Source organism: Rhodosalinus sp. FB01, from assembly GCF_041365715.1.
In the GTDB taxonomy this organism is placed as follows: Bacteria; Pseudomonadota; Alphaproteobacteria; order Rhodobacterales; family Rhodobacteraceae; genus Rhodosalinus.
In genome coordinates, this window is record NZ_JBGFSH010000001.1 from 1 (window position 1) to 56,298 (window position 56,298).

Annotated in this window: 48 protein-coding genes (1 of these 48 only partly in view); 24 read left to right on the forward strand and 24 right to left on the reverse strand. The window is 71.3% G+C overall.

The annotated features are described in order from the left end of the window. Positions 1-1,534: ATP-binding protein (locus AB6A65_RS00005; RefSeq protein ID WP_371036298.1), on the forward strand; the 1,534-nt coding region annotated here is incomplete at its 5' end. A gap of 47 nt (positions 1,535-1,581) precedes the next feature. Then, complete coding sequence (locus AB6A65_RS00010) at positions 1,582-2,274, forward strand: hypothetical protein (RefSeq protein WP_371036299.1); 693 nt, start codon at positions 1,582-1,584, stop codon at positions 2,272-2,274. On the opposite strand, the gene der is transcribed toward AB6A65_RS00010, so the two are convergent. The 3 genes from der to AB6A65_RS00025 form a co-directional block, all read right to left on the reverse strand. Beyond that, entirely contained in the window at positions 2,271-3,728 is a 1,458-nt protein-coding gene (gene der, locus AB6A65_RS00015; protein WP_371036300.1) for a ribosome biogenesis GTPase Der, read from the reverse strand. The two genes, AB6A65_RS00010 and der, sit on opposite strands and share 4 nt — an antisense overlap. Before the next feature lie 48 nt (positions 3,729-3,776). Continuing rightward, the gene (locus AB6A65_RS00020) at positions 3,777-5,108 is read right to left on the reverse strand and encodes a PQQ-binding-like beta-propeller repeat protein (RefSeq protein ID WP_371036301.1); all 1,332 of its coding nucleotides are present in this window, start codon (positions 5,106-5,108) and stop codon (positions 3,777-3,779) included. A gap of 65 nt (positions 5,109-5,173) precedes the next feature. Then, positions 5,174-5,839, reverse strand: a complete 666-nt coding sequence (locus tag AB6A65_RS00025) for a hypothetical protein (RefSeq protein ID WP_371036302.1) — start codon at positions 5,837-5,839, stop codon at positions 5,174-5,176. Between the two features lie 204 nt (positions 5,840-6,043). Here AB6A65_RS00025 and AB6A65_RS00030 point away from each other — a divergent pair, with 204 nt between their 5' ends. From AB6A65_RS00030 to AB6A65_RS00045, 4 genes are all read left to right on the forward strand, one after another. Beyond that, positions 6,044-7,321 carry an efflux RND transporter periplasmic adaptor subunit gene (locus AB6A65_RS00030; RefSeq protein ID WP_371036303.1) on the forward strand — a complete coding sequence of 426 codons (1,278 nt, stop codon included), beginning with the start codon at positions 6,044-6,046 and terminating at the stop codon, positions 7,319-7,321. Next, positions 7,318-11,127, forward strand: a complete 3,810-nt coding sequence (locus tag AB6A65_RS00035) for an efflux RND transporter permease subunit (RefSeq protein WP_371036304.1) — start codon at positions 7,318-7,320, stop codon at positions 11,125-11,127. Before AB6A65_RS00030 ends, AB6A65_RS00035 begins: the two co-directional genes overlap by 4 nt. A 22-nt stretch (positions 11,128-11,149) precedes the next feature. Beyond that, a complete protein-coding gene (locus tag AB6A65_RS00040; RefSeq protein ID WP_371036305.1) occupies positions 11,150-11,404 on the forward strand; it encodes a GlsB/YeaQ/YmgE family stress response membrane protein in 255 nt (84 codons plus the stop codon). Between the two features lie 66 nt (positions 11,405-11,470). Continuing rightward, positions 11,471-12,499, forward strand: coding sequence for an ATP-binding protein (locus AB6A65_RS00045; RefSeq protein ID WP_371036306.1), 1,029 nt, complete (start codon positions 11,471-11,473; stop codon positions 12,497-12,499). On the opposite strand, the gene AB6A65_RS00050 is transcribed toward AB6A65_RS00045, so the two are convergent. The 3 genes from AB6A65_RS00050 to AB6A65_RS00060 all read right to left on the reverse strand — a co-directional run bounded on the left by AB6A65_RS00050 (position 12,500) and on the right by AB6A65_RS00060 (position 16,635). Beyond that, positions 12,500-13,063 (reverse strand): carboxymuconolactone decarboxylase family protein, encoded by a 564-nt coding sequence (locus AB6A65_RS00050; RefSeq protein ID WP_371036307.1) that lies wholly within the window; start codon positions 13,061-13,063, stop codon positions 12,500-12,502. Positions 13,064-13,175: 112 nt separating this feature from the next. Further along, on the reverse strand, positions 13,176-14,993 hold the full coding sequence (locus AB6A65_RS00055) for an ABC transporter ATP-binding protein/permease (RefSeq protein WP_371036308.1): 1,818 nt from the start codon (positions 14,991-14,993) through the stop codon (positions 13,176-13,178). A 58-nt stretch (positions 14,994-15,051) separates the two neighbouring features. Continuing rightward, positions 15,052-16,635 carry a LysM peptidoglycan-binding domain-containing protein gene (locus AB6A65_RS00060; RefSeq protein WP_371036309.1) on the reverse strand — a complete coding sequence of 528 codons (1,584 nt, stop codon included), beginning with the start codon at positions 16,633-16,635 and terminating at the stop codon, positions 15,052-15,054. A 95-nt stretch (positions 16,636-16,730) separates the two neighbouring features. Here AB6A65_RS00060 and AB6A65_RS00065 point away from each other — a divergent pair, with 95 nt between their 5' ends. Continuing rightward, positions 16,731-17,303: a TIGR00730 family Rossman fold protein gene (locus AB6A65_RS00065; RefSeq protein WP_371036310.1), complete on the forward strand. Its 573-nt coding sequence runs from the start codon at positions 16,731-16,733 to the stop codon at positions 17,301-17,303. Here the strand turns inward: AB6A65_RS00065 and rarD are convergent. From rarD to AB6A65_RS00100, 7 genes are all read right to left on the reverse strand, one after another. Then, on the reverse strand, positions 17,189-18,139 hold the full coding sequence (gene rarD / locus AB6A65_RS00070) for an EamA family transporter RarD (RefSeq protein WP_371036311.1): 951 nt from the start codon (positions 18,137-18,139) through the stop codon (positions 17,189-17,191). The genes AB6A65_RS00065 and rarD overlap by 115 nt on opposite strands. Before the next feature lie 31 nt (positions 18,140-18,170). Then, positions 18,171-18,629, reverse strand: a complete 459-nt coding sequence (locus tag AB6A65_RS00075; RefSeq protein ID WP_371036312.1) for a host attachment family protein — start codon at positions 18,627-18,629, stop codon at positions 18,171-18,173. Positions 18,630-18,769: 140 nt separating this feature from the next. Then, entirely contained in the window at positions 18,770-19,372 is a 603-nt protein-coding gene (locus AB6A65_RS00080; protein ID WP_371036313.1) for a superoxide dismutase, read from the reverse strand. Between the two features lie 89 nt (positions 19,373-19,461). Beyond that, positions 19,462-20,031, reverse strand: a complete 570-nt coding sequence (locus AB6A65_RS00085; RefSeq protein ID WP_371036314.1) for a sarcosine oxidase subunit gamma — start codon at positions 20,029-20,031, stop codon at positions 19,462-19,464. Next, a complete protein-coding gene (locus AB6A65_RS00090; protein ID WP_371036315.1) occupies positions 20,024-23,035 on the reverse strand; it encodes a sarcosine oxidase subunit alpha family protein in 3,012 nt (1,003 codons plus the stop codon). The genes AB6A65_RS00085 and AB6A65_RS00090 overlap by 8 nt, the downstream gene beginning before the upstream one ends. Before the next feature lie 55 nt (positions 23,036-23,090). Further along, positions 23,091-23,420, reverse strand: a complete 330-nt coding sequence (locus tag AB6A65_RS00095) for a sarcosine oxidase subunit delta (protein WP_371036316.1) — start codon at positions 23,418-23,420, stop codon at positions 23,091-23,093. Positions 23,421-23,505: 85 nt separating this feature from the next. Continuing rightward, entirely contained in the window at positions 23,506-24,753 is a 1,248-nt protein-coding gene (locus tag AB6A65_RS00100; protein WP_371036317.1) for a sarcosine oxidase subunit beta family protein, read from the reverse strand. Between the two features lie 174 nt (positions 24,754-24,927). Here AB6A65_RS00100 and ccmI point away from each other — a divergent pair, with 174 nt between their 5' ends. Genes ccmI through AB6A65_RS00115 form a run of 3 tightly spaced genes read left to right on the forward strand, consistent with a single transcriptional unit; the run spans position 24,928 to position 26,887 of the window. Continuing rightward, entirely contained in the window at positions 24,928-26,172 is a 1,245-nt protein-coding gene (gene ccmI, locus AB6A65_RS00105; protein ID WP_371036318.1) for a c-type cytochrome biogenesis protein CcmI, read from the forward strand. After that, entirely contained in the window at positions 26,169-26,657 is a 489-nt protein-coding gene (ruvX, locus tag AB6A65_RS00110) for a Holliday junction resolvase RuvX (RefSeq protein WP_371036319.1), read from the forward strand. Before ccmI ends, ruvX begins: the two co-directional genes overlap by 4 nt. Beyond that, a complete protein-coding gene (locus AB6A65_RS00115; protein WP_371036320.1) occupies positions 26,654-26,887 on the forward strand; it encodes a DUF1289 domain-containing protein in 234 nt (77 codons plus the stop codon). The genes ruvX and AB6A65_RS00115 overlap by 4 nt, the downstream gene beginning before the upstream one ends. A 323-nt stretch (positions 26,888-27,210) precedes the next feature. Here AB6A65_RS00115 and AB6A65_RS00120 read toward each other — a convergent pair whose 3' ends face one another. The 3 genes from AB6A65_RS00120 to dusA all read right to left on the reverse strand — a co-directional run bounded on the left by AB6A65_RS00120 (position 27,211) and on the right by dusA (position 29,945). After that, positions 27,211-27,999, reverse strand: coding sequence for a hypothetical protein (locus AB6A65_RS00120; RefSeq protein WP_371036321.1), 789 nt, complete (start codon positions 27,997-27,999; stop codon positions 27,211-27,213). Continuing rightward, entirely contained in the window at positions 27,993-28,817 is an 825-nt protein-coding gene (locus AB6A65_RS00125) for a sulfite exporter TauE/SafE family protein (protein ID WP_371036322.1), read from the reverse strand. The genes AB6A65_RS00120 and AB6A65_RS00125 overlap by 7 nt, the downstream gene beginning before the upstream one ends. 111 nt (positions 28,818-28,928) lie before the next feature. Then, the gene (gene dusA / locus AB6A65_RS00130; RefSeq protein WP_371036323.1) at positions 28,929-29,945 is read right to left on the reverse strand and encodes a tRNA dihydrouridine(20/20a) synthase DusA; all 1,017 of its coding nucleotides are present in this window, start codon (positions 29,943-29,945) and stop codon (positions 28,929-28,931) included. A 296-nt stretch (positions 29,946-30,241) separates the two neighbouring features. Between dusA and AB6A65_RS00135 the strand changes: the two genes are divergently transcribed. The 3 genes from AB6A65_RS00135 to ligD (AB6A65_RS00145) are packed head-to-tail and all read left to right on the forward strand — an operon-like array spanning position 30,242 to position 32,738. Continuing rightward, on the forward strand, positions 30,242-30,844 hold the full coding sequence (locus AB6A65_RS00135; protein ID WP_371036324.1) for a DNA polymerase ligase N-terminal domain-containing protein: 603 nt from the start codon (positions 30,242-30,244) through the stop codon (positions 30,842-30,844). Beyond that, positions 30,841-31,845 (forward strand): non-homologous end-joining DNA ligase, encoded by a 1,005-nt coding sequence (ligD, locus tag AB6A65_RS00140; protein ID WP_371036325.1) that lies wholly within the window; start codon positions 30,841-30,843, stop codon positions 31,843-31,845. Before AB6A65_RS00135 ends, ligD (AB6A65_RS00140) begins: the two co-directional genes overlap by 4 nt. Beyond that, complete coding sequence (gene ligD, locus AB6A65_RS00145; RefSeq protein WP_371036326.1) at positions 31,842-32,738, forward strand: non-homologous end-joining DNA ligase; 897 nt, start codon at positions 31,842-31,844, stop codon at positions 32,736-32,738. Before ligD (AB6A65_RS00140) ends, ligD (AB6A65_RS00145) begins: the two co-directional genes overlap by 4 nt. A gap of 155 nt (positions 32,739-32,893) precedes the next feature. Here ligD (AB6A65_RS00145) and AB6A65_RS00150 read toward each other — a convergent pair whose 3' ends face one another. The 3 genes from AB6A65_RS00150 to AB6A65_RS00160 form a co-directional block, all read right to left on the reverse strand. Beyond that, a complete protein-coding gene (locus tag AB6A65_RS00150) occupies positions 32,894-35,128 on the reverse strand; it encodes a TRAP transporter permease (protein ID WP_371036327.1) in 2,235 nt (744 codons plus the stop codon). A gap of 119 nt (positions 35,129-35,247) precedes the next feature. Next, positions 35,248-36,231 carry a TAXI family TRAP transporter solute-binding subunit gene (locus AB6A65_RS00155; RefSeq protein ID WP_371036328.1) on the reverse strand — a complete coding sequence of 328 codons (984 nt, stop codon included), beginning with the start codon at positions 36,229-36,231 and terminating at the stop codon, positions 35,248-35,250. Between the two features lie 93 nt (positions 36,232-36,324). After that, positions 36,325-37,215, reverse strand: a complete 891-nt coding sequence (locus AB6A65_RS00160; protein WP_371036329.1) for a LysR family transcriptional regulator — start codon at positions 37,213-37,215, stop codon at positions 36,325-36,327. Positions 37,216-37,385: 170 nt separating this feature from the next. On the opposite strand from AB6A65_RS00160, the gene AB6A65_RS00165 reads away from it, so the two are divergent. The 8 genes from AB6A65_RS00165 (at position 37,386) to AB6A65_RS00200 (ending at position 46,193) form a co-directional block, all read left to right on the forward strand. Then, positions 37,386-37,865, forward strand: a complete 480-nt coding sequence (locus AB6A65_RS00165; protein ID WP_371036330.1) for a formate dehydrogenase subunit gamma — start codon at positions 37,386-37,388, stop codon at positions 37,863-37,865. Continuing rightward, on the forward strand, positions 37,862-39,388 hold the full coding sequence (locus AB6A65_RS00170) for an NADH-ubiquinone oxidoreductase-F iron-sulfur binding region domain-containing protein (RefSeq protein WP_371036331.1): 1,527 nt from the start codon (positions 37,862-37,864) through the stop codon (positions 39,386-39,388). Before AB6A65_RS00165 ends, AB6A65_RS00170 begins: the two co-directional genes overlap by 4 nt. 88 nt (positions 39,389-39,476) lie before the next feature. Next, positions 39,477-42,359 carry a formate dehydrogenase subunit alpha gene (gene fdhF / locus AB6A65_RS00175; RefSeq protein ID WP_371036332.1) on the forward strand — a complete coding sequence of 961 codons (2,883 nt, stop codon included), beginning with the start codon at positions 39,477-39,479 and terminating at the stop codon, positions 42,357-42,359. Position 42,360: 1 nt separating this feature from the next. After that, positions 42,361-43,146: a formate dehydrogenase accessory sulfurtransferase FdhD gene (fdhD, locus tag AB6A65_RS00180; RefSeq protein WP_371036333.1), complete on the forward strand. Its 786-nt coding sequence runs from the start codon at positions 42,361-42,363 to the stop codon at positions 43,144-43,146. Continuing rightward, positions 43,143-43,358, forward strand: a complete 216-nt coding sequence (locus AB6A65_RS00185; protein ID WP_371036334.1) for a formate dehydrogenase subunit delta — start codon at positions 43,143-43,145, stop codon at positions 43,356-43,358. Before fdhD ends, AB6A65_RS00185 begins: the two co-directional genes overlap by 4 nt. 107 nt (positions 43,359-43,465) lie before the next feature. Then, on the forward strand, positions 43,466-44,785 hold the full coding sequence (locus AB6A65_RS00190) for an NAD(P)/FAD-dependent oxidoreductase (RefSeq protein ID WP_371036335.1): 1,320 nt from the start codon (positions 43,466-43,468) through the stop codon (positions 44,783-44,785). A 12-nt stretch (positions 44,786-44,797) separates the two neighbouring features. Next, entirely contained in the window at positions 44,798-45,154 is a 357-nt protein-coding gene (locus tag AB6A65_RS00195; protein ID WP_371036336.1) for a DUF5368 domain-containing protein, read from the forward strand. A 199-nt stretch (positions 45,155-45,353) separates the two neighbouring features. Continuing rightward, on the forward strand, positions 45,354-46,193 hold the full coding sequence (locus AB6A65_RS00200; protein ID WP_371036337.1) for an enoyl-CoA hydratase-related protein: 840 nt from the start codon (positions 45,354-45,356) through the stop codon (positions 46,191-46,193). Positions 46,194-46,197: 4 nt separating this feature from the next. Here the strand turns inward: AB6A65_RS00200 and AB6A65_RS00205 are convergent, their stop codons facing one another. Genes AB6A65_RS00205 through AB6A65_RS00215 form a run of 3 tightly spaced genes read right to left on the reverse strand, consistent with a single transcriptional unit; the run spans position 46,198 to position 51,047 of the window. Beyond that, on the reverse strand, positions 46,198-47,061 hold the full coding sequence (locus AB6A65_RS00205) for a DUF6671 family protein (RefSeq protein ID WP_371036338.1): 864 nt from the start codon (positions 47,059-47,061) through the stop codon (positions 46,198-46,200). Beyond that, on the reverse strand, positions 47,058-49,469 hold the full coding sequence (locus AB6A65_RS00210) for a YbcC family protein (RefSeq protein WP_371036800.1): 2,412 nt from the start codon (positions 49,467-49,469) through the stop codon (positions 47,058-47,060). Before AB6A65_RS00210 ends, AB6A65_RS00205 begins: the two co-directional genes overlap by 4 nt. A gap of 33 nt (positions 49,470-49,502) precedes the next feature. Next, positions 49,503-51,047, reverse strand: a complete 1,545-nt coding sequence (locus tag AB6A65_RS00215; RefSeq protein ID WP_371036339.1) for a proton-conducting transporter membrane subunit — start codon at positions 51,045-51,047, stop codon at positions 49,503-49,505. Between the two features lie 112 nt (positions 51,048-51,159). On the opposite strand from AB6A65_RS00215, the gene AB6A65_RS00220 reads away from it, so the two are divergent. Next, a complete protein-coding gene (locus tag AB6A65_RS00220; protein WP_371036340.1) occupies positions 51,160-52,050 on the forward strand; it encodes a LysR family transcriptional regulator in 891 nt (296 codons plus the stop codon). Between the two features lie 112 nt (positions 52,051-52,162). On the opposite strand, the gene AB6A65_RS00225 is transcribed toward AB6A65_RS00220, so the two are convergent. Together AB6A65_RS00225 and AB6A65_RS00230 are read right to left on the reverse strand one after the other, a co-directional pair. Beyond that, positions 52,163-53,287, reverse strand: a complete 1,125-nt coding sequence (locus AB6A65_RS00225; RefSeq protein ID WP_371036341.1) for an NAD(P)/FAD-dependent oxidoreductase — start codon at positions 53,285-53,287, stop codon at positions 52,163-52,165. A gap of 156 nt (positions 53,288-53,443) precedes the next feature. Further along, complete coding sequence (locus tag AB6A65_RS00230) at positions 53,444-54,481, reverse strand: glycosyltransferase family 2 protein (RefSeq protein WP_371036342.1); 1,038 nt, start codon at positions 54,479-54,481, stop codon at positions 53,444-53,446. 127 nt (positions 54,482-54,608) lie between these two features. Between AB6A65_RS00230 and AB6A65_RS00235 the strand changes: the two genes are divergently transcribed. Together AB6A65_RS00235 and AB6A65_RS00240 are read left to right on the forward strand one after the other, a co-directional pair. Further along, positions 54,609-55,307 carry a hypothetical protein gene (locus tag AB6A65_RS00235; RefSeq protein ID WP_371036343.1) on the forward strand — a complete coding sequence of 233 codons (699 nt, stop codon included), beginning with the start codon at positions 54,609-54,611 and terminating at the stop codon, positions 55,305-55,307. Further along, positions 55,304-56,298, forward strand: the 5' portion of a protein-coding gene (locus AB6A65_RS00240) for an AAA family ATPase (RefSeq protein WP_371036344.1). 124 nt of this gene lie beyond the right edge of the window; only the first 995 of its 1,119 coding nucleotides appear in the window; its start codon is at positions 55,304-55,306; its stop codon lies beyond the right edge, outside the window. The genes AB6A65_RS00235 and AB6A65_RS00240 overlap by 4 nt, the downstream gene beginning before the upstream one ends.

Sequence of the window (56,298 nt, forward strand, 5' to 3'; positions counted from 1 at the left end):
GGCGGCAGACGGCGCGCGCCGGCGCGCGGAGCTGACCGGGCGTCTCGCCCGGGCCGAGGCGGCCATGCAGGCGCGCGATGCCGCCGCCCGGCGGGCCCGGCGAGGCCCCGACGCCGAAGCGATGCGCGGGATCGAGGCTGCCGCGCAACACCTCGCCACCGCCCGGGCGCTGCGCGATGCGCGCGCGGCGCAGCTGACCATGCGCTACGCGAGGGGTCACCCCGGCCGGGTCACGCTTGACGGCCGCGTGCTCGAGGACGGCGCGCAGGTCGCGCTGACCGGTCCGGCCACGCTCGACATCGCGGAGATCGGGCGGCTCGAGATCGATCCCGGAGAAGCCGCGGGCGCCGGTGCCGCGGACATGGACGCCGCCGCCCGCGCCCTCGCCGAGGCGCTGGCCGCAGCCGGGGCGGACACGCTCGAGGACGCCCGCGAGGCCGCCGCGGCGCGCGAGGCCGCAACCCGCGAGGCGGCTGAAGCCGCGGCGCGTCTCGACGCGCTTGCGCCGGACGGCACCGACGCGCTTCGCGCCGCCATCGCCGCCCTGCCGGCCGCCAACGAGAACCCGGAAGATCCGACCGCGCCCGATCCGGACACCGCGGAGGCCGCCTGCGCCGCGGCGGCGGCCACGCTCGGGGCCGCGGAGGAGGCGCGGGAGCGGGCCCAGGCCACGCTCGCCACGCGGCGCGAGGCACGCGCCGCGGCGGACGCCCGCGCCCGCGCGGCGCGCGACAGGCTGGAGACGGCGGCGGCCGCGCTCGCCCGGATCGGGGACGCGGACGAGGCCGCGCTCGATGCCGAACGCGTCACGCTCGAGGCGAAGGACGCCGAGGCCGCGGCGGCGCTTTCCGCGCTCGAACGCGATGCGCCCGACCTCGAGGCCGCGCGCGCACGGCTGCGCCGGGCCCGGGGCGTGGTGACCGGCGCCCAGGCCGAGGCGCAGGAGCTTCGCCTGCGCCTCGCGGCGCTCGACGCGCGGATCGGTCAGGCCGCAGGCGAGGCGGTCGAGGAAGAACTCGCCGACGCACGCGCCCGCCATGCCGCCGCCGAGGCCCGCGCGGCGGCCTATGCCGGCGAGGTCGCCGCGCTGCAACGGCTGGAAGGCGCGCTGGAGGACGCGCGCAAGGCCGCTAGGGAGCGCTATTTCTCGCCTGTCGCCCGTGAGTTGCGCCCGCTTCTTCATCTGCTCTGGCCCGAGGCGGAGCTGGTCTGGGCCGATGACACCCTTCTGCCCCGCGCGCTGATCCGCGATGGCCAGGAAGAGCCGGTGAACATCCTTTCGGGCGGCACGCAGGAACAGCTCGCGCTGCTCGTGCGCCTCGCCTTCGCGCGGATGCTTACGGCACAGGGCCGTCACGCGCCGGTCATCCTCGACGACGCGCTCGTCTTCACCGATGACGAGCGTATCGAGCGGATGTTCGACGCGCTCCACCGGCAGGCCGCCGACATCCAGATCCTCGTGCTGTCCTGCCGTCAGCGGGCGTTCCGCGATCTCGGCGGGCGCAGGCTGCGCTTCGCGCCGGCCGAAGACTGAGCTTGCACCGTCCCCCCGCGTGGTGTGCTGTGCGCCGCATGGACAGGATGGCCGCGATTCTCTGCTTCACCGCGGCGGTGTTCTTCGCCGCCTCGCCCTTCGTGAACCCCGGCTTCGACGGGTTCGACACCGCGGCCTTCCCGGTGCCGCTGGAGGATCCGCCGGTCCAGCCGGCGGGCTGGGCCTTCGCCATCTGGGGCCTGATCTATCTCTGGCTCGTCGCCGGCACCGCCTTCGGCCTTTTCGCGCGGCCCGACAGCGACGACTGGGCGCCGATGCGCTGGCCGCTCACCGGCAGCCTCGTGCTTGGCGCGGCCTGGCTCGGGGTGGCGCAGCTCTCCGCGATCTGGGCCACCGTGCTCATCTGGGCGATGCTCGCGCTCGCCCTGCTCGCCCTCGCGCGGACGGGGCGCACCGACCGGCTCTGGCAGGAAGCGCCCGTCGCGCTTTACGCGGGCTGGCTCACGGCGGCGAGCTGCGTGGGGCTCGGCGTCGTCCTGGGCGGCTACGGCGTTCTGGCGCCCGTGCCGACCGCCCTCGCCATGCTCGCCCTGGCCTTGGGCATCGCGCTTGCCGTTCAACTGCGCGTGACCCGCGCGCCGGAATACGGCGCGGCGGTGATCTGGGCGCTCGCGGGCGTCACGGTGGCGAACCTGTCGCGGCCGGAACCGCTCGTCGCCGCGCTCGCCGGGGCCGGCGCGATCGCGGTGGCCGCCGCGGTGGTCCTGCGCCGCCGCTAACGCCCCGAGCGCCCGTCGAGATGCTTGCGTAGCTTTGAAGGCTGCGCTTTCTTCTTCGCCTTGTAGGGGTTCCGGTCGGACTGGCTGCGCATCCACAGCCGGATCGGCGTGCCCGGCATGTCGAAATCGTCCCGCAACCCGTTGACGAGATAGCGCGAATAGCTTTCGGGCATCTTGTCTGGATGGGAGCACATCACGACGAAGCCGGGCGGCCGGGTCTTGGCCTGCGTCATGTATCGCAGCTTGATGCGGTGCCCGCCCGGCGCGGGCGGGGGGTGCGCGGCCACCATCTCGCCGAGCCAGCGGTTGAGCTGCGCCGTGGGCACGCGGCGGTTCCAGACATCATGGGCGCGCGCCACGGCCGCGCGCAGCCGGTCGAGCCCTTTCCCCGTCTTGGCCGAGACGGTGACGAGCGGCGCGCCGCGGAGCTGCGGCAGAAGCCGCTCGAACGCCTCGCGCAGGTCGCGCAGCTTTTCCTGCCTGTCGGTCTCTGCGTCCCACTTGTTGACCGCGACGACCACGGCGCGGCCCTCCCGCTCGGCCAGATCGGCGATGCGAAGGTCCTGGCTTTCGAAGGGAATCGCGGCATCCAGAAGCACCACCACCACCTCGGCGAACTTCACCGCGCGCAGCGCATCCGCGACCGAGAGCTTCTCGACCTTGTCCTGCACCCTGGCCTTCCGGCGCATCCCCGCCGTGTCGAAGATCCGCACCGGCAGCCCGTCCCACCGCGTGGCGACCGAGATCGCGTCGCGGGTGATGCCGGCCTCCGGGCCGGTCAGCAGCCGCTCCTCGCCGATGATGCGGTTCACGAGCGTGGACTTGCCGGCGTTGGGCCGGCCCACCACGGCGATCTGCAAGGGCCGCGCCACGGTCGGGCCGCCCGCGCCCTCGGCCCGGCCCTCCTCGTCCACGTCGAGATCGGTGAGCGGGGCCTCGGCCTCCATCTCTTCCTGCTTGGCCTCGACGAGCGGGAAGAGCGCGGCGGCGAGGTCGGCCATCCCTTCACCGTGCTCGGCCGACAGCGCGAGGGGCTCGCCCAGCCCGAGGCCCCAGGCCTCGATCAGGCCAGCCTCGGCCGCCGTGCCCTCGCACTTGTTGGCCGCGAGGATCACGTGATCGGCCTTCTTGCGCAGGATCTCGGCGAAGACCTCGTCGGTCGGGGTGACGCCCGTCCGCGCGTCGATCAGGAAAAGGCAGGCATCCGCCTGCTCGACCGCGCGCTCTGTGAGCCGGCGCATCCGGCCCTGCAGGCTTTCGTCCGTCGCCTCCTCGAGGCCGGCCGTGTCGATCACGGTGAACCTCAGCGCGCCGAGCCGCGCCGCACCCTCGCGCAGGTCACGGGTGACGCCGGGCTGGTCGTCCACCAGCGCCAGCCGCTTGCCCACGAGACGGTTGAAGAGCGTGGACTTGCCCACATTGGGGCGGCCCACGATGGCGAGGCGAAAGCTCATAAGGAAGGCTCCGGTCGGTCAGACCCGGCCCGATAGCGCATTTCGCGCTCAGCGGAAAGCGTGCAGACGCCCGTTGCGCGACACGACGTAGAGCGTGCCGCCCGCGACGACCGGCGCGCTCGTCGCGCCGCCGGGGATATCGACCGCCTGCACGAGCCCGCCGTCCCGCGGGTCGAACACGCGCAACACGCCGTCGCCCGACGCCACGATGATGCGCCCCCCGGCCAGCACCGGGCCGTAGCTTGGATGGATTTCGGCGCGGCGGCGGGGGCGGTCGCGCGTGAACCCCGGAAGCTCGGCCGCCCAGACGCGGCTGCCGTCCTCGGCGTCGAGGCGCAGAAGCTGGTTGCGGTCGTTGATCAGGAAAAGCGCACCACCCGCCGGCCATACGGGCCCCGCCGCGCCCTCCTCCGCGGTCCAGAGCCGCTCGCCGCTTTCCAGGTCGACCGCCACGAGGCGTCCCGAATGGCTGCCCGCATAGACCCGGCGCCCGTCGATGACTGGGGATCCGGTGATGTCGTTGACCGTGTTCAGCGTGCGGCCGCGCCGCTCGCCGGAGACGATGGCGTTCCAGCGCCGCAGCCCGCCCTTGCGGAAGACCGCCTGGATCTCTCCGCTGCCGAAGGCGAACACGGCGAGATCCCCGCCGAGCGCGGGCGCCGGTCCGCCGGCCACGTTGTTCGCGTCGGCGACGGCGTCGATCTGCCAGCGCACACGTCCAGTGTCGGCCTCGATCGCCCAGGCGCTGCTGTCGCCGGCCACGAGGTACAGCACCCCGTCGAAATAGGTGGGCGCGCCGGTTGCGGGGGCGCGCAGCTTCTGTTCCCAGATCAGGTCCCCGCTCGCCGGATCGAGGGCCGAGACGGAGCCATAGCCCGAACTGGCGTAAAGCCGTCCGCCACCGACCGCGAGCCCGCCGCCCGAGGCCTCGCCCGCGCGATCGCGCGGCGGGGTGAGGTTGCGGGTCCAGAGCGTCTCCCCGCCCGCCGAGGTGGCGGACAGCTGCACGCGGCTGTCGAGGGTGAAGATGCGGCCATCGGCCACCACCGGGTCGGTGGTGATGCGGCGGCGCCGGGCGTCTCCGTCGCCGATGGGCGCGCTCCAGGCGCGCTGAAGCGTGCGGCCGAGGGCGGGATGCTCCGGGCGCGCGCTCGGCGTGCCGATGGCCTGAAGCCAATCCGCGTTCGCCCGCGCCGGCGGGAGAGAAATCGCCTCGGCCCGGTTTTCGGGCTCCGCGATCTCGGTATCGGGCACGGCGGTCGGGCCGTCGAGCACCGCGCGCAGGCCCACCCGCTCGCCGGGAAGGATCACCTCCCGTTCGGAACAGGCGGCCAGCACGGTCAGCCCGGACAGCGCCGCCAGATGCACCAGAGACCTCAAACCGCCTGCCCTCATCCGCCGTGTCGCCCTTCTGTCGTGCCGCTCTGCCGTACCGCGCCCTGGTCTCAGCCGTCCGCGAACGCTCGTGGCGTGCCGCCGAGCGCCACAATCAACTGAGTTGCCCGCCGACGCAAGCCCGCGCCCGCCTCGGCATCCTCGCGCACGGCCTCCAGGCGGGCGATCGCGGCCTCCTTATCGCCTTGCTCGGCGTCGATGAGGGCGAGTTGCTCCTCGGCCAGCAGACGCAGCGGGTTGCCGGGCTCTGCGAGCGCCTCGTAACGCAGCCGCCGCTCCTCCACCGGCAAGGCGTCGCCCTGCCGAAGCAGCGCCTTGAAGGCGGCGATCCGCGCGTAGATGTCCGGCAGATCCCCCGCACCACCGACCGACGCGAGCGTGTCGGCGGCCGCGGCCGTCTCGCCCGCCTCGCCCAGCTCCGCCGCGCGCAGCAGCGCGGCCACCGCCGCGGCCCCCGGGGACGGCGCATCGATCCCGGCCAGCGCCTCGGCCCGCGCCTCCGGCGTCTGCCGTTGCAGCGCGCTCAGCATCGCGTCGCCCGTCGCCTCGGCCGCGCGCGCCGCGTCGGCCTTGCGCCACTCGTTGAAGGCCGCGCCGCCCACGATGGCAAGCACGACGACCACGGCGATCCAGCCGTAGCGGCGCATCGCCCCATAGAGCCTGTCGCGTCGGACCTCGTCGGCCACTTCCTCGATGAAGCTGTCCCCGTCGCTCAAGATCGCCTCCTGCGCTTTGGGCGTGTCTTAACGCCTCGCCGGCACGGTGCCAAGGCCGACCGGCCGCGGCAAGACTGAACCGATCGGTTCAGCCTTGCACCACCTGGCGCAAAAGTCTAATCTGAACGAAACGGTTCAGCGTAAGGTTCACAAGTTACACGTCACAACCGGCGCGCGCCGGTGCGGCGTCATGAAAGATACGCGATGCGACGACTTTCCATCCTGACCGCGCTGGCTGTGGCCGCGACGCTCTACCTGATAGTGCTCGAGCGCGATGCGCTGCTTCAATTCGCCGGGCGCGACGCGGCGCCGGGCGCCGCCACCTCCGCCGAAGGCACGCCGGGCGGGGCCGCGCCCGCCTCGCAGGACGCGGCATCCTCGACATCGGCGGACGCTTCGGTCGAGGCCGTTCGCGTGCTCGCGCTGCGCTCCGAGGCGCGCCAACTCGACCGCGCGGTGATGCTGCGCGGCGAGACCGAGCCCCGGCGGGTCGTCGAGATCATGGCCGAGACGTCGGGCCGGGTGATCGGTACGCCGCTGCGCAAGGGCGCCATGATCGAGGAGGGGGACGTGCTATGCCGGCTCGACCCCGGCGCGCGGGAGGCCGCGCTCGACGAGGCCCGGGCGCGGCTTGCGGAGGCGGAGGCCCGCGTGCCCGAATCCGCGGCCCGGGTGACCGAGGCGCGCGCCCGCCTCGAGGCGGCGGACCTCAACGCCACCGCCGCCGCGCGCCTCTCGGAGAGCGGTTTCGCCGCCGAGACGCGCGTCGCCGCGACCCGCGCCGAGGCGCGCGCCGCCGAGGCGGGGCTGGAGGCCGCGATCGGCCAGCTGGAAAGCGTGCGCGCGGGCATCGAGGCCGCGCGCGCCGCGGTCCAGAGCGCCGAGACAGAGATCGGGCGGCTGACCATCGCCGCACCCTTCGCCGGGCTTCTCGACAGCGACACCGCCGAGCTGGGCAGCCTGATGCAGCCCGGCAAGCTCTGCGCGCGCGTCCTGCAGCTCGACCCGATCCGGCTGGTGGGCTTCGTGCCCCAAATGTCCGTGGATCGCGTCGAACCGGGCGCGCCGGCCCGCGCCCGCTTCGTCTCGGGGCGCGAGGTGGAGGGGCGCGTGGCGTTCGTGTCACGCTCCGCCGACCCCGAGACGCGGACCTTCCGGGTGGAGGTGGACCTGCCCAACCCCGATCTCTCCGTGCGCGCCGGCCAGACGGTGGAGATCGTGATCGCAGCCGACGGCGAGCCCGCGCATCTGCTGCCGCAATCGGCGCTCACGCTCGACGATGACGGGCGGCTCGGCGTGCGGGTCGTCGACGCGGACAACCGCGCCCGTTTCGCGCCGGTCACGCTTCTGCGCGACACGGTGGACGGCGTCTGGATCGCGGGCCTGCCAGACACCGCGGCGGTGATCGTGCGCGGCCAGGAATACGTCACCGACGGCGTTCGCGTCCGTCCCGAATACCGCGAGGCGGAGGCCACCCAATGACCGGCATCGTCGACTGGGCGGCAACCCGCGCGCGGATGGTTCTGGCCTTCATCGCGCTTTCGCTCGTCGCGGGCGGCTACGCCTACTGGGCGCTGCCCAAGGAAGGCGAGCCCGATATCGAGATCCCCGCGCTCTTCGTGTCGGTGCCGTTCCCCGGCATCTCGGCGGAGGACGCCGAGTCGCTGCTCGTCAAGCCGATGGAGACGGAGCTGTCGGATCTCGACGGGCTCGATACCATGACCGGCACCGCCGCCGAAGGGTACGCCGGCGTCGCCCTCGAGTTCGAGTTCGGCTGGGACAAGTCCAAGACGCTGGCCGACGTGCGCGACGCGATGAACACCGCCGAAGGCCAGTTTCCCGACGGCTTCGAGAAGTATTCCATCAACGAGATCAACTTCTCCGAATTCCCGATCCTCATCGTCAACCTGACCGGCCCGGTGCCCGAGCGCACCATGTTCCGCGTGGCACGCGACCTGCAGGACCGGATCGAGGGGCTGGAGCCGGTGCTCGAGGCCGGGATCGCGGGCGATCGCGACGAGATGCTCGAGGTGGTGATCGACCCGCTCAGGCTCGAATCCTACAACGTGACGGCGTCCGAACTGGTCAACGTGGTACGCAACAACAACCAGCTCATCGCGGCGGGCGAGGTCGAGACCGCGCAGGGCGCCTTCGCGGTCAAGATCCCGTCGAGCTTCGACGAGCCCCGGGACGTCTACGAGCTTCCGGTCAAGACGAACGGCGAGCGGGTTGTCACGCTGGGCGACATCGCCACGATCAACCTGACCTTCGAGGACCGCGACGGCACCGCGCGTTTCGACGGCGCGCCGACCGTGGCGCTGCAGGTGGTCAAGCGCAAGGGCTTCAACATCATCGACACCGCGGCCGAGGTGCGCGCGCTCGTCGACGAGGCGCGGGCCGACTGGCCGCCCGAACTGCGCGCCGCGGTGCAGATCGGCACGTCGAACGACACCTCGCGCGAGGTGGCCTCGATGGTCAGCCAGCTCGAGGGATCGGTGCTGACGGCGGTGGCGCTGGTGATGATCGTCGTGCTGGCCTCGCTCGGCACGCGCGCGGCGCTTCTGGTGGGCTTCGCGATCCCCACCTCCTTCCTGCTCTGTTTCGCGCTGCTCGCGGTGATGGGCGTCGCGGTCTCGAACATCGTCATGTTCGGCCTGATCCTGGCCGTGGGGATGCTCGTGGACGGCGCCATCGTGGTTGTCGAATATGCCGACAAGCGGATCCGGGAAGGGTCCGGCCCCATGCGCGCCTATGTCGAGGCCGCCAAGCGCATGTTCTGGCCCATCGTCTCTTCCACGGCGACGACGCTCTGCGCCTTCCTGCCGATGCTCTTCTGGCCCGGCGTGCCGGGAGAGTTCATGGGGATGCTGCCCGTCACGCTGATCTTCGTGCTGTCGGCCTCGCTGGTCGTGGCGCTGGTCTACCTGCCGGTGATGGGCGGGGTGAGCGGGCGGCTCAGCCGCGGCTTCTCGCGCGCCTCTCACGCGCTGCGGCGCGGCCTGCCCTGGGTGGTGCGCGCCGCGCTCGTGCCGCTGGCGGGCTACGCGCTCTTCCTAAGCGCGATGCAGGTGCTCAACCCGGGCTACCTCTTCGGCGGCAGGCCACCGCTGCCGGGCGCCTGGGGCGCGCTGCCCGGCGTCGCCATCTTCCTGCTGTCGGCCGTGGCGTTGTCGATCACCATGGGCGCCGCCCGGTTGCCCACGCGGCGCAAGCGCATCCGCGCGGGCCACCGGCGCACCCCCTTCGGTCATCTCATCCGCTTCGTGACCGGCAACCCGGTCATGCCGCTGGTGACGATCGGCGCGGTGGTCGCCTTCGTTCTGGGCGTGTTCTCCTATTACGGAGAGAACAACCGCGGCGTCGAGTTCTTCGTGGAGAGCGAACCGGAACGCGCCATCGTCTACGTCAAGGCACGCGGCAATTTCAGCCTCGCCGAGAAGGACGCGATGGTGCGCGAGGCCGAGGAGAACGTGCTTTCACACCCCGCCGTGCGCTCGGCCTTCGCCTTCGCCGGCGAGGGCGGGCTCGATTCCAACACCGGCGGCGCGGAGGCGCCCAAGGACACGATCGGGCAGATCCAGCTCGAGACGATCCCCTGGGACGAGCGGCCCGACGCCCGCGCCACGGCAAGTTTCTTCGGCCTTTTCGACTACGAATACCGCGTCAAGGACCCGGCCTTCGACGGCGACACGGTACTTGCAGAGATCTCGGCCGAGCTCGACCGGCTGCCCGGCATCGACGCCGAGATCCTCGAAAGCACCGGCGGGCCCGCCTCGGCCAAGCCCGTGCACCTGCGGCTCAAGGGCGACGACTTTGGCCGGCTGGTGGAGGCCGCGGGCATCGCCCGGGCAGAATTCGAGGCAACCGGGGCGCTGACCCTGATCGAGGACACGCGGCCCCTGCCCGGCATCGACTGGGAAATCGACGTGGACGTGGAGAAGGCCGGCCGCTTCGGCGCCGACGTGGCCACCGTCGGCGCCATGGTCCAGCTCGTGACCCGCGGGCTTCTGCTCGACACCATGCGGGTGCCCAGCTCGGACGAGGAGATCGACATCCGTGTGCGCCTGCCCGAGGAGGACCGCGTGCTCTCCACCCTCGACACGCTGCGCGTGCGCACCGAGGACGGGCTGGTGCCGCTGGCCAATTTCATCACCCGCAAGCCCGTGCAGAAGCTCGCAGAAATCAACCGCGTGAACCAGACGCGCTACCTCGACGTGAAGGCGGACGTGGCGCCGGGTCTCGTGCGGGTGAGCGCCGCGGACGGGACGGATCTGGGCCTGCACGAGGCCGAGGAGGCGGAGGCGCGCATCGCCGCGGCCGCCGGGGACGGTTCCGGCTGGGACGGCGCGACCACCGCAACGGTCAACGCCAACGAGCGTATCGAGCTGCTCACCGAATGGCTGGAGAGCGACCCCCTGCCCGCCGGCATCGCGTGGGAGTGGACGGGCGACCAGGAGGACCAGGCCGAAAGCGGCCAGTTCCTGATGAAGGCGTTCGCCGGCGCGCTCGGCCTCATGTTCATCATCCTGCTGGCGCAGTTCAACAGCTTCTACAACGCCGCGCTGGTGCTTCTCGCGGTGGTGCTCTCGACCACGGGCGTGCTGATCGGCATGGTGGTGATGGAACAGCCCTTCTCGATCATCATGACCGGCACCGGCATCGTCGCGCTGGCGGGCATCGTGGTGAACAACAACATCGTGCTGATCGACACCTTTCAGGACTACGCGCGTTACATGCCGCGGCTCGAGGCGATCACGCGCACCGCCGAGGACCGGCTGCGGCCTGTCCTGCTGACCACGATCACCACGATGGCCGGCCTCGCGCCGATGATGTTCGGCCTCAGCCTCGACTTCTTCGGCGGCGGCTACACCATCGACAGCCCCACGGCGCTCTGGTGGAAGCAGCTCGCCACCGCGGTGGTGTTCGGGCTGGGAATCGCCACCGTGCTCACGCTCGTCGTGACGCCCGCGGCGCTCTCCGTCCGCGTCTGGATCGTGATCTACGCGCAATGGGTCGCGCGCGCGCTGGCGCGAGCCGGCGCGGGCCGGTCGAGCCGGCTTGCGGAAGACTGGGCGCTGCGCCGCGCCGCGCGGCGCCTGCGCGCGCCGGAGATCATCTGGGACGACGGAAGCGACGGGCCGACCGCGACCGCCCCGACAGACGATCCCGACGCGCCGCCGCAGGAGCCGCGCCTCGCCGACCTGAAGCGCGTCCTTGACGCGACGCGGCACAAGGACGACGAAGGTCCCGACGGCGGCGACGGAAAGCCGCTTCGCGCCGCGGAATAACCGGCCCCCGAGGGAGGACCCCATGGAATTTTCCAGCATACTCGCCATGCTGATCGTCGGCGTCGTCGCGGGCTGGCTCGCCGGCACGCTCGTGCGCGGCGGCGGTTTCGGCCTGCTCGGCAACATGGTCGTCGGCGTGGTCGGCGCGGTGATCGCGGGGTTCCTGTTTCCGGCCATAGGCTTCGGCGTGGGCGGCGGGCTCATCGCGACGATCCTGCAATCCACGCTGGGCGCGGTCGTGCTGCTCGTGCTGATCCGTATCGTGAAATCGGCCTGACGGGGATCGACGCTTGACCTGCGCGCTGCATCCTCCATCCTCTCTGCGAGGCGCGAGGACGCAGCGATGGTCGAGGACGCGAATCTGACGGTCGACCCCGTCGACGAGGCTTTCGACGTACTCTTCGCGACCCTGCTCGACCCGGCCGTCCTGATCGACCCCGCGCGCGACCGCTTCGTCGCGGCCAACCCCGCCGCGCTGCGTTTTCTGGGCTATGACGAGGCCGAACTCCGCGAGATGAGCCCGGCCGACATCCATCCGCACGAACTGTCGCGGATCGACGCGTTCTTCCGCGACATCCTCCGCGAAGGGCGGAAAACGGCCGACGACCTGTCCTGCCGCCTGCGCGACGGACGCACCGTTCCGGCGCTGATCCGTGCCGACGTGGTGCGACGCGCCGCCGGGCCGCGCGTGCTGATCGTCATACGCGACCAGCGCGACCACCAACTGGCGCGGCTGGGCGGTGCCGTGCGCCAGCTTGCCCACGACCTCAAGAACGCGCTCAGCACCGCGCAGCTGGTATGCGACCGGCTGGCGGCGCACGAGGACGACAAGGTGCGGCTGGCCGCCGAAAGCATGACCCGCTCGCTCGAACGCGCGACGCGGCTTTGCGCCGAGACCGCGCAAGCCAGCCGCACCGGGCCGGCCAGCGCGCCGGAAAGGGAACGGTTCCTGCTGGCCGACGTGCTGGAGGAGCTGGAGGTCACCGTGCTCGACCCGGGAAGCACGGCGCGCCGTCTGGTCGATGCAAGCGGCGACGCCGTGATCCTCGACGCCGATTTCGACCAGACCTACCGGATCCTGCTGAACCTCGCGCGCAATGCCTTCGACGCCGGCGCGCGGGAGCTGCGCATCTGGGGCCGGCACGACAGCACCGGCGCGACAATCTGGGTGCGCGATGACGGGCCGGGCCTGCCGGACGGCATCGGGGCGCGCCTGCAAACCGAAAAGCATGGCCTTGCGGGCGTCATGGGCACGGGCCTTGGCCTCTCCATCGCGGCCGAGCTTTGCCGCGGGCATGGCGGGGCGCTCGAACTCGAGAAGACGGGGCCCGAGGGCACCTGCTTCCGTGTGACGCTGCCCGCCCCGGCCTGATCAGCTCTGCCGGTATTCCGGGTCGATCCGGGTGCGATCGAGGTTCGCCGAATATGTGGCGAGCGTGTACTCCGAGATCACCCCGATGATCTCGAGGATCTTGTCGAAGTCGACACCCTTCCGCGCGAACTCCGCCATCTCGGCCCGGCCGAGCTGGCCGCGCTTTTCCAGCAGCGCGCGGGCGGCGCGGACGATCGCCGCAAGGCCCGGATCCGCGGGCAGTTCCGCGGTGCCGGCATGCGCAAGCATGGTCTCGGGCACGCCAAGCTCCTCGGTAGCGGAGTGGCAAAGCGCCGCTTCGCAGTACTTGCAGCCGGAGTGATGGGCGACCTCGAGCGCCACGAGGCTGCGTTCGATCTCGCTCAGCCGGCCGGCGGCGAGATGCGCTTTCATCGACAAGAGCCCGCCCATCACCTGAGGGTTGCGCGACAACATGCGGTAGATGTTGGGCAAGCCATTCGGGTAGACCTCGGCCAGGCGTTCGTCGATCCCCTCGCCGGTGACCTCGACGGCGTAGCCCGGTTTCTGCGGTGCGTCCGGCGGCGCTTCGCTCGCTCTCGTCATGATGCGGTCATCCTCCGTTTCTTCGTCAAGCGTGTCGTGACCTGCGAGACTATCACAGCGCCCGGCGCATGCACCCTGCCGTCACCTGAACGTGACGCGGGGAGAGATGCGGTCACGCCGCCGCGTCGCGCTCTGACTGCTGACGGGCCCAGAGCTGCGAATATCGCCCGCGCCGCGACAGCAAGGCGTCATGCGTGCCCTCCTCCACGATGCGCCCCGCCTCCAGAACCACGATCCGGTCGGCATCCGCGATGGTGGACAGGCGATGCGCGATGGTGATGACCGTGCGGCCCTCGCCCGCACGGCGGAGCGCGTCCTGGATTTCCGCCTCCGTCTCGGTGTCGAGCGCCGAGGTCGCCTCGTCCAGCAGCAGGATCGGCGGGTCCTTCAGAAGCGTGCGCGCGATGCCCACGCGCTGCTTCTCGCCGCCCGAAAGCTTCAGGCCGCGCTCGCCCACCTGCGTCTCGTAGCCGTCGGGCAGCGCGACGATGACCTCGTGGATCTGCGCGGCGCGGGCCGCCGCCTCGATCTCTTCCTGCGAGGCGCCGTCGCGGCCATAGGCGATGTTGTACCGGATCGTGTCGTTGAAAAGCACGGTGTCCTGCGGCACCACGCCGAGCGCCGCATGCAGGCTGTCCTGCGTGACGTCGCGCACGTCCTGCCCGTCGATCCGCACCGCGCCCCCTGTCACGTCGTAGAACCGGAAGAGCAAGCGCCCGATCGTGGACTTGCCGGACCCCGAGGGCCCGACCAGCGCCACCTTCTCGCCCGGGCCCACCCGAAGCGTGACGTCGCGCAGGATCGGCCGCGCCGCGTCGTAGCCGAAATCCACGCCGTCGAACGCCACCGCGCCGCCCCGCACCGAGAGCGCGGGCGCGCCCGGCTTGTCCGCCACGTCCCGCGGCTGCTCCAGCAGGTCGAACATCTCGCCCATGTCCACGAGGCTCTGGCGGATTTCGCGGTAGACGGTCCCGAGAAAGCCCAGCGGCATGGTGATCTGGATCATGTAGGCGTTGACCATGACGAAGTCGCCCACGCTGAGCGCCCCGCGTTCCACGCCGATCGCGGCCATGACCATCACGATCACCAGCCCGCCGGTGATCAGGAAGGTCTGCCCGAAATTCAGCAGGGCGAGCGAGGTGGCGGTCTTGATCGCCGCGACCTCGTAGCCCGCCATGGCGCGGTCGTAGCGCGCGGCCTCCCGCGCCTCGGCGCCGAAATACTTCACCGTCTCGAAATTCAGAAGCGAATCGATCGCCTTCTGGTTGGCGTCGGTGTCCTGCGCGTTCATTTCGCGCCGCAACCGCACGCGCCATTCCGTCACCGCGAAGGTGAACCAGACATAGAGCGCGATCGTGCCCGCCACCACGACGAGATACCAGATGTCGAAGAGAAACAGCAGCACGATCCCGATCAGCAGCAACTCCAGCAGGAGCGGCGCGATCGAAAACAGCATGAAGCGCAACAGGAAATCGACGCCCTTCACGCCGCGCTCGATGATCCGCGATAGCCCGCCCGTCTTGCGCGTGAGATGGTAGCGCAGCGACAGGCGATGGATATGCGTGAAGGTCTCGAGCGCGAGCTGTCGCAGCGCGCGCTGCCCCACCTTGGCGAAGACCCCGTCGCGCAGCTGCTGGAACCCGTTCGACATCAGGCGCGCCAGACCGTAGGCCACCGTCAGCCCCACCGCGCCCAGCAGAAGGTCCGGTGCGCCCTCCTCCGACAGCGTGTCCACCGCCGCGCTGAAGATCATGGGCGTGCCCACCGCGATGAGCTTCGCCGCGACGAGGGCCAGAACCGCGATCACGACGCGACGCTTCACCCAGCTCTGGTCCTCGGGCCAGAGATAGGGTGCCACTTTCCGAACCGTGCGCCAGCCTGACCGGCGCTCTTGAAGCGCTTCGTCGGCAGGGGGTGTCTCGGGGGGCATGGCGGGGCTCCTTGACGCTTCGCCCTAGCTAGGCCGGGTGGCGGCGCTTGGCCAGCCCCTAGCGCGGGATGCTGAACACCTGCCCGGGATAGATCAGATCCGGGTCGCGGATCTGGTCGCGGTTGGCCTCGTAGATCCGGACGTAGAGGATCCCCTCCCCGTAGTTCCGGCGCGAAATGCCCCAGAGCGTGTTGCCGGGCTGAACCGTGACGGCGCGCACCGGCCCCGCGCCCGGGTCCGCCATCTCGGCCGCCGCCTGCGCCGCGGCGAGCGCCGCGGCGGATTCGCGCTTGAACGGCAGTTCGATCCGCGAGGCGACCGCCCCTTCGGCATCGAGCGCGTCGAGGCGCAGCGTGTAGACGCCGGCCCCGACGCCCGGAAGGCCGCTCGCCCAGGCGCCGTCCGGGTCCACCTCCACCATCGCGACGGGGCGGTTTTCGACGTAGACGCGCACGAAACCGCCCGGCCGGGCGCGCCCCGAAAGCCGCACCGCGCCCGTCCCGTCATAGCTGATCGCGTCGAGCGCGACCCCGACCGGGCTGTCCGGGCCCGTCGTGCCACTCTGGACCACGCGCACCCCGTCGGGGCCGGCGACGATCACCGCGGGCGCCGCCGCGATTTCCGGGGCCGGGCCAGCGAGGGCGGGCGCCTCCGTCACAAGCGGCGCGGCGGGCGCGGCCGGAGAGGCCGGCGCAGCGGCGTCCGCCGGCAGGTCGGGCGGCGGCGCGGCGGCGCGTGTCTCCGCCCCGGGCAGGAGCGGCGCGCCGGGATCGGTTTCCGGTTCCGGCTGCGCGCTCATGAGCGCCGGGTCGCCTGTGTCGGGATCGTCGGGCGCGGCGCGCCGCGGGGCCGGCCCGTCAACCTCGGGGGCGGGCGCGATCATCGCGGTCTCTGCCCCTGACTCGGCCGAGGGCGTCACCTCGGCACCGGGCGCGCCCGCATCCGGTGGGGGCTTCGCCGCGCGCTCCATGTTCTCCGACGTCTCGTCACCGGCCTGCGCCGCCGCCATGTCGCGGACCGGCGCGGCGGTGGGGGCAAGGATCACGGCGTCGTCGGAGAGGCGCTCCTCCCCGTCCAGCGCCTCGCTGAGGCTCAGAAGCCGGGGCGCCGCGCTGGTCCCGAGCGACAGGAAGGTGAAGAAGCGTCCCGCCGCGTCGGTTGTGGCCCGCGCCAGCGGCCTTTCGTCGACGAGGATCGTGACCTCGGACCCCGGTGCGGCCCGCCCGGCGATCTGCGCCTCGCCGTCGGGCTCCACCCGCACGAGGTCGAAGGCGGGCGGCGCGGGGCCAACCGTTGCGGAATGGTCCGGCTCGGCCCCCGACGCGTCGTCCGTCCCTGCCGCCGATCCGCCGGCCGCGGTATCGGGCGGGGCGCTCGCCCCGGCAGCCTCCGCCACCTCCTCACGCGGCGCGGGGGCGTCTTGCGCCGCGCCGCCCTGCGTCGGCTCTGGCGGCGTTGCATCCGCCGTCTCCGGGGACGGTGCGACCTCGTCGCGCGGGCGCTCTGCCGCCTCCGTCGGAACGGGCTCGGGGCGGGCGGTGAAAAGGCCCGCGCCGTAAAGGCCGGCCATGGCGAGCGCCACGGCGGCGATCGCCGCCGCGGTCACGGCGCCAACCCATGAGCGGCCCGGCTTCGCGTTCATTTTCCCCCTTCCGCCCGGCGCTTCGGCGCGCGCGATTGCAGCACCTTAGCAACGCCGGTATCACGGGTCAAAAGCACCGAGACGAAGGGCCTGCCATGCCGCTCACCTCCGTTTGCGTCTATTGCGGATCGCGCAACGGTGCCGATCCCCGCTATGCCGAGGAGGCGACGGCACTTGGCCACGCGCTCGCCACCCGGGGCTGGCGGCTCGTCTACGGGGCCGGCGATGTCGGGCTGATGGGGGCCGTGGCGCTTGCGGCGAAGGCGGCGGGCGGGCTGACCCTCGGGGTCATTCCACAGCACCTCGTGGCGCGCGAGGCACTGTCGGGTCCCGCGCCCAATCACGTCGTGACCGAGAACATGCACGAGCGGAAGAAGGTCATGTTCATGAACTCGGACGCGGTGGTCGTGCTGCCCGGCGGCGCGGGCTCGCTCGACGAGTTCTTCGAGGTGCCCACCTGGGCGCAGCTCGGGCTTCACGCGAAACCGATCTTCCTGCTGGACGTCGCGGGCTACTGGCAGCCGCTCCTCGCGCTCATCGACCACGTGATCGATCAGGGCTTCGCCGATCCCTCGCTGCGCGGGCTGGTGAGAACGGCGGAAGGCACCTCCGCGCTGGTGGCCGGCCTCGGCGAGGCCCTCGAGACGCGAAGCGCCGCCCAGGAATAGATCGCGAGCGCCGTCCAGATCATCGGGAAGGCCACGCCCTGCCACAGGCCGAACGGCTCTCCGAAGATCGCCACGGCGCAGAAGAATTGCAGCGTCGGGTTGAGATACTGCACGAGCCCCACGGTCGCGAGCGCGGCGCGCCGCGCCGCGTAGGAGAACAGGATGAGCGGCGTCGCCGTGATCGGCCCCGACAGCATAAGAAGCGCCGTGTCCTGCCCGCCCGCCCCGAAGGCGCCGCCCGTGCCCGCATGGGCCGCCCAGATCACCGCCGCCGCGATGGGCGAGAGCAGCAGCACCTCCGCCGTGACCGAAACGACCGGCCCCGCCGGCTGGCGTTTCTTCATCAGCCCGTAAAGCCCGAAGGTCGCCGCCAGCGTCAGCGCGATCCAGGGGGCGGTCCCCGTCCCGAAGGTCAGCACGACCACCGCCGCCGCCGCGAGCGCGACGGCGAGCCACTGCGCGTGGCCCAACCGCTCCTTGAAGACCACCCGGCCGATCAGCACCGCCACCAGCGGGAACATGTAGTAGCCCAGGCTCGTCTGCGTCGTGCGCCCGATCTGCACCGAGTAGATGAAGAGAAACCAGTTCGACGAGATGAAGAGCGCCGCAAGCGCCGTCACCCAGACCGCGCCGAGGGAGCCGAGCGCCCGGCCGAGGGCACCCAGCCGCCCTTGCAGCGCCAGCACGCCGGCGAAGAAGACCAGCGACCAGATCGTGCGGTGCGCGAGCACCTCCAGCGGCGGAATGTGGTCGAGCAGGCGATAGTAGATGGGCGAGAGGCCCCAGATCGTGCAGGCCGCCACCATCGCGGCCACGCCCCTTGCGGCCTCGCTCACCCCGCGCTCCGGCATGCGCACCCGTCGCGGTCTACTCTTCCCCGGCCAGCGTCTTTTTCAGGTTCTGCTCGATATCGCCAACGGGATGCTGGGTCAGATCCTTGGGTATTTCGGCCACGACGCGGCGGGTCACCTCCTGGTGCAGATGATCGCGCAGCTCGCCCAGCACGCGCGGCGGGGCCACGATGACGATGCGCTCGAACACGTTCTTGTAGGCGAGTTCGTAGAGATGATCGGCGAGATCGTGGGCGAAGCGTTCCTTGGCAAGCCGGTGCCAGTCCGCCTCGTCCATCGCGGAACGGTGGCTCTGGCTGTCGTCGGGCATACGGCCGGGCCGGTCGGTGCCCTGCTCGCGCGTGGAGGGGTTTTCCTGCTCTTCCTTGCGCACGACCTCGAGGTTGGGGTTCTCGGCGTCGGTGATGTTGCGAAGGTAAAGCGCCTTTTCGCCGTCGGCTATCAGCACCCAGGTCCCGTTGGTCAGCTCGGTCATCTCGTCTCTCCTGCAATGCGGTCGCGCGTTCACGGCGCCCACATGAATGCCTTTCCGCGCGGGTTTGCAAGCCCCTGAACGCGGCACGCCCCGCGGCCGGGCCGGCGCGCGGGGCGTGCGTGTCTCGACCGTGGCGGCCGTCAGAGACGCGAGGCGACGTTTTCCCAGTTCACGAGCTTGTCGAGGAAGTTCGTGAGGTAGGCGGGCCGCTTGTTGCGGAAATCGATGTAGTAGGAATGCTCCCACACGTCGCAGCCCAGAAGCGCCGTCTGCCCGAAGCAGAGCGGGTTCACGCCGTTCTCGGTGTTCGTGACCTTGAGGCTGCCGTCGGTGTCCTTCACCAGCCACGCCCAGCCCGAGCCGAACTGACCCGCGCCCTTGGCGGAGAACTCTTCCTTGAACTTGTCGACCGAGCCGAAGGATTCGGTGATGGCCTTTTCAAGCTCGCCGGGCATCTTCTTGTCCGCGCCGGGCGCCATCATCTGCCAGAACTGCGTGTGGTTCCAGTGCTGGGAGGCGTTGTTGAAGATGCCGGACTGCGCCACCGCGCCGGCGTCGTAGGTGCCCTTCACGATGTCCTCGACGCTCTTGCCGTCCCACTCGGTGCCGGAGACGAGCTTGTTGCCGTTGTCGACATAGGCCTTGTGGTGGATGTCGTGGTGATACTCGAGCGTTTCGCGCGACATGCCCAGATCGGCCAGCGCGTCATGGGCATAGGGAAGATCGGGAAGTTCGAAAGCCATTTGGGCCCCCTTTTTTGGTGTTTGCGATAACGTCTCCCGCGTATGTGTGGCTTGCCGGCGCGCAAGGTCAAGCCCCGTCCGCGACGCGATCAGCCCTTCGCAACCTCGCGGCCCGGGCGGGCCGCCGTGGCCAGCAGGTCGAAGACATACCGCGCGACCGACCGGAAGCAGACCAGCCGCAGGCGTCCCTCCTCGGGCATCCAGAAGGCCGCGGGCACCTGCGCGAGCCGCGTGCGGCGGATCTCTCCGGGGGCGAAGGCGTCCATGTCCACGGGCGCGAGCTTGGCGATCACCTCGCGCACCGCCCCGCCCTCGAGTTCGATCACGGCGCGGGCGTCGGAGACGTCGGCCACCAGCACATGCTGATCCGAGAGCGCCTCATCGAGTCCGGCGGCAAGCTGGCGCGCGCCGTCAAAGCTGCACAACACCATCGCCTCGTCCGGCGACATCCAGGCGAGGACCGCGCCGTCCCGCCCTTCCGCGATGCCGCGGCGGTCCGGCATCTCGGCGCCGAGCGCATCCAGAAGCGCCATGGCCGCGCCCTCCCCCTCGGCCGAGAGATCGGCCCGGACGGAGATCATGCCCTGCGGCGGAAGCGCCCGGACGGTGACGTAGCCCTCATAGCTTTCACCCGCGAGCGGGCCTGCCGGCTCAGACATCCTGCTTCGTCCCTTCCTTGTCGTAGAACACCGGTTCCACGATCTTCGCCTTCACCACGGTGTCGTCCACCTTCGGGAACTCCAGCACCTCGCCCATGCGCTCGGGCCCGCGGTGCACCAGCCCCATGGCGATCCCGCGCCCCAGATTGGCCGAGTGATAGGTGGAGGTCACGCGGCCCTGCGTGTTGCGCTGGCCGTTGCCGTTCGTGCCGGGCGCGGTGGCATAGGCGGCCTCGGGCAGCACCGAGCCGTCCACGGTCTCGAGGCCCACGAGCTTCCAGCGCTCGGGATCGGCCATGTGGCTGCGCATCTGCGCCCGCTTGCCGATGTAGTCGTCCTTCTTCTTCGAGATCGCCCAGTCGAGACCCAGATCCTGCGGGATCACCGTGCCGTCGGTCTCGTCGCCGATCATGATGAAGCCCTTCTCGGCGCGCAGGACGTGCAGGCATTCGGTGCCATAAGGCATCACGCCGAACTCCTGGCCGGCCTCGTGGATGGCCTCCCAGAGCGCGAGGCCGTGGCCCGCCGGCACCGCGATCTCGTAGGAGAGCTCGCCCGAGAAGGAGATGCGGAAGACGCGCACGGGGAACCCGCCCAGCGTGCCCTCCGCCCAGCCCATGAAGGAGAGCGCCTCCTTCGAGACGTCCATGCCGCCCAGCTTTTCCAGCACCTTGCGCGCGTTGGGCCCGACCACCGCGATCTGCGCCCATTGCTCGGTGACGTTGAGCGTCCAGACCTTCCAGTCCCACCACTCGGTCTGAAGCCATTCCTCCATGTGGGCGTGGACGTGATCCGCCCCGCCCGTGGTGGTGTGACACAGGAAGGTGTCGTGATCGAGCCGCGCCACCACCCCGTCATCCATCAGGAAGCCGTTCTCGCTGCACATCAGGCCGTAGCGGCAGCGCCCGGGCTTCAGGGTGCTCATCATGTTGGTGTAGAGCATGTCCATGAAGCGCGGCGCGTCCGGCCCCTTGACGAGGATCTTGCCGAGCGTGGACGCGTCAAGCATGCCAAGGGCGTCCCGGGTGTTCTTCACCTCCCGGTTCACCGCCGCCTCGCGGCTCTCGCCGTCCCGCCGGTAGGTGTAGGGACGCCGCCACTGGCCCACCGGCTCCCAGTCCGCGCCATGGGCCTCGTGCCAGTCATGCATCGTCGTGCGGCGGATCGGCTGGAAGGTCGCGCCCCGCGCCGGCCCGGCGATCGCGCCCATCGAGATGGGCGTGTAGGGCGGGCGGAAGGTGGTGGTGCCGACCGCGGGAATGTCGGCGCCAAGCTCGCCCGCGAGCACGGCAAGGCCGTTGATGTTCGACAGTTTTCCCTGATCGGTCGCCATGCCGAGCGTGGTGTAGCGCTTGGCGTGCTCCACGCTCTCGAACCCCTCGCGCGCGGCGAGTTGGACGTCCGACACCTTCACGTCGTTCTGGTAGTCCAGCCACGCCTTGGCGCGCAGCGCGGGCCCCGCGCCTTGCGGCATCATCCACACCGGCGCGAGCGGTGCCTCGTCGCGCGCCTCGCCCGCGGGCGCCTCGGCATCGGCGGGCGCGCGGCCTGCCGCCCCGGCGGCGGCGAGGCCAGCGGCGTGGGCATCCGCGAGCACGTCGCCCAGCCCCATCGCCCCGCTCGCCGCGCCGGCGGTGACGACCATCGGCTTCCCGTCGGCCCCGGTGGGCGCGCGGTCCGGATCCGGGCGGAAGGCCGCCTCCGCGGTGTCCCAGAGAAGCTTTCCACCGCAATGGGACCACAGGTGCACGACCGGCGACCAGCCGCCCGACATGGCCACCGCGTCGCACTTGATCTCTTCGGTGGCGGTGCCCTCGCCCGCCTGCGGGCAGGTCAGCACCCCCTCGACCCGCTTGCCGCCCTTCACCTTGGCGATGCCGCGGCCCGTCTCGACGCGGATGCCGGCGTCGCGCGCGGCGTCCATCAGCCGGCCGCCGCCCTCGGCGCGGGCGTCGATCACGGCGGCGACCACGAGGCCGGCCTCCTTCAGCGCCAGCGCGGTGCGGTAGGCGTCGTCGTTGTTGGTCACGATGACGGTCCGGTCGCCGGGCGACACAGCCCAGTTGACGACGTAGTCGCGCACCGCCGAGGCCAGCATCACGCCCGGAACGTCGTTGCCGGCGAAGGACAGAGGCCGCTCGATCGCGCCGGTAGCGGTCACGGTCTGCGCGGTGCGGATGCGCCACAGACGGTGGCGCGGCGCCTCGCCGCCGGGCTTGTGATCGGCCACGCGCTCATAGGCGAGGACATAGCCGTGATCGTAGATCCCCGCGCCCATCGTTCGGGTGCGCAGCGTCACGTTCTCCATCGTTTCCAGCTCGGAAACGGTGCGCGCCACCCACTCCGCCGCGGGAACGCCGTCGATCTCGCCGCCGTCCACCGGCGCGCGCCCGCCCCAATGGGCCGTCTGCTCGATCAGCATCACCTTCGCGCCCGAGAGCGCCGCCGCCTTCGCCGCGGCGAGGCCCGCGACGCCGCCGCCCACCACCAGCACGTCCACGAAGGCGTAGAAATGCTCGTACTCGTCCGGATCGGCCTCCGCCGGCGCCTTGCCGAGCCCCGCCGACTGGCGGATGAAGGGCTCGTAGACATGTTTCCAGAAGGGGCGCGGGTGGATGAAAGTCTTGTAGTAGAAGCCCGCCGGCAGGAAACGTGCGAGCGCGGTGTTGATCGCGCCCACGTCGAATTCGAGGCTCGGCCAGTGGTTCTGGGAGGTGGCGGCGAGCCCCTCGAAAAGCTCGGTCGTGGTCGCGCGCTGGTTGGGTTCGTGCCGCGCGCCCTCGCCCAGATTGACGAGCGCGTTGGGCTCTTCCGCGCCGCTCGCCACGGGACCGCGCGGGCGGTGATACTTGAAGCTGCGCCCCATCAGCATCTGGCCGTTGGCCAGAAGCGCCGAGGCCAGCGTGTCGCCGGGATGGCCGGAGAACCGCTTGCCGTTGAAGCTGAACGGGATGCGGCGCGAACGGTCGAGAAGCCGCCCGCCGGTGGCGAGACGCGTGCTCATGCGGTGAGCCCCCTGAAAGACGTAACGGGCCGCGCGGCGGTGTCGGAACGGCGGGTCAAGAGAAAGCCCTCCATGTCCAGCCGGGGCGTTTGGCGGAGATGGCGTCGCGGATGTGCTTCGGCGGCTCGGTGGTCTGGGCCGGGTAGGTGCCGAAGACCTCGAGCGTCGCGGTGCAGCGCGCGGCGTGGAACCACTTGCCGCAGCCATGGGCGTGGCGCCAGCGCTCGAAATGCACGCCCTTGGGGTTCTCCTTGGAAAACAGGTAGTCGTGGAACGCGTCGTCCGACCCTTCGGGGCCGACGCGCGTCAGATGCGCCTCGCCGCCGGGGGCAAGCTCGGTCTCCTCGGCCTTCACGCCGCAGTAGGGGCATTCGAGCATCAGCATCGCGTGGCTCCTGCAATCGGGCGCCAAGGATCTTCGAAGATCCTTGGCAAAATTATTCCAAGAATTTTGCGCGCTTCCTGCACCATCAATGCGCCACCCCCGCCGCGACGCTCTCGTCGATGAAGCGGCCCTCGCGGAAGCGGTCCAGCGAGAACTCGGCGGCGAGCGGGCCGGGCTCTCCGCGGGCGATCATCTCGGCGGTGGCCCAGCCCGAGCCGGGGATCGCCTTGAACCCGCCCGTGCCCCAGCCGCAGTTGATGAAGACACCCTCCACCGGCGTCTTCGACAGGATGGGCGAACGGTCGCCGGTCATGTCCACGATCCCGCCCCACCAGCGGAGCATCTTGAGCCGGGAGATCACGGGGAAGGTTTCGACCAGCGCGCGCACCGTCTCCTCCACATGGTGGAAGCTGCCGCGCTGGGTGTAGTTGTTGTAGCCGTCCGCACCGCCGCCGATCACCATCTCGCCCTTGTCGGACTGGCTCATGTAGCCGTGCACCGTGTTGGCCATCACCACCACGTCCATGCAGGGCTTGATCGGCTCGGAAACGAGCGCCTGAAGCGCCACCGACTCGATCGGCAGGCGGAACCCCGCCATCTCGGCAAGCTGGCCCGAATGCCCGGCGACGACGATCCCGAGCTTCTCGCAGTCGATCGGCCCGCGGGTGGTGTCCACGCCGACGACGCGGCCGCCCTCGCGGCGGACGGCCGTGACCTCGCATTTCTGGATGATGTCCATCCCCATGTCCGAGCAGGCCCGCGCATAGCCCCAGGCCACCGCGTCGTGGCGCGCCGTGCCCGCCCGCGCCTGCCAGAGCGCGCCCAGAACGGGATAGCGCGGCCCGTCGATGTTGATGATCGGGCAGAGTTCCTTCACGCGCTTGCGGTCCACGAACTCGGTGTCCACGCCCTGCAGCGCGTTGGCCTGCGCGGTGCGCCGGTAGCCGCGCACCTCGTGCTCGGTCTGCGCCAGCATCATCACGCCGCGCGGGCTGAACATGATGTTGTAGTTCAGCTCCTGGCTCAGCGTCTCGTAGAGGCTGCGCGCCTTCTCGTAGATCGCCGCCGAGGGATCCTGAAGATAGTTCGAGCGGATGATGGTCGTGTTGCGCCCGGTGTTGCCGCCGCCGAGCCAGCCCTTCTCCAGCACCGCGACGTTGCGGATGCCGTGGTTCTTGCCGAGGTAGTAGGCGGTGGCGAGGCCATGGCCGCCCGCGCCCACGATGATCACGTCGTAACGCTTCTTCGGCGCGGGATTGGCCCAGGCGCGTTCCCAGCCGGTGTGGTTGCGAAAGGCTTCCCGGGCGACGGCGAAGGCGGAATCGCGTTTCATGGGCCTCGAATCCGTGATGCGGCGTGGGCGATAACTGGACCTTGGCGCGGGATAAACCCTGCTTCCATGCGTCACAATGGGCGCCGGTTGCGACATGACGCTCCGCGCGGGCGGTTTGCCCTTCCGTCGCGGTGTCCGACCGCATAAATCAGGGACAAATCTTTTGGAGGAACCATGGTTTTCTGGATCGGCGTGGTCGGGCTCGCATGTGTCGTGGGGCTGCTTCTGGGGCTCGTGGCGCTCAGGGCGCGCGCGCAGGAGGCGGAGGCCGCCGACTACGACCTGAAGGTCTATCGCGACCAGCTGAACGAGGTGGAGCGCGATCTCGCGCGCGGCGTCATCGACGAAGCCGACGCCGAGCGGCTGCGCACCGAGGTGTCGCGGCGCATCCTGGCCGCCGACACCGCCGCCAAGGCCGCGCGCCGGGGCGACACGCGCCAGCCCGCCTGGGCCGGCATCGCGATCGTCGTGCTGCTCGCCTTCGGGGTGGTCGGCGGGGCGCTCGCTCTTTATTCCGCGATCGGCACGCCGGGTTATCCCGACATGGCGCTCGCCGAACGCATCGCGCGGGCCGAGGAAGCGCGGCAGAACCGCCCGAGCCAGGAAACCGCCGAGGCCGGCGTGCCCGCCGCGCCCGCGGCCGACGTGCCCGAGGATTACGCCGAACTGATGACCCGGCTACGCGCGGCGCTGGAGGATCGGCCCACGGATCTTCAAGGCCACGCGCTTCTCGCCCGCAACGAAGCCGCGCTCGGGAACTTCGAGGCCGCCTACACGGCGCAGCAGCGCGTGCTCGCACTGCGGGGCGAGCAGGCCACCGCGCAGGATTACGCCGATTACGCGGAGATGCTGGTGATGGCGGCCGGGGGCTACGTCTCGCCCGAGGCCGAGACCGCGCTGGCCGCCGCGCTCAACCGCGATCCGAACAACGGCGTGGCGCTCTACTACACCGGCGTCATGTTCGACCAGACCGGGCGGCCCGACCGGGCGTTCCGCGCCTGGGACAGGCTTCTGCGTCAAAGCCCGCCCGACGCGCCCTGGATCGCCCCGGTCGAGGCGGGGATCGGCCGGCTGGCGCGCCTGGCCGGGCAGACCGACTACACGCCGCCGACGCGCGCCGAGGCGCCCGTGGCCGGGCTTGCCGGTCCGTCGGCCGAGGACATGGCGGCGGCGGAGGACATGAGCCCCGAGGACCGCATGGCGATGGTGCGCGGCATGGTGGAGGGGCTTTCGGAACGGCTCGCCACGCAGGGCGGGACCGCCGAGGAATGGGCGCGGCTCATCGGCGCCTTGGGCGTACTGGGAGAGAGCGAGCGCGCGCAGGCGATCTTCGACGAGGCGCTCTCCACCTTCGCGGGCGACGAGGCTGCGCTGGGACGCCTGCGCGACGCCGCGCGGCAGGCCGGCCTCGAGGGATGATCCACGACGGCATCGCCGATTTCGCCGCCGCCCTGCCCCCGGGCCGGGCGGTGGCGGGGCTCGACCTCGGCGAGAAGACGCTGGGCGTGGCAGTGTCGGATCGTGGCCTGGCCGTCGCGACCCCCCTGCGCACCATCCGGCGGACCAAGTTCACCGTCGACGCCGTCACGCTTTTCTCGATCCTCGACGAGCGCGAGATCGGCGGCATCGTGCTCGGCCTGCCGCGCAACATGGACGGCAGCGAGGGGCCGCGCGCCCAGTCCACCCGCGCCTTCGCGCGCAATCTCGCGCGTCTGCGCGACAGTCCCATCGTCTTCTGGGACGAGCGGCTCTCCACCGTGGCGGCCGAACGCGCGCTTCTTGACGCGGATGCGACACGAAAACGTCGCGCCGAGGTGATCGACCACGTCGCCGCGTCCTATATCCTTCAAGGAGCGCTGGACCGGATCCGGCACCTGAGGCTGGCGGGAGAGCAGGCGGAATGACCGACGAGGTCTGGAAACGCGACGAGATCGAATCGCCCTGCGTGAAGCTGTGCGTGATCCACCCCGAGGCGCGGATCTGCGCCGGCTGCCACCGCAGCATCGACGAGATCACCGCCTGGTCGCGCATGACGCCAGAGGCGCGCCGTGCCGTAATGGCGGAATTGCCGTCGCGTGGCGCGCTTCTGAAAAAGCGGCGCGGCGGGCGCGCCACGCGCCGCGCGCGGGGCTGACCCGGCCCGCAAGGCCATGGCAGCCGGGGGCCCGCGGCGGGATCGCGGCGCAACGGGCACCGCGGGCAGTCCCGTCCCGGGCGCTGCCGTGCAATCGGTGTTCGTCACCGGATTTCCCCTTCGCGCCGCGACCCGCGAGGTCCTCTCGGGACGCGATGTGTCGCCCCGCCACCGTCCCGCTCCGATCAACGATCCACCGCGATCCGAACCATCGTTTCCCTTAGGGGACCACAGAACCGGCCGGAACGCCGGTCAGCGCGACGCCATCGCGACCCACGACCCCCCCTGCGGCGCGGCGGCTGAGCCGCGCTTCCGCGCGGGCCTCAGGGCGCCTCCAGCCAGCGCGCGGGATCGGCGAACTGGGGCCTGAAATAAGCGATCATCCGCCCCTCCGGCGGGGCCTCGGCGCCCTCCGCCCAGGGCGCCACACCGTGGAGCGCAAGGCGATGCACCACGATCGCCTCCCCCGGCCGCGCCGTCACCTCCACCCGCCGGCATGTTTCGAAGACACGGCGGCGCGCGGCCTGGTAGGTATCGGTCAGGTCGGCCTCGCCCCACCGCTCCGGCGCGCGACCCCGAAGCGCCGCGGCCAAGGCGGCGCGCATGATTTCGTGGCTGCCCTGCCAGACGACGAGCGGGCTCGCCCCCCTCCCCGCCTCGGTGAGCGGCAGGCCCAGGATGAAGGCGTGCAGCTCGCGCAGGTGGCGCCGCCGCTCGGGTCCCTCGGGCAGCAGCCCGTCCACATGGGCCGCGTCGCGCCGCGCGCGATAGCCGAAGGCGGCCGAGCTTTCGCCGCGGCGCGGGCGCGGATAGCCCGGCCAGACCACCGAAAGCTGCGCCCGGTGCAAGGGCGGCAGCGGGCCGAGAACGGCCTCGAGGGGCGCCCGCGCGGCGCGGGGCAAGGGCGGGCCGCCAGGCAGCCGCCCCTCGGCATCGGTGGGCAGCGCGTCCACGCCCACGAACCACGTTCCCTCGCAGTCGAGCCAGGCCGCCCGCAGCGCCGGGTCCGCGACCGCGGCACGGGCGGCCGGCAGCGCGGCGGCGGCCCAGCCCGCCAGCGCCGGATCGGGGCCGAGCCGCGCCCAGCCGCGCGCGGCAAGCCCGTCTACCACCCCAGCGATTTCCGCAGCATGTTGCCCGCCACCAGGAGCAGGAACACCGCGAAGACACGCTTGAGCGGCCTCGGGTTCATGGCGTGCGCGAGCCTGACGCCGAGCGGCGCCGTGAGAAGCGTCATCGCGATCACCACCGCGAAGGCAGGCAGGTTCACCGCGCCCACGGTGAAGGGCGGGCGGTTCTCCGGCGCGATCTCGAAGAGCAGGAACCCCGCCACGCCGGGCACGGCGATCAGAATTCCGAAGCCCGCGGCCGTCGCCACCGCCCGGTGGATCGGCACGCCGTAAAGGCTCATCAGCGGCACGCCGAAACTGCCGCCGCCGATGCCCATCAGAACCGAAAGGAAGCCCACGAGCGGCGAAAGCGCGGCCCGCCGCCAGCCGCGCGGCATCTCGGGGCCGAGCCGCCACTCCGCCCGGCCGAGCCCGAGATAGAGCCCGATCACGAGGCCGAGCCCGCCGAAGACCCCCTGGAGCACCGTGGAGCGCAGCACCGCGGCCAGCATCACGCCGAGCACCGCGCCCACCGCGATGCCCGGCGCCCAGGTCTTCAGGATCTCCCACTCCACCGCACCCTTGCGGTTGTGGCTCAACACCGAGCGCGCCGAGGTCACGACGATGGTGGCCAGCGAGGTGGCAAGGCACATCTGCATGAGCTGCGGCCCGCCATATCCCAGCGTCTGGAAAGCGTAGAAGAAAGCGGGCACCAGAACGATGCCGCCGCCCACGCCCAGAAGCCCGGCAAGAACGCCCGCCACCGCGCCGATCACCAGAAGCAGCGCGATCATCTGGGCAAGCAACATCGGGTCGGGCATGGGGCTCCTCGCGCGGTCCGGCGGTTTCGGCGGGCGTCAGGTAGACAGTGTTTTCCGGGCGGCCACAACGGGAAATCCGTGCATCCGGTGCCCCCGGGCGACGGGGCGCGCTCAGGCGCTGCGCCGCGCCTCCGTGAAATCGGCGGCGAGGGGCGGGACCTGTGCCAGCGCCCGTTCCACCAGCTCTGGGCCCGCATCCGGGCCGGACGCGCCCTCGGAGAGCATCTGCCGCCAGTGCCGCGCGCCCGGCCTGCCGGCGAAGAGCCCCAGCATGTGCCGCGTGACCTGGTTGAGTCGCCCGCCGGCCGAGAGATGCGCCTCGATGTAGGGCAGCATGGCCCGCGCCGCGGCCTCGGGCGTGGTCTGGCGCGCCTCGCCCCAGAGCCGCCGGTCGGCCTCGCCCAGGATGTCCCAGGGCCGGTGATAGGCGGCGCGCCCCACCATCACGCCCGCGAAACCGTCTTCGAGATGCGCCTCGACCTCGTCGAGCGATTGCACGCCGCCGTTGAGCGCGATCGAAAGTGCCGGGAAGGCGTCGCGCATGCGCCGCACGAGACCGTAATCGAGCGGCGGCACGTCGCGGTTCTCCTTCGGGCTCAGTCCCTCGAGCCAGGCCTTGCGGGCGTGCACCGTGACCTGCGCCGCGCCGGCCTCGGCCATACGCGCCAGGAAATCGGGAAGCACGCGCTCCGGGTCCTGCTCGTCCACGCCGATGCGGCACTTGACGGTCACCGGCACCGCGACGGCGGCGCGCATCGCCGCCACGCAGTCGGCCACGCGCGCGGGGTCGCGCATGAGCACCGCGCCGAAGGTGCCGGATTGCACGCGGTCCGACGGGCAGCCCACATTGAGGTTGATCTCGTCGTAGCCCGCCTCCGCGCCGAGCCGCGCCGCTTGGGCGAGCTCCTCCGGATCGGAGCCGCCGAGCTGAAGCGCGACGGGATGCTCCTCGGGGCTGTGGTCCAGAAGATGCAGCGCGCCGCCCCGCACCAGCGCTGGCGCGGTCACCATCTCGGTATAAAGAAGCGTCCTTCGCGACAGCTGCCGGTGGAAGACCCGGCAGTGCCGGTCGGTCCAGTCCATCATCGGTGCGACGGACAGGCAGCAGGCCGTTTCTTGCTGTTCCATCGGCACGGTCCACGTCCTTCCTGAAGGCTCCGGGCGCGCGGCGGGCGCGTCGCGGGGCCCGGGATGCGGCCGCCCGCCACGCTCGCGGGCGCCCCCGGATCACGCCCAGATGGCGCAGATGCCGTGATTTTGCAACACTCGGGCCCATCGGCCGGGCTCGCCGCGCCGCGCCCGCCGAAGGGGCGCCGACGCGCGCGGTCGCGCGACGGCATTGATGGCGACGGCCCTGCGCCGTAGACTAAACCCATGATCGGCGAGGACGTGGCAAGGCGGGGCGCGCCTGCGTGGGGCGCGCGATGAGCCGGGAAAGCGACCGGCTGGCCCGATACCGCGCGCGGCGGGATTTCTCGAAAAGCCCAGAACCCGAGGGAGGCGGCAGCATGTCCGAAAACGCTCCGCGTTTCGTGATCCAGAAGCACGACGCCTCCACGCTCCACTACGACGTCCGTCTCGAGGTCGACGGCGTGCTGAAATCCTGGGTGGTGCCCAAGGGTCCCTCCACCGATCCGGGCGAGAAGCGCCTGGCGCTGCCCACCGAGGACCATCCGCTCGACTACGCCGATTTCGAAGGCGTGATCCCCGAGGGCGAATACGGCGCGGGCACGGTGCTCGTCTGGGACACGGGGCCCTACGAGAACATCACCGAGAAGGAGGACGGCCTGCGCCCCATGGCCGAGGCGATCGAGGACGGCCACGTGCTGGTGCGACTCCATGGCGAGAAGCTGCAGGGCGGCTACGCGTTTCAGCGCACGGGGTCGGGCGAGGACGCGCGCTGGCTTCTCGTGAAGATGGACGACGAGGCGGCCGACGCGCGGCGCAACCCCGTCTCCACCGAGCCGCTTTCGGTGCTCTCGGGCCGCGATCTCGACGAGATCGCCGACGCGGGGGCGGAGCGGTGAGTGGCCCCTTCGACGCGCTCTCCGACACGGAGCGGGACGCGCTTCGGGACGCGCCCCACCCGGACTGGACGGCGCCGATGCTGGCCACGCTCACCGACGACCTTTTCTCCGATCCCGGCTGGCTTTACGAGCGCAAGCTCGACGGCGAGCGCGCCCTCGCCTTCCGGGACGGCGACCGCGTCCGCCTGCTCACCCGGAACCGCAAGGATCTGGGCCAGACCTACCCGGAAATCGCCGAGGCGCTCGGCACGGCGACGCCGGAAGACTTCGTGGCCGACGGCGAGATCGTCGCCTTCGAGGGCGGCGTCACGAGCTTCTCCCGGCTTCAGGCCCGCATGCAGATCAAGGACGCCGAGGCGGCGCGGCAAAGCGATGTGCGCGTCTTCTACTACCTCTTCGATCTGCTGCACCTCGACGGGCAGGACCTGACCGCCCTGCCCCTGCGCGCGCGAAAATCGGTGCTGAAGCGCGCCTTCGGTTTCGCCGACCCGATCCGCTTCACGCCCCATCGCGTCGAGGAGGGCGAGGCCTTCTTCCGCGAGGCCTGCGACAAGGGCTGGGAAGGCGTCATCGCCAAGCGCGCGGACGCGCCTTACGTCCACAGCCGCTCGCGGGACTGGCTGAAGTTCAAGTGCGCGAACGGGCAGGAGCTGGTGATCGGCGGCTTCACCGAGCCCGAGGGCAGCCGCAAGGGCTTCGGCGCGCTGCTCGTGGGCTACTACGAGGACGGCGCGCTGCGCTACGCGGGCAAGGTGGGCACGGGGTTCGACGACGCGTTCCTCGAAAGCTTCCGGCAGAAGCTCGACGGGCTCTCCCGCAAGACGGCGCCCTTCGACGACCCACCCGCGGGCGACGGCGTGACCTGGGTCTCGCCGGAGCTCGTGGCCGAGATCGGCTTCACCGAGTGGACCTCCCACGGCAAGCTGCGCCATCCCCGCTTTCTCGGGCTGCGCGACGACAAGGACCCGCGCGACGTCACGCGCGAGCGCCCGGCGGCATGAGCGAGAAGACGATCACCGTGGACGGGCGCGAGATCGCGCTCTCGAACCTCGACAAGGTGTTCTTCCCGGATGACGGGATCACCAAGGGCGACCTCGTGGACCATTACCGGCGGATCGCCGGCATCGCCCTGCCGCACTGGCGGGAGCGTGCGCTCACGATGCACCGCTTCCCGGACGGGATCGGCGAGGACGGCTTCTTTCAGAAGGACATCCCCGGCCACTTCCCCGACTGGATCGCGCGCGCGAACCTGCCCAAGGAAGGCGGGACCGTCACCCACATCCTCGCCAACGAGGCCGCGACCCTCGTCTACATCGCCAACCAGGGCTGCATCACGCCACACCTCGCGCTCGCCCGCGCCGACGCGCCGGACCGCCCAGACCGGCTGATCTTCGACCTCGACCCCTCCGACGACGATTTCGGCAAGGTGCAGGAGGCGGCCGAGCGGCTTCGCGCCCGGCTCGAGGCGCTGGATCTTCCCGTCTTCGTGCAGACCACCGGCTCGCGCGGGCTGCATCTGGTGGTCCCGCTCGACGGCTCCGCGCCCTTCGACCCCGTGCGCGCCGCCGCGCGGAGGCTGGCGGAGGCCGTGGCCGAAGACGCCCCCGCCCTCGCCACGGTGGCGCAGCGCAAGGCGTCCCGCGGCGACCGGGTGTTCCTCGACTGGCTGCGAAACGCCTACGGGCAGACCGCCGTCGCGCCCTATGCGGTGCGCGCGCGCCCGGGCGCGCCCGTCGCCACGCCGCTCACCTGGAAGGAGGCGCTCTCGGGCGACATGACACCCCGAAAATACACCGTCGCCAACATCTTCCGCCGATTGGGCCAGACCGAGGATCCCTGGGCCGGGATCGACGCGCAGCCCGCCGAGGCGGCGGCCCTGGTCGAACGGACCTGAGCGGGACGGCCAGCGCCGGGGCCGCCTCCTTGCCGTCGCGCGACGGCGCGGTCAGAGCGACGCCGGACCTGCCGCTCGCAAACGCCGCGGGATGCCTCCGGCCCGCGCCTCGGTGTGGCCCGGGGCCTGATCCCGGCGGCGTTTGGGCGCGCCCCTCAGTCCGCGCCGCGCACCTCGATGGGCGCGTCGGGATCCGGGTGGAAGACGCGCTGGATGAAGAAGCCCGCCGCGGCCAGCCCGATGCCGATCAGGTCGGTGAGCCACCCCCCTTCGATCATGAAAAGCGCCGCCACCAGGATGGCAAGGCGCACCATCCAGGCCGCGCGCGCGCCGAGGAACCAGCCCTGCACCCCTGAGGAGAGCAGGAACACGCCCCCGGTCGCGGTGAGCGCCGCGCGCCCCCCCTCGGGCCAAGTCCCGTCCATGAGCAGGGCGGAGTTGTAGAAGAACATGAAGGGCACGACGAAGGCGGCGATGCCGATCTTGAAGGAGGCGACCGAGGTCTCCATCGGGTTGGCGCCCGAGATGCCCGCCGCCGCGTAGCTCGCCAGCGCCACGGGCGGCGTGATCGCCGAGAGCACCGCGAAGTAGAACACGAAGAAATGCGCGGTGAGCGTCGGAATGCCGAGATTGACGAGCCCCGGCGCCACCACCGAGGCCGCCACCGCGTAGGCCGCCGTGGTGGGCATCCCCATGCCGAGCAGGATCGCGATGCACATCGCGAAGAAGAGCGCGAGAAGCTGGCTCACGCCGGCGAGGCCCAGCAGCAGGTTCGAGAACCGCGCCCCCACCCCGGTGAGCGAAATCACCCCAACGATGATGCCCGCGCAGGCGCAGACCGTGATGATCTGGATCGACATGGTGCCGGCGATCTCAAACGCCTTGCCGACGGATTTGAGGCCCATCCGGTAGGGGGTGAGCCAGCTCACCACCGCGGCGGCGACGGTGGCGTAGGTGCCCGCGCGGATCACCGAGTATCCCATGAAGAGCGCCGCGATGAGGATCACGATCGGCAGGAACAGGAAGGCGCGGCGCGCCATATCGCCGAGGCGCGGCAGCTCGTCGTCGCGCATCCCCCGCATCCCGAGCTTCGCCGCCTCGAAGTCGACCATGAAGTAGACCGACACGAAGTAGAGTACCGCGGGGATGATCGCGGCGATGGCGATCTCCTGGTAGGGGATGCCCGTGATCTCGGCCATGATGAAGGCGCCCGCGCCCATGATGGGCGGCATGATCTGCCCGCCGGTGGAGGCCGCGGCCTCCACCGCGCCCGAGGTCTGCTTCTTGTAGCCCACCTTCTTCATCAACGGGATGGTGAGCGAGCCGGTGGCCACCACGTTGCCCGCCGAGGTGCCGTTGATCATGCCCATGAGGCCCGAGGCGAAGATCGCCACCTTGGCCGGCCCGCCGCGCGCACGGCCCGCCGCGGCGAAGGCGAAGTTCACGAAGTAGTCGCCCACCTTCGATGCCTGAAGGAAGGCGGCGAAGATGATGAAAAGGATGATGTAGGTCGAGCTCACCGCCGTGGTCGGCCCGAGGATGCCCGCATCGGTGTAGACCTGGCTGAAGAAGCGCTGCCAGCTCACCGCGGGAGAATTGAGGAAGCCCGGCATGTACTGGCCGGTGAAGACATAGGCGAGGAAGACGCCGGCGATGATCACGAGGGCGAGGCCCGCCGCGCGCCGCGTCAGCTCCATGATGAGGGCGGTGCCCGCCACCGCGGCGATCGAGATGCCGATGGGCGCGAAGGGCGTGCCCGTGGAGTTGCGCATCAGGGTGCCGTAGATCGTCACCAGGTAGACCGCGACCGAGACCGCGCAGATCCCCAGAAGGATGTCCGGCGCGGCAAACGCCGACCGGCGGCGCCGGTGCGCCCAGCCGATCAGGATGCCGCCGAAGGTGGCCACCAGCAGCGGCACGCCGAAATACCAGATCTCGCGGAAGCGCAGCGTCTCGTCGATGCCGTTCCACATCAGCCCGTCGCGGATGAGGGTCGCGAACCAGACGCCCGCGCCCAGCGAGAAGAGCGCGGGCGCCATGAGCAGGATGGCGAGGCCACCCAGCAGCGGCGTCTCGCGCATTTCCTCGTCGCGGAAACTCGCCGAGGCGTAGAGCAGGAACCCGATCACGAGCGCCCCCGCGATGTGCACGATCCGGAAATTCCACGTCTCCATGGGGAATTGCGGCAGGAACGGGATCTCGACGCCGGTCAGGGCCTCGACCGAAATCCCGTTTAGCGCGGCCATGTGGAAGGCCGCGTAAAGCCCCGAGAACACCGTTACGAAGGTGTAGGCGGCGCCCGTGTAGAGGCGGCGGTTCTTCTCGACCGGCTCTTCGTCGACGCCTTCGGCGATGACCTGCTGGGGATCGATTGCGGGCTGGGAGCTCATGGGCCTCGTCCGTCATGCGGTCTGGGCGGGCAACGTCGCGCGGGCGATGGCCCCGCGCGACGCGCGAAGGCGCGGGCCGCATCCCTTCCGGACGCGGCCCGCAGAGTCTCGGGTGTTGCTTACATCCCGTGGATCATGTCGTCCGGGATATCGGCGTCCGCGTTCTCCTTGAACCAGCGCGCCGCGCCCGGGTGCCACATGAGCACGTTGTTCTTGTCCCAGTTCTCCGGGATCGTCGACCGCGCCGCGCGGTGGATGTTCACCATCCGCTCGTTGTCGGACATCACCACGTCGGTCGCCGCATAGACGAACTCCTCGGGAAGGTCGCAGTTGGCGATGGCGAAGTTCCACATCGAGACCGAGCGCGCCGGCGCCTCGAGGGTCTGGTAGGTGTCCGCCGCGATCTCGAATTGCGAGACCGGGAACGCCTCGAGGATGGTCGCCTGCTCCTCCTCGGTGAACTCGATGATGTTGATGTCGGTCTGCACCTCGAGCTGGCTCACCGCCGGGACGGGCACGCCGGCCGCGAAGGCGATCACGTCGAGAAGCCCGTCCTGAAGCTGGCCGCCGAGATCCGACCAGCCGCCGTTGCGGCGGTCGAAGTTCACGCCGAGCTCTTCCATCATGCGCGGGAAATAGGTGTCGGAGGTGGAGCCCGCCGGGCCGAAGCCGATGCGCGCGCCGTCCGGGATGTCGGAGATCGACGAGATGCCCGAGGACGACAGCGCCGTGATCGAGAACGGCGTCTGGTACATCGGGAACATCGCGCAGGCGTTGGTCATCTGAAGGCCGGGGGCGATCGGGTTGTCGCCGGCCATGGACTCTGCGGCCGGGCCCATCGTCGTCATGCCGAAGGCGGCGTCGCCGGTGTGCACCAGCGCCATGTTCTGCATCGGGCCGCCCGTGACTTCGCCGCCGCCGGAAAGACCGAGCTCCTCGGCCACGAGATTGGCCCAGCCCGAGCCGTAGGCGAAATAGGTGCCGCCCTGGCTCGCCGTGCCGACGGTAAAGCTGTCGGGCCAGCCGGTGCGGTCATAGTCCTGCGCGACGGCCGCGCCGGCCGCGACACTCGCCGCGATTGCGGTCGAAAGAAGCGTTTTCATTGGATCCTCCCTTGGTTCCGTGCCCGCGGACCGTGCCCGCGGGCGTCGCACCGTCATAAAACATATGCCCGCGCGGGCAAGGGAAATGTCCGGTCAGCCGCCGCACTCGGACACCTTGCGCGCCTGGTCGAGGAGCGCCGCGATGACCGGCGTCGTCGGGTCGCGCTCGGGCGCGACGAGCCCGATCAGATGCTCGGCCTCGGGCGCCACGAGCGGCACCGACTGCAGCCCGCCCATCGCGCCGAAGAGCTCCGCCAGGCGGCTCGGCAGCACCGTGGCGAGGCCGCCCGCGCGGACATGGCTGACCAGCGTGACCACCGAGCTCGCCTCCAGAACGGGGTCGGCGGTGCGCCCGGCCTCGGCCATGTGCTGGTTGACGATCCGCCGGTTCTGCATGTCGGGCGTCAGGAGCGCGAGCGGCAGGTCGGCAAGCTCCGCCCAGCCCAGCCGCGCCCGCCCCGCAAGCGGCCCGCCCTCGGGCGCGACGGCCATGTAGCGTTCGCGGTAGAGCGGGACGGAGGCCACGCGCCCCAGCGGCTCGTTGTCGAGGTAGGTGATGCCCGCCTCCGCCTCGAGGTCGTCGAGCATAGCGAGGATCTCCGCCGAGCTGCGCGAGTAGATCGAGAAGCGCACGTTGGGATGCCGCGTGCGGAACGGCGTGGTCAGCCGCTCCACCGTGGAAAGCGCGGTGGGGATCACCGCGAGGCGCAGGTTGCCCGAAAGCCCCTGCCGCGCCGCGCGCATCTCGGCGCGCATGGCGCGGCTGTCGGCCACGATGCGCCGCGCCCAGTCGAGCACGCGCTGGCCTTCCGGCGTGAGCCCCTGGAAGCGCGACCCGCGCCAGACCAGCATCACGCCGAGCTGGTCCTCGAGCTGCTTGATCCCGGCCGAGAGCGTGGGCTGCGTCACGCCGCATTCCTCCGCCGCGCGGCCGAAATGCTGCTCGTGCGCGAGCGCGATGAACATCTCCAGCTTGTCGATCATGGCCTCGTCTCCGTTCACCCTTTCGCGACCGAAATCCCCTGCGCGACGTGATGCGAGGGGTTTGCGACCGCTTGATAGAAGATACCTATCAAACGACGAAACTGCGACATTGAACCGCAGCGCCGTCCGCGGCATCCGCGGAGCGAGAAGATCGCCAAGGAGTGCGCCTCATGGCCCTCGACGCCGCCGCCAATCCGCGCCTCGCCCGGCTCGACGAGATCGTGCGCTCCCATGCCGGGCGCGAGGGGCCGCTTTTGCCCATCCTGCACGACGTTCAGGCGGAGTGGGGCCACATCCCCGCCGAGATGATCCCGGCCATCGCCGACAGGCTCAACCTTACCCGCGCCGAGGTGCACGGGGTGGTGAGTTTCTACCACGACTTCCGCGAGGCGCCCGCCGGCCGCAGGGTCGTGAAGCTCTGCCGCTCCGAGGCCTGCAAGGCCGTGGGCGCGGACGCGCTCGCCGCGGAGGCCGAGGCGCGCCTCGGCGTCGCCATGGGCGAGACGCGGGCGGACGGCGCCGTGACGCTGGAGCCGGTCTATTGCCTCGGGCTCTGCGCCTGCGGCCCGGCGGCGATGGTGGACGGCGAGATCGTCGGGCGCGCGGACGCGGCGCGGATCGAGGCCACGGTGAAGGAGCGCGACGCATGAAGGTCTATCTGCCCCGCGACGCCGCCGCGAAGGCGCTCGGCGCCGAGGCCGTGGCGCAAGCCCTGCGCGCCGAGGCCGACCGCCGCGACGTTCCGTTCGAGCTCGTTCGCACGGGCGCGCGCGGCATGATCTGGCTGGAGCCGCTTCTCGAGATCGAGTGCGACGGCCAGCGCCACGGCTTCGGACCGATGACGGCGGCGGATGTGCCGGCGCTCTTCGAGACCGCGGATGCCCACCCCAAGGCGCTGGGGCCCGTGGAAGAGCTCGACTGGATGAAGCGGCAGACCCGGCTCACCTTCCAGCGCTGCGGCGTGATCGACCCGCTCGACCTTGGCCAGTACGAGGCCCATGGCGGGCTTGCCGGGCTGCGCCGTGCGCTCGGGATGACGGCCGCGGAGATCGTCCAGGAAGTGACCGAGAGCGGGCTTCGCGGACGGGGCGGCGCGGGCTTTCCCACGGGGATCAAGTGGAACACCGTCCTGAACGCCGAGGGCCCGCAGAAATACATCGTCTGCAACGCCGACGAGGGCGACAGCGGCACTTTCGCCGACCGCATGATCATGGAGGGTGACCCGTTCTGCCTGATCGAGGGCATGGCGATCGCCGGGCTCGGCACGGGCGCCACGCGTGGCTACGTCTACCTCCGCTCGGAATACCCCGACGCCATCGAGGTGATGGAGGAGGCGGTGCGCTGCGCCCGCGCGGCGGGCGTGCTGGGCGACGACCTGCTCGGCTCCGGCCGCGCCTTCGACATGGAGATCCGCGTGGGCGCGGGCGCCTATGTCTGCGGCGAGGAGACCTCTCTGCTGAACTCACTCGAGGGCAAGCGCGGCATCGTGCGCGCGAAGCCGCCGCTCCCGGCGCTCGAGGGCTTCCTCGGCCGGCCCACGGTGGTCAACAACGTCATCAGCCTCGCCACCGTGCCGGTCATCTTCGAGAAGGGCGCGGCGTTCTACGCCGATTTCGGGCTCGGCCGGTCGAAGGGCACGATCCCGGTGCAGATCGCGGGCAACGTGGCGCGCGGCGGGCTGTTCGAGACCGCCTTCGGCATGCCGCTCGGAACCCTCGTCGAGGAGATCGCGGGCGGCACCGCCTCGGGGCGGCCGGTGAAGGCGGTGCAGGTGGGCGGGCCGCTCGGCGCCTACATGCACGCCTCCCAGTTCGACACGCCCTTCGGCTACGAGGAATTCGACGGCCAGGGCGGGCTCATCGGCCATGCGGGCATCGTGGTCTTCGACGAGAGCGCCGACATGCTGGAGATGGCGCGCTTCGCCATGGAGTTCTGCGCCGTGGAGAGCTGCGGCAAGTGCACCCCCTGCCGGATCGGCGCGGTGCGCGGGGTCGAGACGCTCGAGCGCATCCGCGCCGGCGACGGTGCGGCGGTGGAGCTGCTCGCCGACCTCTGCGAGACGATGAAGGACGGCTCGCTCTGCGCGCTGGGCGGGTTCACCCCCTACCCCGTGATGAGCGCGCTGCGCCACTTCCCCGAGGAGTTCGGCGCCGCGCGGGAGGCCGCGGAATGAGACCCGGGGCCGGTTTCGCCGCGCGGAGAGCTGGCGCGGCACTGACGTCTCCCCTGAGTATTTGGGCCAAGAAGAAGGAACTGGGCGAATGAAGGATTTCGTCATTCCCTGGGACGACGCGGACAAGGGCACGCCGGCGAAAACCGGCGCGCCGGTGACGCTCAGCGTGGACGGGATCGCCGTCACGGTGCCCGAGGGCACCTCCATCATGCGCGCGGCCGCCGAGGCGGGCATCCAGGTGCCGAAGCTTTGCGCGACCGACAGCCTGGAGGCCTTCGGCTCCTGCCGGCTCTGCGTGGTGGAGATCGAGGGGCGGCGCGGCACGCCTGCTTCCTGCACCACGCCGGTGGCCGAGGGGATGGTGGTGCGCACCCAGACGCCCAAGGTGCAGAAGCTCCGCAAGGGGGTGATGGAGCTCTACATCTCCGACCACCCGCTCGACTGCCTGACCTGCGCCGCGAACGGCGACTGCGAATTGCAGGACATGGCCGGCGCGGTGGGCCTGCGCGACGTGCGCTACGGCTACGAGGGCGAGAACCATGTCGTCGCGCGCTCGAACGGCGAGGCGAACCCGCGCTACCTGCCCAAGGACGAGAGCAATCCCTATTTCACCTACGATCCGTCGAAATGCATCGTCTGCTCACGCTGCGTGCGCGCCTGCGAGGAGGTGCAGGGCACCTTCGCGCTGACCATCGAGGGCCGCGGCTTCGACAGCCGCGTGTCGGCGGGCATGGCGGGCGACGATTTCCTGAACTCTGAATGCGTGAGCTGCGGCGCCTGCGTGCAGGCCTGCCCGACGGCGACGCTGCAGGAGAAATCCGTGATCGAGCTCGGCACGCCCGAGCGCAAGGTCGTGACCACCTGCGCCTATTGCGGGGTGGGATGCTCCTTCGAGGCGCAGCTGAACGGCGACCAGCTCGTGCGCATGGTGCCCTGGAAGCAGGGCAAGGCGAACCGGGGGCATTCCTGCGTGAAGGGCCGCTTCGCCTACGGCTATGCGAGCCACCCCGACCGCATCCTGAACCCGATGATCCGCGAGACGATCGACGAACCCTGGCGCGAGGTGTCCTGGGACGAGGCGCTGTCCTTCGCCGCCGGGCGCCTGCGCGGCATCCAGGAGGCGCACGGGCGCCAGGCCATCGGCGGCATCACGTCGAGCCGCTGCACCAACGAGGAGACCTACCTCGTCCAGAAGATGATCCGCGCCGTCTTCGGCAACAACAACACCGACACCTGCGCGCGGGTCTGCCACTCGCCCACGGGCTACGGGCTCAAGACCACCTTCGGCACCTCCGCGGGCACGCAGGATTTCGACTCGGTGGAGCACACCGATGTCGTGCTGGTGATCGGCGCCAATCCGACCGACGGGCACCCGGTCTTCGCATCGCGGCTCAAGAAGCGCCTGCGCGCGGGCGCGAAGCTCATCGTCGTCGACCCACGCCGGATCGACCTCGTGCGCACGCCCCATATCGAGGCCGCGCATCACCTGCCGCTGCGCCCGGGAACCAATGTGGCGGTGCTGACCGCCCTGGCCCATGTCATCGTGACCGAGGGTCTGGTGGACGAGGGCTTCGTGCGCGAGCGCTGCGACTGGGACGAGTTCCAGGACTGGGCGGGCTTCGTCGCCGAGGACCGGCACGCGCCCGAGGCCACCGAGGCGCTCACCGGCGTGCCGGCGGCCGAGCTCCGCGCCGCGGCCCGGCTCTATGCCACGGGCGGCAACGGGGCGATCTACTACGGGCTCGGCGTGACCGAGCACTCCCAGGGCTCCACCACCGTGATGGCGATCGCGAACCTCGCCATGGCGACCGGCAACATCGGCCGGCCGGGCGTGGGCGTGAACCCGCTCCGGGGCCAGAACAACGTGCAGGGCGCCTGCGACATGGGCTCCTTCCCGCATGAGCTGCCGGGCTACCGCCATGTCTCGGACGAGGCGGCGCGGGAGGTGTTCGAGCGGATCTGGGGCGCGACGATCGACCCCGAGCCGGGCCTGCGCATCCCCAACATGCTGGACGCGGCCGTCTCGGGCGAGTTCCGCGGCATCTACATCCAGGGCGAGGACATCCTGCAATCCGATCCCGACACGCACCACGTCGCCGCGGGCCTTGCCGCGATGGAGTGCGTGATCGTCCACGATCTCTTCCTGAACGAGACCGCGAACTACGCGCATGTCTTCCTGCCGGGCTCCACCTTCCTGGAGAAGGACGGCACCTTCACCAACGCCGAGCGCCGGATCAACCGCGTTCGCAAGGTGATGGAGCCGAAGAACGGGTTCGCCGACTGGGAGATCACCCAGATGCTGGCGAACGCCATGGGCGCGGACTGGGATTACACGCATCCCGCCGAGGTCATGGACGAGATCGCCGCCACCACCCCCTCCTTCGCCGGCGTCTCCTACGCGGTGCTCGAGGAAAAGGGGTCCGTCCAGTGGCCCTGCAACGAGGCCAGGCCCGAGGGCTCGCCGGTGATGCACATCGACGGCTTCGTGCGCGGCAAGGGCAAGTTCGTGCTGACCGAATACGTGCCCACCGAAGAGCGGACCGGCCCGCGCTTCCCGCTTCTGCTCACCACCGGGCGGATCCTCAGCCAGTACAACGTGGGCGCCCAGACCCGGCGCACCGCGAACACGGTGTGGCATGAAGAGGACGTGCTGGAAATCCACCCCAACGACGCCGAACTGCGTGGCATCCGCGAGGGCCAGTGGGTGAAGATCGCGTCCCGCAAGGGCGAGACCTCGCTGCGCGCGCACCTGACAGAGCGGATGGCGTCGGGCGTGGTCTACACCACCTTCCACCACCCCGACACGCAGGCCAACGTGGTGACGACCGACTATTCCGACTGGGCGACCAACTGCCCGGAATACAAGGTGACGGCTGTGCAGGTGAGCCCCTCGAACGGGCCGACGGAGTGGCAGGAGGACTACGCGGCCATGGCGGACCGGGCACGCCGCGTGCTGCCGGCGGCGGAGTGACATGACCCGCGATCCGCGCATCGAGATCGGCCCCCGGGCGGCCCTGCCGCTGGCGGACGAGGTACCCGTGGCGCTCGTCTACAACGGCGAGACGCAGGCGGTGATGATGGCCACGCCGCGCGATCTGGAGGATTTCGCGCGAGGCTTCTCGCTGACCGAGGGGATCGTCACGGCGGCCGACGAGATCGAGGAAATCGAGATCGTCGACCACGGGCGCGGGTTCGAGGCGCGGATGTGGCTGCCCGAGGCGGCGGCGGGGCGGCTCGCCGCGCGCCGGCGCGCGATGACGGGGCCGGTGGGCTGCGGGCTCTGCGGAATCGACTCGATCGAGGCGGCGCTTCGCCCCGCCGCGCAGGTCGCCACCGGTTCGCTGCGCCTGTCGGCCCGCGACCTGCGCGCCGCGCCGGAGGCGCTGCGCCGGCGCCAGCCGGGCCATGACGCGACCCATGCCATGCACGCCGCCGCGCTCTGGGAACCGGGGCGCGGTCTCCTCTTCCCGCGCGAGGACGTGGGCCGGCACAACGCGCTCGACAAGGTGGCGGGCGCCTGCCTCGCCGCCGGCGAGACGGGGCGCGGCCGCGCCGTGGTGCTGACCTCCCGCGTGTCGGTGGAGATGGTGCAAAAGGCCGCCGCGATGGGCGCCGAGGCTGTTGTCGCCGTCTCCGCGCCCACCGCGCTCGCCGTCGAGATGGCCGAGGCCGCGGGGTTGACGCTCTTGGCCGGGCTCAAGCACACCGCGCGGGTTTACGCCCACCCGCACCGACTGACCGAGGGAGCGATCGAATGACCGAGGAAAAACTCGTCCGCATGGCGAACCAGATCGCCACCTTCTTCCACTCGCAACACGACGCGGACCGCGCGGCACAGGTGGCCCGACACCTTGCCGATTTCTGGGAGCCGCGCATGCGCAAGGACCTCTTCGCACTCATCGAGCGCAGCGGCGCGGGCCTCGACCCGCTGGTGATCGAGGCGGCGGGTCGGCTCCGGGCCGAGGCGTGACGTAAGGACGCGCCGAAAGACGCACGCGAAACTCAGCTTTCTTGATCTGGATCAACGAAGGGTATGCTGTTGTATTCCATAGCCGCGATATGACGCGGAGGATGCACATGCCCGATACCCGACTCCCGAAAGCCAGCCGTCGCGGCTTTCTCGGCCTCGCGGCCGGGGCCGGCGCGCTCGCCCTCGCGGGGCCCGGCGCCGAGGCGCAGGCGCGCGTGCCCACGAACGCCCATATCGTCATCCTGGGCGCCGGCGCCGCCGGCACCTCGCTCGCCAACCGCCTTGTGCAGCGCCTCGAGGGCGCGCGCATCACCATCGTGGACGGCCGGGCCGAGCATTGGTACCAGCCCGGCTGGACGCTGATCGCCGCGGGGTTGAAACCGGCGGAATATTCGGTCAGCACGACCACCGAATGGCTGCCCCAGGGCGTGACGCTCAGGCCGGAATACGCCGCCGAGATCGACCCGGAGGCGAAGCGCGTGGGCCTCTCCGGCGGCGAGAGCCTCGACTACGACTACCTGATCGTGGCGTCGGGCATCTCGCTAGACTGGGACGCGGTCGAGGGCTTCTCTCTCGACATGGTGGGCCAGAACGGCATCGGCGCGGTCTACGCGGGCCCCGAACATGCCGCTAAGACATGGCAAGCCATGGACCGCTTCACCGATGAGGGCGGGGAGGCGGTGTTCTTCCGGCCCGCGACCGAGATGAAATGCGCGGGCGCGCCGCTCAAATACACCTTCCTCACCGACGACTACGCGCGCCGCAAGGGCAACCGCGCGAATACGAAGATCACCTACGCCGCGCATTCGGGCAGCTATTTCAGCGTGCCCATCGTGCACGAAAAGGTGCGGATGCTCTTCGACGACAAGGGCATCGAGACGCGCAAGAATCACGTGCTGAAGGCGATCGACCCCGGCCGGAAGCTGCTGACCTTCGCCACGCCCGAAGGCGACACGGAGATGCCCTACGATTTCACCAACGTGATCCCGCCCATGCGCGCGCCCGACGTCGTGCGGCAGTCGGGGCTGTCCTGGGCCGACCGGTGGACCGACCAGGGCTGGGTGGAAGTGGACCAGCAGACCCTGCGCCACCGCCGCTACCCCGACGTCTTCGCCGTGGGCGACGTGGCCGGCGTGCCCAAGGGCAAGACCGCCGCGAGCGTGAAATGGCAGGTCCCGGTGGTGGAAGAGCATCTGGTCGCCCAGATCGCGGGCGACACGACGGACGCGGCCTATAACGGCTACACCTCCTGCCCGCTCATCACGCGCGTGGGCCGGGCCATGCTGATCGAGTTCGACTACAACAACGACCTCACCCCGAGCTTTCCCGGCGTGATCGCGCCGCTCGAGGAGCTCTGGATCAGCTGGCTCATGAAGGAGGTCGCGCTGAAGGCCACCTACAACGCCATGCTGCGCGGCAAGGCCTGAGGAGGATACCCCATGCAGGAACTCACCTTCGAGACCATGATCGCCGTGTTCGAGGAAATGTTCGGACCGGTGCTGTTCTGGGCCCTCGTGATCGCCGCGGCGGTGGTCACGCTGGGCTATATCTACGTTCTGATCCGCGACCGCGCGGTGAGCTGGCAGAAATTCCTGGCGGCCCAGCTCGCGATGCCCGTGGGCGCCGTTGCCGCCGTGTGGTTCGTGATGGCGATCACGGATTCGGGCATGTCCGATATCGGGGGCCCGATCGACGTGATCGTGATGCTCGGTGTCGCGGCGGCCGGCGCGGTCGGCGCGGCGATTCTCGTCTACACCGTCCAGTCGCTGCTGTTCCCGCCCGAGCGCGACGCCTGAGCCGTTCCCCCGAGGGCCCGATCTTCACGCGCCCCCTCGTTTTGTGCGCATGATATGCTAGGTCTAGGACAAAGGGGGCCGCGACTCCGGCGGCCGCGCCCACGCGGGAGGGACGCATGGAAACGGGACGGAGGCAGCAGTCGCGATCGATAACTGTCTCGGGCGGGCGCCCGGCCGGGTCCGCGCCGCGAGGTGCGGCATGAATCAGCAACTGCCCCGGTCCCGGACGCTCGCGCTGGAACAGGATGGCCCGTGGCTGACGGTGTGGTTCGATGACCCTGCCAACGGCAACGCCCTCGGACGGACCCGGATCGCCGAACTGGCGCGACTGACGCACGGGCTGGCGCTGCGCCCCGACATTCGCGGCGTGCTCTTCCGCGGCCGTGGCGGCGTGTTCTGCGAGGGCGCGCTCGGCGACGTGCTGCGCGCGGGGGCCAACCGCGACATCGACCGCGAGGCGCTCGTGCAGGCCAGCCGCTCGTTCGGCGCGCTCCTCCGGCGTGTCGCCACGCTGCCGCAGCTGACCGTGATGGCCGTCGAAGGACCCGCGCACGCTGCGGGCTGCGGCTTTGCCGCTGCGGGCGACCTGGTGCTCGCCGCTGATGGCGCGGAGTTCGCCTTCACCGACACGCGGCGCGGGATGGTGCCCGCGCAGATCGCCCCGATCATGCTGGCGCGGCTGGGGCATCGCGCGGCGCGCCGCCTGCTTCTGCTGGGAGAGCATGTCGACGCGCGCGCGGCGCTCGATATCGGCCTGGCGGATGCCGTCTTTCCCGACAGCGCCGCCCTCGATGCCGAGATCGCGCGGATCCGCGACGGCCTGACGCTCTGCGCGCCGGGCGCCGTCGCGGCCACCAAGCGCCTGCTGCTGGACCTGCCCGGCCTGCTGCCGGACGAGCAGCTCGACATGGCGGCCGACGTCTTCGCCGACCAGATCGAAAGCGCGGAAGGGCGCGAGGGGCTGGAAAGCTTCTTCGGCGCCCGTAGCCCCGGCTGGACCTCCCCCGGCGGGGGCCGCGGAACGCGGCGCGGCTCCTGACGCGTCAGGGGTTGCAGGCCGGGCAATCGCCGGGGTCGCCCGGTTGCGGGTGGCCCGCGGGCGCGGCCTCGTGGCCGCAGGCCACGCATCCCAGCACATCTTCCCCCGGGCGGAGCGTCGGTCCCCCGCACCACGCACAGGGCCGCGCCGGCCCCGCGCGCAGGCGGCCGTATCCCGGCGCGCCGCAGGCGGGGCAGGCCCGCGCCAGGCGCTCCGCGAAACGTTGGGCCAGCCGGCCGATGGTGGACATCCGCGCCGGGTTCATGTGGGCGCGCATGTCCGTCTCGACGCGGGCGAGCCCGTCGGCCGAGGCCGCGGCGCTTTCCTCCACGGCGCGGGCGAGCGCCGCGCGCGCGGCGATCCCTTTGCGCACCGGCCCCGCGCCCGCGTTCGGCCGCACCACCGCCGCCTGGCGGGGAAAGCCGATCCCGGCGAGGAAGCTCTCCAGCGTCTCGACCGACGCGGCCTCCGTCGCGGCATAGACCGGGGCGCTGTCCACGATCTCTTCCCAGAGGACGAGGCCGCGGGCGTCGTCCACGAGCACCAGCACTTCTGCCCCCGCCGGCAGGAAGGGGATGGAGGGGTGCGGCCCGTAGGCCCCTTCGGAGGCGAGCCCCAGGTCCGAGCCCGCCGCCCGCATCCCGAGCCGCGCCTTGGCGAGCGCCGCTTCGCGCAGACCGCCCGCGCGCGGGATCTCGCCCGTGAAGGTGCCGAGCGCGTCGGTGTCGAGCCCCCGCGCCACCTCCAACGCCAGCCCCGCGACGCGCGAAAGAGGCGGCGCGATGGCCGCCTGCTTCCCGTGCATGGTGGCCAGAACCGCCCGCCGGCCGGCCCAGAGCGCCGGGCCCACGGGCCCGGACACCCTCATCCCACCGCCTTCAGCACCGGCCCGGGCCGGGCCACGCCCTCGACGGCCTCCCATTCGAGGTCGCCCGTGTAGCGCCACGCCACCTGCCCCGCCTCGTCGAGGGCGAAGAGGTGAAGCCAGCGGTTGTCGAACAGGGCGCGCACACCGTCGTGGCGCTTCAGGATGTCGCTCATCGCCTCGCGCGGCGCCTCGATGCAGACCGACAGGCGCAGGGGCTCATGCGCGAGGCCCTCGCCGTCATGCACCGCCTGCCAGGGCAGCCCGGCCCGCATCAGCCCGCCGTTGCCCTCCACCACGCCGATCCCGCCGGTGACGTTGTGCAGCAGCTTGTTGCCGCCGCCGAACGCCTGCGGCGCCACGGTCGAGCCGTAGTATTGCAGGCTGATCCAGCTCGCCACCACCACCGGCGCCGTCATGATGAGTTCCAGCACGCCGAAGCCCTCGTCGGCCCGCCAGTCGTAGTTGTGCAGGAAGGCGCGGCCCTCGAGCGACCGGCCCCCGGTGCGCGTGCGCGGCGCCGCGATGAAGGCCCGGCAGCCGGCGAGCGCCCATTCCGGACGCACCTCCGCCCAGTCGCGCGCGCGCGCCGCGACCTCGGCCTCGCCAGCCGCGCGCGGCAGCCGCAGCGCGCGCTCCGCCCGCGCCACGCGCCCCGCCTTGGCAAGCCAGCCCTTCACGTCCCCAAGCAGGGCCTTGTGCTGGCCGGCGTCGATGTCCGCCTCGTAAAGCTTCACCGTGTCGGTGGTGGTATCGTGCAGCGCGGCCACGAAAAGCGTATCGCCCGGGATCTCGATGCCCTTCGCGGCGACGCCCTGGCGCACCTCCGGATCGTTGAGCAGCGCGGCCAGAAGCCGGGCGTTCACCTCGCCGGAATAGCCGCCGCACGCGCCGCAGTGATAGGCCGAGGCATGCGGGTTGTTGGTCACGTTCGCGCCGTGGCCCGCCAGCAGCACGATGCGGCCGAAGCCCTCGGTGAGCGACATGGCGCGCAGCACGGTTTCCGCCGCGCCGACCCGCTCGGGCAGCGACAGCGCCGGGTCGAGCCGGGGTGCGGGCCCGTCGGGCAGCTTGCCCTCCTCGAGGCCGAGCGCATCGCGCACGAGCCGGCCGGCATAGACCGGGCCCATCGCCTCCACGAAGGCGAAGGAGGAGACGGCGGCGAACTTGAACCGGCCCCAGGCGCGCTTCGCCCGCGCGGTGAACCGCGCCTGGCGGTCGGCCTCCTCGATCTCGGGCCCGCCCGCGACGGAGCACACGCCGGGGTTCAGAAGCACGGGCAGGCGCAGCTCCTCCACGTCGGAGGCGAAGCCGCGGTGCTTCGTGGCGAGCCCGAAGAACCCGGCGAAGCCCAGCGTCTCGATGCCCGGATCGACCGATTCCAGCGCCCGGCGGAACACTTCAGAGCGCACGTCGATGCAGAAGGCGGCCTGAAGCGACGGACGCTCTGTCGCCGGCGCGGGCGGCTGGGTCGCGAGCGTCGCGGCGATCTCGCGCTGCGCGGCGCGTTCGGCCGCCTCCTGCAGGATCTCGTCCACCACGAGATCCTCGCTCGGCGCCAGCGGCGCCGCGTGAGAGGCGCGCACGCGCTCCCAGCGGTCCAGGATCGCCTCCTCATACTGGATAAAGAGCGCCTCTTCCCAGAGGAGCCGGATCGCCAGCATCTCGGTCACCACCGGATCGGTCCCGCCGCCCAGCTCCGCCTGCCACAGCTGGTAGCGGGCGTATTGCGCCCAGCCGCCCATCGTCATGAGAAGCTGGTGGAAATAGGTGGGCAGCGCCGCGTCGACGAGGCCCAGCCGGGACGCGGCGCGCGCGATCGCATCCTCGGCGTGTTCGGGCGCCTCGGCCACATGGGCGGCGAAGCCCTCGAGGCCGTGGATCTCCGGCGTCAGGTCATGGGTCGCCACGGCGCGCCACTCGGCATAGGCGCCGCGGCGCTTGGGCGCCTTCCAGAGCGCCTGCCCCGCGTCGAAGAAGCTTGCCGCCCACTGGCTGACCCGGTCCGCCACGAGACCGGGCCAGTCGAGCCCGCAATGGTCCGACGCCATCTCCGCCACCGTCGGCAGGGCGTGCGGCCGCCGCCGTGGCCGCGCCGCCGCCTCCTTCAGATCGCTCACGCTCGCCGGCCGGGCGGCGTGGCACGACGCGGCGAGCGCGGCCTCCAGATCGGCGTCGGTGATCCGCCCTGCCTCCAGCCGGGACAGATACCACTCGCGCGGCATGGTCACCGGCAGCCCCGCGACCCGGGCGAGCCTTGCGCCCGTCTCGGCCAGCGTCTCGCCCGTCTGGCCGAGAAACGGGTTGACGGCCACGGAAGAGGCCAGCGGCCAGACCGGCGGGATCGCGCGCGCCGCCGCGCCGGCCGCCGCCATGACGGTTCCCGCGGGAAGAGACGTGTTTTCGGTGATATGGGTCATGTCGCTCACTCCGTCCCGAGATCGTCAGTCAATCCGCCGGATGTGCCATCCGCCGAGGATGCGGTCGAAGACCGCGTTCATGTAGAGCCCGTTCGCCAGGTGCACGCGCAGCCCCGCCGCGGCCGGGTGATAGGCCCAGAGCGGGAACATCGCCTGCGCAACCGCCACCGCGCCGAAGCTGATGACGGCCAGCACGATCAGCGCCCATTCGAGCGGACCCGGCACGGGCGTGGCGGGAAGCGTGCCCGCCATCAGCGCCTCGGCCCCGGTCTGCAGCGCGAAGTAGGCCACCGACGCGGCCACCGACATCAGCGCGGTGCGCTGGGTCAGCACCGTGGGCGCGGCGTCGGCGAAACCCTGCGCCAGCAGGTAGGCCACGCCGAAGATCAGGATCGCGCCCAGCGCGATGGCCTGCGGCGACTTGCCGTCGAAGCCGAAGCCGAAGCCCACCGCCGCGTAGATCACGAGCGCGGCGACGAAGGCGCGCAGCACCGCGCCGCCGGAGGGCACCGCCACCGGCCCCGGCCGCCGGGTCGCTGCCACGCCCTCGACCGCCATGCCCGAGGCGAGGAAGGCGTGCGCCTTGTAGAGCGAATGCGCCACGATGTGCAGAAGCGCGAGCGGAAAGAGCGCAAGGCCGCATTGCAGGATCATGAAGCCCATCTGCGCCACCGTGGACCAGGCGAGCGAGGTCTTGACCGCAGGCTGGGTCAGCATGACGAGCCCGCCGAAAAGCGCGGTGAAGCCCCCGATCATCACCAGCACCGCCAGCACCCCGGGCGCGAGCACCATCACGTCGGCGAAGCGGATCAGCAGGAACCCGCCCGCGTTGATGACGCCCGCGTGCAGAAGCGCCGAGACCGGCGTCGGCGTCTCCATCACCTCGGTGAGCCAGCCATGGGTTGGGAACTGCGCGGACTTGAGAAGCGCGGCAAGGGCGAGAAAGCCCGCCGCCCAGAGCGCGGCGTCGGGCGCGACGCCCACACGGGCCGCGGCGAGGATCTCGCCGATGTCGCCGGTGCCGTAGCCGGTGTAAAGCAGCACGGCCGCCGCGATCAGCGACGCGTCGCCGAGGCGCGCGGTCACGAATTTCTTGCGCGCGGCCCGCTGCGCCTGCACCCGCTCGGGGTAGAAGAGAAGAAGCCGCGCCAGGAAGACCGAGGTTGCGATGAAGGCGCTTACGAAGACAGCGAGGCTGCCCGCCTGCACGAAGAGCAGCACCGCGGCGAGGGTCAGCGCCATCCAGCCGGTAAAGGCGCCCTGCCGCGCCTCGCCGTCGAGGTAGGTCGCGGTGTAGCGCAGCACCACCCAGCCCACGAAACTCACCAGCAGAAGCATCGTCACGCTGACCGGGTCGAGCCGCGTGGCGACACCGGCGACGACGCCCGTTCCGGCCCCTTGCGTCAGCAGCACCAGAAGCGAGACGACCGCCACCCCGAAGGCGGCGATGGCGGTGCCCTCGGCCAGGCGCGGCACCAGTCCGGGACGGCCGCCGGGGTTCATGAAGGCCGCGATGGCGGCCGCGATCAGCGCCGCCGGCGCCAGTAGAGGTATCGAAAACACGTCCATGCCTGTCTGTCCCTCGCAGATGCAAAATCCCGTGCCGCGATGCAGTATCAGAGGCCGATCCGGATAATAAATTCATTGTATGGTCGAAGTCGTTCTAATAAAAAGAACGATCATGAGCAGCCTGAACTACCACCACCTGCGCTATTTCCACGCGGTCGCCCATGACGGGAACCTCACGCGCACGGCCGAGCGGCTGAACCTGTCGCAATCCGCGCTGTCCACGCAGATCCGCAAGCTCGAGGAGCGCCTGGGCCACCGGCTTTTCGACCGGCGGGGCCGACAGCTCGTGCTGACCGAGGCGGGCCGGATCGCGCTCGATCACGCCGACGAGATCTTCGCGGCGGGCGACGAACTCGTCGATACGCTCAAGGCGGCCGGGCGCGCGCGGCGGGCGCTTCGCGTGGGCGCGATGGCGACGCTCTCGCGCAACTTCACGCTGGGCTTCCTGCGCCCGCTTCTGGGCCGCGCCGATGTCGAGATCGTCCTGCGTTCGGGCAGCCCGGCGGAGCTGATGCAGGGGCTGGCCACGCTCAACCTCGACGTGGCGCTCCTGAACCGCGCGGCGGCGGAGGACGCGGTGACCCCCTTCGTCTCCCACCGGCTGGACGATCAGCCGGTCAGCCTGGTGGGCACGCCCGCGCGGCTTGCGGGCGAGCGCGACCCGGCCGCCCTGCTCGCCCGGGAGCCGGTGATCCTTCCCACCGCCGAGAGCCCCGTGCGCACCGGGTTCGACGCGCTCTGCGACCGGCTGGGCATCCGCCCCCAGATCGCGGCCGAGGTGGACGACATGGCGATGATGCGCCTCATGGCCCGCGCCGATGCTGGCCTCGCCGTGCTGCCGAGCATCGTGGTGACGGACGAGCTTTCGACCGGCGTGCTGAAGGAGGCGCAGACCCTTGCGGGCATCACCGAAGCGTTTCACGCCGTCACGCTGGAGAGGCGCTTTCCGAACCCGCTCCTGCCCGAGCTCATCCGCCTCGCGGCCCGGCCACGCGCGGGATGAGGCCGCGCGGCATCGCCCTCTCGGCGTGAAGGGGCGTGGCGGTCGCGCGCCGTTTCCGCGCGTCCCGCGCCGGTGCCGGTCCGCCGGCGTCCCGTCCCGCGCCGGGGGCGCCTCAGCCGATCCCGGGCCGCCCGGGGTCGAGCGCGCGCGTGTCGAGCCCCGCCTCCGCCGCGTCGGCCGGCGCGGGCTGGCCCTGCACCAGCGCCGCGGCGACCCGCGCGAGCCCCGGCGCGGTGTGGATGCCATAACCGCCCTGTCCCGCCAGCCAGAAGAAGCCCGGCGCGTCCGCGGCATGGCCCGCCACCGGCACGCCATCGGCCACGAAGCTGCGCAACCCCGCCCAGCTTCGCTCGATCCGGCGCACCGGCAGCTCGCAGGCCTGCTGCACCCGGTCCACCGCGATGGCGATGTCGATCTCCTCGGGGCGCGCGTCGCAGGGCGCCGAGGGCGTCGTGTCGGCGGGCGAGACCAGGAGCTTGCCTGCATCGGGCTTCATGTAGAACTGTTCGTCGATATCCATGAGCATGGGCCAGCCCGACGGGTCCGCGTCGCCCGGCGTGGCGACGATTGCGGCGCTGCGCCGCTTGGCAACGAGCCCCACCGGCGCGACCCCGGCAAGGCGCGCCACCTCGTCGGCCCAGGCGCCGGCGGCGTTGACGACCGTCTCCGCCCGGACGGGCCCGGCGGGCGTCTCGACCTCCCATCGCCCGCCCCGGCGCGCGACGCCCTGCACCTCCGCCCGGCACAGAAGCGTGCCGCCCGCCGCCTTGAAGCGGCGCAGGTAAAGCTGGTGAAGCGCGTGCACGTCGATATCGGCGGCGTCCGCTTCGAGAAGCGCGGCGGCGACGTAGCCCGGCTTCAGGATGGGCAGCCGCGCCTGCGCCTCCTCGGCGGCCGCCGGCGCGACCGCGTTCCCCACTTTCGCGGCGAAGGCGTCGAGCGCCGCGCGCTGATCCTCCCGCGCGACGAAAAGCAGCCCGCGCGGTGACAGCAGCGGATGCCCGTCCGGGCCCGTGGCCGAGCGGAAGACGGGCTCGGAAAGGCACGACAGCGCGCGCACGGCTCCGGGCCCGTAACTCATGGTGAAAAGCGCCGCGGACCGGCCCGTGCTGTGATAGCCCGGCGCCTCCTCGCGCTCCAGAAGGGCCACGCGCGCGCTTGCGGCCAGTTCCGCGGCAAGCGTGCTTCCCGCGATCCCGGCCCCGATCACGGCCACGTCGTAAGCTGCGTCGTCCATTCGAGGCCTCCGTAAGGAACGCTCCGATCCGTGCGGGTATAAGCCGGCGCCCGCGGAAGCCAAGCCCCGGCGCGGGGCGCGTGCCGCGGCGGCCCTTTCGCCCCCTCGCGTGGATCGGCGCCCATGCGCGGGCGCCTGAGCGCGCCGCCCCGCCGTTCACCCCGCGATCTCGCCATAGCGCGCAACGAGCCATCGCGCGGTTTCGGGCGAGACGGGCACGCTGGCCGCCGACAGCAGGCAATGCGCGTAAAGGCGATACGCTACCTCGTCGCGCAGAAGCGCGCGGAAGCGGGCCCGGTGCCAGGCGTAGGCCTCCTCCTCCAGCGCGGCGAGGCCGGGGATCGCCAGAAGCGCCGCCCGCTCGCCCGCGCGCAGGGGCGCGCTGCGCCCGATGGTCGCGTTCTCCACCGTGTTGAAGTTCCGCTCCACCCAGTAATGCAGATCGACGCGCTTTGCCGAGCGGTTGGGCAGGCCCCGGTCGCGCTTGACGAGGAAGCTCTCCGCCGAGCGGAGCGAGTAGTGGTTCGTCTCGGCCAGCCCCCGGGCCACCGGCGCGCCCCAGAGCGAGAGCCGCCCGGCCCGCCCCGCGACATGGCCCGCCAGCGGCTGCCCGTCCCCGTCCCGCCAAGACGGGACCGTGTCCCGGCGCTGGCCCGGGCGGTGCACGCCGAACCGGGTGAACGGCCCCGATGGCCTGAAGAGCGTCTTGAAAAGCGTCGCGGCGACGGGGAAATCCTGATCCGGCGCCGCCGAGGCCGTGAAGAGCGCCGGCACCGCCCCCTCCTCGAGCCGGGCGCGGCCGTTCGCGCCGAAAAGCCGCCAGGGCAGCGCCACCGCCTCGGCCTCCCCGTCGAGCCGGGCGAAAAGGTCGGCAAGCCGGCCTTCGCCCGCGTGGATGTTGGGATACTCGTCGGCGTCCGCCACCAGCGCCCAGTCCGCCGCCTTGCGCTCGGGCTGGCGCCAGGCGTCGCGCAGCGCCAGCCATTGCGGGCTCTCGCCGCGCGGCACCTCCTGGGGCAGGTGCCGCAGCGCCCCCGCGCGGGCCATGAGGTCGAGCATCCGGGCCGTGGGGTCGTCGCAGTCATTGGAATAGACGAGCAGCTCGGTCACGCCGATGGCGCGCATGTGCGCCACCCAGTCGACCAGGAAGGGCCCCTCGTTGCGCAACGTGCTCACGCACAGGATGCGGTCCATGGGTCCTCCCGTCCGCGCCGCCTCGTCCGAAGGAACACTGCCGGAGGCCGGGCGGGCGGCGCAAGCCCGGTTGACCACTCGACCGGGGCCGCGCCGCGCCCTAGCTTGGCCGGCAAGGAACACACCCATGCTGATCGTCGCGCCCAACACCGTCCTGAACCCCGCCGCGCTGGAAACCCGGCGCGTGCCCAAGAAGCTTTTCCGACGGGTGGCGATCCTGCCCCGGCGCGCGGGTCCGGCGGCATGGGCGCGTATCCTCTTCGACGCGCAACTCCTGCGCTATCTCGGCGCGCTCGCGCCCTTCGTCGCCGCCATGCTGATCTGGCCGCGTCTCGCCTTTCCCATCGCCCAGGCCCCGATCCTGATGGTGCTGCTCGTGGGGGTGGTCGAGATGAAGGTGCTGCGCCTCTCCGCAAGCGCCCGCAAGGACGTGATCGACGAGGACGACGCCGCCCGCGCGCTCGACACGCTGCGCTTCCGCGCCACGCGGATACTCTCGCGGATCGCCGCGCGGCGGGGGCTTTCGGAGGGAAAGCTGCATCTCGTGGTGGAGCAGTCCGAACTCGCCCGTGTCGCGCCGCTCACCCTCGTCTCGGTGCAGCGGGGCGGCCCGCAGGCGGAGGTGCTGGCCCTCGACACGGCGGAACAGGAGATGCTGCGCGCCGAGCTTTTCGCCGAGGGTCTCGACGAGCGGACGCTGCACCGCGCCAACCTGCGCGAGGACGTGTTTCTGCGCGACGTCGGTTTCGCCGCCGAAGGCGTCTCCGCCCATGCGCGGCTCGCCGCGCTGATGGACGCCGCGCCCGCGCGCGAGGTGTCGGCATGAGCGTGAACGCGCAGACCGTCTCGGCCGGCGAGGCGCTCGAGGTGCTCGAGGCCGGCTGGCGCGCCCAGGCCGCGGGCGGGCTCACCGCCTCCTGGATGCTTCACGGCCGGCCGGGCGTGGGCAAGACGCAGTTGGTGGCAGAGCTGGCGCGGCGGATCGGCGCGGACCTCTACGACCTGCGTCTCACCACCATCGAGCCGCAGGACCTGCGCGGCCTGCCCTATTACGATCACGAGGCACGGCGCACCGTCTGGTACCGCCCCGAGGACCTGCCGGACGACCCGGAGCGGCCTGCCGTCCTCTTCCTCGACGAGCTCACCTCCGCCGCGCCCTGGCTTCAGCCCACGGTCTACGGGCTCCTGCAGGAGCGGCGCGTGGGCCGGCACCGCCTGCCCGCCTCGGTCTTCGTCGTCGCGGCGGGCAACACCGTGGAGGACGGGGCGGTTGCCTACGAGATGGGCACCGCGCTTTCGGACCGGCTGATCCACCTCGCCGTCCGCGCGAGCGCAGAGGACTGGCTGTCGGACTTCGCGGTGGACCGGGGCATCCACCCGGCCGTCACCGCCTTCCTGCGCACGCGCCCCGACCTTCTGGAGACCACCGAGGAGACGCTGAAGCGCGGGCTGACCGTCGCCTGCACGCCCCGCGCCTGGGAGCGGGTGAGCGACATCATGAAGAGCGTCCCCTGGGGCCGGCCCGCGCGGGCGATGATCGCGGGCACCGTGGGCGAGGCCCCGGCCGCGGAGTTCGCCGTGGTGGCCGAGGACGTGGCGGCCTCGCTCGAACTCGACGCGTTGCTCGCCGCGCCGCCGAAGGACCGCTGGGCGCTCTACCCCGACACGCTGAACGGGCTCAACGCGCTGGTCTACGCGCTTGCAGGCGCGGCGGACGCGGCACGCATCGCCCCGGCGATCGAGGTGATGGCGGGGCTCCGCGAGCTTCCGAAGCACCGCGAGGAAGAGGTGTTCCGCCGCCTGCCGCTGGGCGAGCT

What these genes read in the sequence shown, in the direction of transcription:
- AB6A65_RS00010 (WP_371036299.1), top strand. Translation starts at nt 1,582, where the DNA reads ATGGCCGCGATTCTCTGCTTCACCGCGGCGGTGTTCTTCGCCGCCTCG.
- der (WP_371036300.1), bottom strand. Translation starts at nt 3,728, where the DNA reads ATGAGCTTTCGCCTCGCCATCGTGGGCCGCCCCAATGTGGGCAAGTCC.
- AB6A65_RS00030 (WP_371036303.1), top strand. Translation starts at nt 6,044, where the DNA reads ATGCGACGACTTTCCATCCTGACCGCGCTGGCTGTGGCCGCGACGCTC.
- AB6A65_RS00035 (WP_371036304.1), top strand. Translation starts at nt 7,318, where the DNA reads ATGACCGGCATCGTCGACTGGGCGGCAACCCGCGCGCGGATGGTTCTG.
- AB6A65_RS00040 (WP_371036305.1), top strand. Translation starts at nt 11,150, where the DNA reads ATGGAATTTTCCAGCATACTCGCCATGCTGATCGTCGGCGTCGTCGCG.
- AB6A65_RS00045 (WP_371036306.1), top strand. Translation starts at nt 11,471, where the DNA reads ATGGTCGAGGACGCGAATCTGACGGTCGACCCCGTCGACGAGGCTTTC.
- AB6A65_RS00050 (WP_371036307.1), bottom strand. Translation starts at nt 13,063, where the DNA reads ATGACGAGAGCGAGCGAAGCGCCGCCGGACGCACCGCAGAAACCGGGC.
- AB6A65_RS00055 (WP_371036308.1), bottom strand. Translation starts at nt 14,993, where the DNA reads ATGCCCCCCGAGACACCCCCTGCCGACGAAGCGCTTCAAGAGCGCCGG.
- AB6A65_RS00060 (WP_371036309.1), bottom strand. Translation starts at nt 16,635, where the DNA reads ATGAACGCGAAGCCGGGCCGCTCATGGGTTGGCGCCGTGACCGCGGCG.
- AB6A65_RS00065 (WP_371036310.1), top strand. Translation starts at nt 16,731, where the DNA reads ATGCCGCTCACCTCCGTTTGCGTCTATTGCGGATCGCGCAACGGTGCC.
- AB6A65_RS00075 (WP_371036312.1), bottom strand. Translation starts at nt 18,629, where the DNA reads ATGACCGAGCTGACCAACGGGACCTGGGTGCTGATAGCCGACGGCGAA.
- AB6A65_RS00080 (WP_371036313.1), bottom strand. Translation starts at nt 19,372, where the DNA reads ATGGCTTTCGAACTTCCCGATCTTCCCTATGCCCATGACGCGCTGGCC.
- AB6A65_RS00085 (WP_371036314.1), bottom strand. Translation starts at nt 20,031, where the DNA reads ATGTCTGAGCCGGCAGGCCCGCTCGCGGGTGAAAGCTATGAGGGCTAC.
- AB6A65_RS00090 (WP_371036315.1), bottom strand. Translation starts at nt 23,035, where the DNA reads ATGAGCACGCGTCTCGCCACCGGCGGGCGGCTTCTCGACCGTTCGCGC.
- AB6A65_RS00095 (WP_371036316.1), bottom strand. Translation starts at nt 23,420, where the DNA reads ATGCTGATGCTCGAATGCCCCTACTGCGGCGTGAAGGCCGAGGAGACC.
- AB6A65_RS00100 (WP_371036317.1), bottom strand. Translation starts at nt 24,753, where the DNA reads ATGAAACGCGATTCCGCCTTCGCCGTCGCCCGGGAAGCCTTTCGCAAC.
- ccmI (WP_371036318.1), top strand. Translation starts at nt 24,928, where the DNA reads ATGGTTTTCTGGATCGGCGTGGTCGGGCTCGCATGTGTCGTGGGGCTG.
- ruvX (WP_371036319.1), top strand. Translation starts at nt 26,169, where the DNA reads ATGATCCACGACGGCATCGCCGATTTCGCCGCCGCCCTGCCCCCGGGC.
- AB6A65_RS00115 (WP_371036320.1), top strand. Translation starts at nt 26,654, where the DNA reads ATGACCGACGAGGTCTGGAAACGCGACGAGATCGAATCGCCCTGCGTG.
- AB6A65_RS00125 (WP_371036322.1), bottom strand. Translation starts at nt 28,817, where the DNA reads ATGCCCGACCCGATGTTGCTTGCCCAGATGATCGCGCTGCTTCTGGTG.
- dusA (WP_371036323.1), bottom strand. Translation starts at nt 29,945, where the DNA reads ATGGAACAGCAAGAAACGGCCTGCTGCCTGTCCGTCGCACCGATGATG.
- AB6A65_RS00135 (WP_371036324.1), top strand. Translation starts at nt 30,242, where the DNA reads ATGAGCCGGGAAAGCGACCGGCTGGCCCGATACCGCGCGCGGCGGGAT.
- ligD (WP_371036326.1), top strand. Translation starts at nt 31,842, where the DNA reads ATGAGCGAGAAGACGATCACCGTGGACGGGCGCGAGATCGCGCTCTCG.
- AB6A65_RS00150 (WP_371036327.1), bottom strand. Translation starts at nt 35,128, where the DNA reads ATGAGCTCCCAGCCCGCAATCGATCCCCAGCAGGTCATCGCCGAAGGC.
- AB6A65_RS00155 (WP_371036328.1), bottom strand. Translation starts at nt 36,231, where the DNA reads ATGAAAACGCTTCTTTCGACCGCAATCGCGGCGAGTGTCGCGGCCGGC.
- AB6A65_RS00160 (WP_371036329.1), bottom strand. Translation starts at nt 37,215, where the DNA reads ATGATCGACAAGCTGGAGATGTTCATCGCGCTCGCGCACGAGCAGCAT.
- AB6A65_RS00165 (WP_371036330.1), top strand. Translation starts at nt 37,386, where the DNA reads ATGGCCCTCGACGCCGCCGCCAATCCGCGCCTCGCCCGGCTCGACGAG.
- AB6A65_RS00170 (WP_371036331.1), top strand. Translation starts at nt 37,862, where the DNA reads ATGAAGGTCTATCTGCCCCGCGACGCCGCCGCGAAGGCGCTCGGCGCC.
- fdhF (WP_371036332.1), top strand. Translation starts at nt 39,477, where the DNA reads ATGAAGGATTTCGTCATTCCCTGGGACGACGCGGACAAGGGCACGCCG.
- fdhD (WP_371036333.1), top strand. Translation starts at nt 42,361, where the DNA reads ATGACCCGCGATCCGCGCATCGAGATCGGCCCCCGGGCGGCCCTGCCG.
- AB6A65_RS00185 (WP_371036334.1), top strand. Translation starts at nt 43,143, where the DNA reads ATGACCGAGGAAAAACTCGTCCGCATGGCGAACCAGATCGCCACCTTC.
- AB6A65_RS00190 (WP_371036335.1), top strand. Translation starts at nt 43,466, where the DNA reads ATGCCCGATACCCGACTCCCGAAAGCCAGCCGTCGCGGCTTTCTCGGC.
- AB6A65_RS00195 (WP_371036336.1), top strand. Translation starts at nt 44,798, where the DNA reads ATGCAGGAACTCACCTTCGAGACCATGATCGCCGTGTTCGAGGAAATG.
- AB6A65_RS00200 (WP_371036337.1), top strand. Translation starts at nt 45,354, where the DNA reads ATGAATCAGCAACTGCCCCGGTCCCGGACGCTCGCGCTGGAACAGGAT.
- AB6A65_RS00205 (WP_371036338.1), bottom strand. Translation starts at nt 47,061, where the DNA reads ATGAGGGTGTCCGGGCCCGTGGGCCCGGCGCTCTGGGCCGGCCGGCGG.
- AB6A65_RS00215 (WP_371036339.1), bottom strand. Translation starts at nt 51,047, where the DNA reads ATGGACGTGTTTTCGATACCTCTACTGGCGCCGGCGGCGCTGATCGCG.
- AB6A65_RS00220 (WP_371036340.1), top strand. Translation starts at nt 51,160, where the DNA reads ATGAGCAGCCTGAACTACCACCACCTGCGCTATTTCCACGCGGTCGCC.
- AB6A65_RS00225 (WP_371036341.1), bottom strand. Translation starts at nt 53,287, where the DNA reads ATGGACGACGCAGCTTACGACGTGGCCGTGATCGGGGCCGGGATCGCG.
- AB6A65_RS00230 (WP_371036342.1), bottom strand. Translation starts at nt 54,481, where the DNA reads ATGGACCGCATCCTGTGCGTGAGCACGTTGCGCAACGAGGGGCCCTTC.
- AB6A65_RS00235 (WP_371036343.1), top strand. Translation starts at nt 54,609, where the DNA reads ATGCTGATCGTCGCGCCCAACACCGTCCTGAACCCCGCCGCGCTGGAA.